This window comes from Nonomuraea sp. NPDC049480 (assembly GCF_044465905.1).
Lineage (GTDB): Bacteria > Actinomycetota > Actinomycetes > Streptosporangiales > Streptosporangiaceae > Nonomuraea.
On sequence record NZ_JBITMD010000001.1, the window covers coordinates 813106 to 869709 of the forward strand.

54 protein-coding genes (2 of these 54 cut by a window edge) are annotated in these 56604 nt (G+C 70.3%); 30 read left to right on the forward strand and 24 right to left on the reverse strand.

What is annotated here, in order from left to right:
- Window positions 1-1167, reverse strand: partial view of a hypothetical protein gene (locus ACIBX3_RS03780; protein ID WP_397112736.1) — the 5' portion only. Its footprint begins 810 nt before the window's first position; 1167 of the gene's 1977 nt are visible here — the first part of the coding sequence; its start codon is at window positions 1165-1167; the stop codon falls past the left edge of the window.
- A 162-nt stretch (window positions 1168-1329) separates the two neighbouring features.
- Between ACIBX3_RS03780 and ACIBX3_RS03785 the strand changes: the two genes are divergently transcribed.
- From ACIBX3_RS03785 to ACIBX3_RS03805, 5 genes are all read left to right on the forward strand, one after another.
- Window positions 1330-2829, forward strand: coding sequence for a hypothetical protein (locus ACIBX3_RS03785; RefSeq protein ID WP_397112738.1), 1500 nt, complete (start codon window positions 1330-1332; stop codon window positions 2827-2829).
- 144 nt (window positions 2830-2973) lie between these two features.
- Window positions 2974-4611 carry an LCP family protein gene (locus tag ACIBX3_RS03790; RefSeq protein WP_397112740.1) on the forward strand — a complete coding sequence of 546 codons (1638 nt, stop codon included), beginning with the start codon at window positions 2974-2976 and terminating at the stop codon, window positions 4609-4611.
- A 177-nt stretch (window positions 4612-4788) separates the two neighbouring features.
- The gene (locus ACIBX3_RS03795) at window positions 4789-6387 is read left to right on the forward strand and encodes an acyltransferase family protein (protein WP_397112742.1); all 1599 of its coding nucleotides are present in this window, start codon (window positions 4789-4791) and stop codon (window positions 6385-6387) included.
- 56 nt (window positions 6388-6443) lie between these two features.
- Window positions 6444-7409, forward strand: a complete 966-nt coding sequence (locus ACIBX3_RS03800) for a glycosyltransferase (RefSeq protein WP_397112744.1) — start codon at window positions 6444-6446, stop codon at window positions 7407-7409.
- Window positions 7410-7527: 118 nt separating this feature from the next.
- Window positions 7528-8307, forward strand: a complete 780-nt coding sequence (locus ACIBX3_RS03805) for an acetoacetate decarboxylase family protein (protein ID WP_397112746.1) — start codon at window positions 7528-7530, stop codon at window positions 8305-8307.
- Here ACIBX3_RS03805 and ACIBX3_RS03810 read toward each other — a convergent pair.
- From ACIBX3_RS03810 to ACIBX3_RS03835, 6 genes are all read right to left on the reverse strand, one after another.
- Window positions 8304-9188: a glycosyltransferase family 2 protein gene (locus tag ACIBX3_RS03810; protein WP_397112748.1), complete on the reverse strand. Its 885-nt coding sequence runs from the start codon at window positions 9186-9188 to the stop codon at window positions 8304-8306. The two genes, ACIBX3_RS03805 and ACIBX3_RS03810, sit on opposite strands and share 4 nt — an antisense overlap.
- Before the next feature lie 180 nt (window positions 9189-9368).
- Window positions 9369-10136: a CDP-alcohol phosphatidyltransferase family protein gene (locus ACIBX3_RS03815; protein ID WP_397112750.1), complete on the reverse strand. Its 768-nt coding sequence runs from the start codon at window positions 10134-10136 to the stop codon at window positions 9369-9371.
- Window positions 10114-11154, reverse strand: a complete 1041-nt coding sequence (locus tag ACIBX3_RS03820) for an iron-containing alcohol dehydrogenase family protein (RefSeq protein ID WP_397113387.1) — start codon at window positions 11152-11154, stop codon at window positions 10114-10116. Before ACIBX3_RS03820 ends, ACIBX3_RS03815 begins: the two co-directional genes overlap by 23 nt.
- Window positions 11155-11181: 27 nt before the next feature.
- Window positions 11182-11916 (reverse strand): sugar phosphate nucleotidyltransferase, encoded by a 735-nt coding sequence (locus ACIBX3_RS03825; RefSeq protein ID WP_397112752.1) that lies wholly within the window; start codon window positions 11914-11916, stop codon window positions 11182-11184.
- Between the two features lie 78 nt (window positions 11917-11994).
- Window positions 11995-12618: a DUF5941 domain-containing protein gene (locus ACIBX3_RS03830; protein WP_397112753.1), complete on the reverse strand. Its 624-nt coding sequence runs from the start codon at window positions 12616-12618 to the stop codon at window positions 11995-11997.
- A complete protein-coding gene (locus ACIBX3_RS03835; RefSeq protein WP_397112754.1) occupies window positions 12615-14033 on the reverse strand; it encodes a CDP-alcohol phosphatidyltransferase family protein in 1419 nt (472 codons plus the stop codon). The genes ACIBX3_RS03830 and ACIBX3_RS03835 overlap by 4 nt, the downstream gene beginning before the upstream one ends.
- A 110-nt stretch (window positions 14034-14143) precedes the next feature.
- Here ACIBX3_RS03835 and ACIBX3_RS03840 point away from each other — a divergent pair, with 110 nt between their 5' ends.
- Together ACIBX3_RS03840 and ACIBX3_RS03845 are read left to right on the forward strand one after the other, a co-directional pair.
- Complete coding sequence (locus tag ACIBX3_RS03840) at window positions 14144-14899, forward strand: 2-C-methyl-D-erythritol 4-phosphate cytidylyltransferase (RefSeq protein ID WP_397112756.1); 756 nt, start codon at window positions 14144-14146, stop codon at window positions 14897-14899.
- Between the two features lie 168 nt (window positions 14900-15067).
- The gene (locus ACIBX3_RS03845) at window positions 15068-16849 is read left to right on the forward strand and encodes a CDP-glycerol glycerophosphotransferase family protein (protein ID WP_397112758.1); all 1782 of its coding nucleotides are present in this window, start codon (window positions 15068-15070) and stop codon (window positions 16847-16849) included.
- On the opposite strand, the gene ACIBX3_RS03850 is transcribed toward ACIBX3_RS03845, so the two are convergent.
- Window positions 16788-17828 carry a glycosyltransferase family 2 protein gene (locus tag ACIBX3_RS03850; protein WP_397112760.1) on the reverse strand — a complete coding sequence of 347 codons (1041 nt, stop codon included), beginning with the start codon at window positions 17826-17828 and terminating at the stop codon, window positions 16788-16790. The genes ACIBX3_RS03845 and ACIBX3_RS03850 overlap by 62 nt on opposite strands.
- A gap of 80 nt (window positions 17829-17908) precedes the next feature.
- Between ACIBX3_RS03850 and ACIBX3_RS03855 the strand changes: the two genes are divergently transcribed.
- The 5 genes from ACIBX3_RS03855 (at window position 17909) to ACIBX3_RS03875 (ending at window position 22490) form a co-directional block, all read left to right on the forward strand.
- Window positions 17909-19351, forward strand: coding sequence for an LCP family protein (locus ACIBX3_RS03855; RefSeq protein ID WP_397112762.1), 1443 nt, complete (start codon window positions 17909-17911; stop codon window positions 19349-19351).
- 34 nt (window positions 19352-19385) lie between these two features.
- On the forward strand, window positions 19386-19733 hold the full coding sequence (locus ACIBX3_RS03860; protein ID WP_397112764.1) for an STAS domain-containing protein: 348 nt from the start codon (window positions 19386-19388) through the stop codon (window positions 19731-19733).
- Between the two features lie 80 nt (window positions 19734-19813).
- Window positions 19814-20659: a GNAT family N-acetyltransferase gene (locus ACIBX3_RS03865; protein ID WP_397112766.1), complete on the forward strand. Its 846-nt coding sequence runs from the start codon at window positions 19814-19816 to the stop codon at window positions 20657-20659.
- Entirely contained in the window at window positions 20656-21507 is an 852-nt protein-coding gene (locus ACIBX3_RS03870) for an LLM class flavin-dependent oxidoreductase (RefSeq protein ID WP_397112768.1), read from the forward strand. The genes ACIBX3_RS03865 and ACIBX3_RS03870 overlap by 4 nt, the downstream gene beginning before the upstream one ends.
- Window positions 21508-21752: 245 nt before the next feature.
- Window positions 21753-22490 carry a DUF4097 family beta strand repeat-containing protein gene (locus tag ACIBX3_RS03875; RefSeq protein WP_397112770.1) on the forward strand — a complete coding sequence of 246 codons (738 nt, stop codon included), beginning with the start codon at window positions 21753-21755 and terminating at the stop codon, window positions 22488-22490.
- 259 nt (window positions 22491-22749) lie between these two features.
- Here ACIBX3_RS03875 and ACIBX3_RS03880 read toward each other — a convergent pair whose 3' ends face one another.
- Window positions 22750-23166, reverse strand: a complete 417-nt coding sequence (locus ACIBX3_RS03880; RefSeq protein ID WP_397112772.1) for a peptidase inhibitor family I36 protein — start codon at window positions 23164-23166, stop codon at window positions 22750-22752.
- 206 nt (window positions 23167-23372) lie between these two features.
- Between ACIBX3_RS03880 and ACIBX3_RS03885 the strand changes: the two genes are divergently transcribed.
- A complete protein-coding gene (locus tag ACIBX3_RS03885) occupies window positions 23373-24857 on the forward strand; it encodes an ATP-binding protein (protein WP_397112774.1) in 1485 nt (494 codons plus the stop codon).
- Between the two features lie 132 nt (window positions 24858-24989).
- Here the strand turns inward: ACIBX3_RS03885 and ACIBX3_RS03890 are convergent, their stop codons facing one another.
- On the reverse strand, window positions 24990-25406 hold the full coding sequence (locus tag ACIBX3_RS03890; protein ID WP_397112776.1) for a VOC family protein: 417 nt from the start codon (window positions 25404-25406) through the stop codon (window positions 24990-24992).
- A gap of 796 nt (window positions 25407-26202) precedes the next feature.
- Between ACIBX3_RS03890 and ACIBX3_RS03895 the strand changes: the two genes are divergently transcribed.
- Entirely contained in the window at window positions 26203-26370 is a 168-nt protein-coding gene (locus ACIBX3_RS03895) for a hypothetical protein (RefSeq protein WP_397112778.1), read from the forward strand.
- Here the strand turns inward: ACIBX3_RS03895 and ACIBX3_RS03900 are convergent.
- A complete protein-coding gene (locus tag ACIBX3_RS03900; RefSeq protein ID WP_397112780.1) occupies window positions 26367-27518 on the reverse strand; it encodes an alginate lyase family protein in 1152 nt (383 codons plus the stop codon). The two genes, ACIBX3_RS03895 and ACIBX3_RS03900, sit on opposite strands and share 4 nt — an antisense overlap.
- A 442-nt stretch (window positions 27519-27960) precedes the next feature.
- Entirely contained in the window at window positions 27961-29124 is a 1164-nt protein-coding gene (locus tag ACIBX3_RS03905) for an acyl-CoA dehydrogenase family protein (RefSeq protein WP_397112782.1), read from the reverse strand.
- 126 nt (window positions 29125-29250) lie between these two features.
- Here ACIBX3_RS03905 and ACIBX3_RS03910 point away from each other — a divergent pair, with 126 nt between their 5' ends.
- Window positions 29251-30564, forward strand: a complete 1314-nt coding sequence (locus ACIBX3_RS03910) for a UDP-glucose dehydrogenase family protein (RefSeq protein WP_397112784.1) — start codon at window positions 29251-29253, stop codon at window positions 30562-30564.
- Between the two features lie 7 nt (window positions 30565-30571).
- Here the strand turns inward: ACIBX3_RS03910 and ACIBX3_RS03915 are convergent, their stop codons facing one another.
- From ACIBX3_RS03915 to ACIBX3_RS03925, 3 genes are all read right to left on the reverse strand, one after another.
- Window positions 30572-31495, reverse strand: a complete 924-nt coding sequence (locus ACIBX3_RS03915) for a GNAT family N-acetyltransferase (RefSeq protein WP_397112786.1) — start codon at window positions 31493-31495, stop codon at window positions 30572-30574.
- A gap of 13 nt (window positions 31496-31508) precedes the next feature.
- Window positions 31509-32003, reverse strand: coding sequence for a 5-(carboxyamino)imidazole ribonucleotide mutase (purE, locus tag ACIBX3_RS03920; protein ID WP_397112788.1), 495 nt, complete (start codon window positions 32001-32003; stop codon window positions 31509-31511).
- A gap of 67 nt (window positions 32004-32070) precedes the next feature.
- Window positions 32071-33219 carry a 5-(carboxyamino)imidazole ribonucleotide synthase gene (locus tag ACIBX3_RS03925; RefSeq protein WP_397112790.1) on the reverse strand — a complete coding sequence of 383 codons (1149 nt, stop codon included), beginning with the start codon at window positions 33217-33219 and terminating at the stop codon, window positions 32071-32073.
- A gap of 256 nt (window positions 33220-33475) precedes the next feature.
- Between ACIBX3_RS03925 and ACIBX3_RS03930 the strand changes: the two genes are divergently transcribed.
- A complete protein-coding gene (locus tag ACIBX3_RS03930; RefSeq protein ID WP_397112792.1) occupies window positions 33476-33958 on the forward strand; it encodes a GtrA family protein in 483 nt (160 codons plus the stop codon).
- Here the strand turns inward: ACIBX3_RS03930 and ACIBX3_RS03935 are convergent.
- Window positions 33942-35222 (reverse strand): ATP-binding protein, encoded by a 1281-nt coding sequence (locus ACIBX3_RS03935; RefSeq protein ID WP_397112794.1) that lies wholly within the window; start codon window positions 35220-35222, stop codon window positions 33942-33944. The genes ACIBX3_RS03930 and ACIBX3_RS03935 overlap by 17 nt on opposite strands.
- A 4-nt stretch (window positions 35223-35226) precedes the next feature.
- Window positions 35227-35895, reverse strand: coding sequence for a response regulator transcription factor (locus tag ACIBX3_RS03940; RefSeq protein ID WP_043620820.1), 669 nt, complete (start codon window positions 35893-35895; stop codon window positions 35227-35229).
- Between the two features lie 417 nt (window positions 35896-36312).
- Here ACIBX3_RS03940 and ACIBX3_RS03945 point away from each other — a divergent pair, with 417 nt between their 5' ends.
- Entirely contained in the window at window positions 36313-37365 is a 1053-nt protein-coding gene (locus ACIBX3_RS03945) for a class I SAM-dependent methyltransferase (RefSeq protein WP_397112796.1), read from the forward strand.
- 13 nt (window positions 37366-37378) lie between these two features.
- Here the strand turns inward: ACIBX3_RS03945 and fdhD are convergent, their stop codons facing one another.
- Window positions 37379-38218, reverse strand: coding sequence for a formate dehydrogenase accessory sulfurtransferase FdhD (gene fdhD, locus ACIBX3_RS03950; RefSeq protein WP_397112798.1), 840 nt, complete (start codon window positions 38216-38218; stop codon window positions 37379-37381).
- Window positions 38219-38331: 113 nt separating this feature from the next.
- Between fdhD and ACIBX3_RS03955 the strand changes: the two genes are divergently transcribed.
- From ACIBX3_RS03955 to bfr, 7 genes are all read left to right on the forward strand, one after another.
- Window positions 38332-39153: a biotin--[acetyl-CoA-carboxylase] ligase gene (locus ACIBX3_RS03955; protein ID WP_397112800.1), complete on the forward strand. Its 822-nt coding sequence runs from the start codon at window positions 38332-38334 to the stop codon at window positions 39151-39153.
- 55 nt (window positions 39154-39208) lie between these two features.
- Window positions 39209-39718 carry a PH domain-containing protein gene (locus tag ACIBX3_RS03960; RefSeq protein WP_397112802.1) on the forward strand — a complete coding sequence of 170 codons (510 nt, stop codon included), beginning with the start codon at window positions 39209-39211 and terminating at the stop codon, window positions 39716-39718.
- Complete coding sequence (locus tag ACIBX3_RS03965) at window positions 39715-40680, forward strand: adenylate cyclase regulatory domain-containing protein (RefSeq protein ID WP_397112804.1); 966 nt, start codon at window positions 39715-39717, stop codon at window positions 40678-40680. The genes ACIBX3_RS03960 and ACIBX3_RS03965 overlap by 4 nt, the downstream gene beginning before the upstream one ends.
- Window positions 40681-40695: 15 nt before the next feature.
- Entirely contained in the window at window positions 40696-41781 is a 1086-nt protein-coding gene (locus ACIBX3_RS03970) for an S-(hydroxymethyl)mycothiol dehydrogenase (RefSeq protein WP_397112806.1), read from the forward strand.
- A complete protein-coding gene (locus ACIBX3_RS03975; RefSeq protein ID WP_397112808.1) occupies window positions 41782-42402 on the forward strand; it encodes an MBL fold metallo-hydrolase in 621 nt (206 codons plus the stop codon).
- A 110-nt stretch (window positions 42403-42512) separates the two neighbouring features.
- Entirely contained in the window at window positions 42513-42689 is a 177-nt protein-coding gene (locus tag ACIBX3_RS03980) for a bacterioferritin-associated ferredoxin (protein ID WP_397113389.1), read from the forward strand.
- Window positions 42690-42717: 28 nt separating this feature from the next.
- A complete protein-coding gene (gene bfr / locus ACIBX3_RS03985) occupies window positions 42718-43203 on the forward strand; it encodes a bacterioferritin (protein ID WP_397112810.1) in 486 nt (161 codons plus the stop codon).
- 33 nt (window positions 43204-43236) lie between these two features.
- Here the strand turns inward: bfr and ACIBX3_RS03990 are convergent, their stop codons facing one another.
- Complete coding sequence (locus tag ACIBX3_RS03990) at window positions 43237-45504, reverse strand: glycosyl hydrolase family 95 catalytic domain-containing protein (protein ID WP_397112812.1); 2268 nt, start codon at window positions 45502-45504, stop codon at window positions 43237-43239.
- Window positions 45505-45597: 93 nt separating this feature from the next.
- On the opposite strand from ACIBX3_RS03990, the gene ACIBX3_RS03995 reads away from it, so the two are divergent.
- A complete protein-coding gene (locus ACIBX3_RS03995) occupies window positions 45598-45996 on the forward strand; it encodes a cupin domain-containing protein (protein ID WP_397112814.1) in 399 nt (132 codons plus the stop codon).
- A gap of 2 nt (window positions 45997-45998) precedes the next feature.
- On the forward strand, window positions 45999-46853 hold the full coding sequence (locus ACIBX3_RS04000; protein ID WP_397112816.1) for an NAD-dependent epimerase/dehydratase family protein: 855 nt from the start codon (window positions 45999-46001) through the stop codon (window positions 46851-46853).
- A gap of 40 nt (window positions 46854-46893) precedes the next feature.
- Here the strand turns inward: ACIBX3_RS04000 and ACIBX3_RS04005 are convergent, their stop codons facing one another.
- From ACIBX3_RS04005 to ACIBX3_RS04020, 4 genes are all read right to left on the reverse strand, one after another.
- On the reverse strand, window positions 46894-48324 hold the full coding sequence (locus ACIBX3_RS04005; protein ID WP_397112818.1) for a PLP-dependent aminotransferase family protein: 1431 nt from the start codon (window positions 48322-48324) through the stop codon (window positions 46894-46896).
- Window positions 48325-48400: 76 nt separating this feature from the next.
- A complete protein-coding gene (locus tag ACIBX3_RS04010) occupies window positions 48401-51022 on the reverse strand; it encodes a phosphoenolpyruvate carboxylase (protein ID WP_397112820.1) in 2622 nt (873 codons plus the stop codon).
- A gap of 79 nt (window positions 51023-51101) precedes the next feature.
- Window positions 51102-52694, reverse strand: coding sequence for a hypothetical protein (locus tag ACIBX3_RS04015; RefSeq protein ID WP_397112822.1), 1593 nt, complete (start codon window positions 52692-52694; stop codon window positions 51102-51104).
- Window positions 52691-53473: an ABC transporter ATP-binding protein gene (locus ACIBX3_RS04020; RefSeq protein ID WP_397112824.1), complete on the reverse strand. Its 783-nt coding sequence runs from the start codon at window positions 53471-53473 to the stop codon at window positions 52691-52693. The genes ACIBX3_RS04015 and ACIBX3_RS04020 overlap by 4 nt, the downstream gene beginning before the upstream one ends.
- Window positions 53474-53509: 36 nt before the next feature.
- On the opposite strand from ACIBX3_RS04020, the gene ACIBX3_RS04025 reads away from it, so the two are divergent.
- The 3 genes from ACIBX3_RS04025 (at window position 53510) to ACIBX3_RS04035 (ending at window position 56342) form a co-directional block, all read left to right on the forward strand.
- Complete coding sequence (locus tag ACIBX3_RS04025; RefSeq protein WP_397112826.1) at window positions 53510-55099, forward strand: acyl-CoA carboxylase subunit beta; 1590 nt, start codon at window positions 53510-53512, stop codon at window positions 55097-55099.
- Window positions 55096-55296 (forward strand): acyl-CoA carboxylase subunit epsilon, encoded by a 201-nt coding sequence (locus tag ACIBX3_RS04030; protein ID WP_397112828.1) that lies wholly within the window; start codon window positions 55096-55098, stop codon window positions 55294-55296. Before ACIBX3_RS04025 ends, ACIBX3_RS04030 begins: the two co-directional genes overlap by 4 nt.
- A gap of 107 nt (window positions 55297-55403) precedes the next feature.
- Window positions 55404-56342, forward strand: a complete 939-nt coding sequence (locus ACIBX3_RS04035) for an NYN domain-containing protein (protein ID WP_188191168.1) — start codon at window positions 55404-55406, stop codon at window positions 56340-56342.
- On the opposite strand, the gene ACIBX3_RS04040 is transcribed toward ACIBX3_RS04035, so the two are convergent.
- Entirely contained in the window at window positions 56300-56482 is a 183-nt protein-coding gene (locus ACIBX3_RS04040) for a hypothetical protein (RefSeq protein WP_397112830.1), read from the reverse strand. The two genes, ACIBX3_RS04035 and ACIBX3_RS04040, sit on opposite strands and share 43 nt — an antisense overlap.
- An 85-nt stretch (window positions 56483-56567) precedes the next feature.
- On the opposite strand from ACIBX3_RS04040, the gene ACIBX3_RS04045 reads away from it, so the two are divergent.
- Window positions 56568-56604: the start of an AlkA N-terminal domain-containing protein gene (locus ACIBX3_RS04045; RefSeq protein ID WP_397112832.1), read on the forward strand. The gene runs 1349 nt beyond the window's last position; 37 of the gene's 1386 nt are visible here — the first part of the coding sequence; its start codon is at window positions 56568-56570; its stop codon lies beyond the right edge, outside the window.

The window sequence follows — 56604 nt, forward strand, 5'->3', positions numbered from 1 at the left end:
CCGGTCGTCCTCATTGGCGGGGTCGCGGGTCACCGTCTGGAACCACGGGCGCGCGTAGAGCCCGGCCATGAGCAGCGCGACCAGCCCCGCTCCAGCCGCGGGAGCCCATGTCGGCGGCCGGAGCCTGACAAGGACGGGAGCGGCGGCCGTGCCGATCGCCATGAGCACGAGGACGGCCGCGCAAATGAGCAGCAACGGCCGGACCGAGCTCGACAAATACGACAGGTAGGGGCGGGCGAGCAGGTAGGCCGCCAGCATCCCCAGCCCGGCCCCTGCCGCCAGCCCGGCCAGCATCGGCAACCCGAGCGCGCCCTGCGGCCTGCCGAAGCGCCGCATCGCGATCAGCAGGCCCGCGAACGCCAGCACCGGTAGCACGTCCCGCAGCCCGTCCACCCGGACCAGCACGGCCAGCCCGAACACCAAGCCCGCCGGCAGCCCGCGCCACCACCCCGGCCGCTCCAGCGCGTCGTGCGTCAGCGCCAGGCCTCCGAACAGCAGGATCAGCGACGGGATCTCGCTGAACGTGGTGCGCGAGGTGTAGAGAATCGGCAGGCTCACCGCGAACGTCACCGCCGCGAGCACCGCCCAGCGCGCCCCCGCCAGCCGCGCCACCACCCCGGCCACCGTGAGCACGGCGAGCGCGCCCAGCACGGGCGGCACCGCGAACGGCACGCCGAGCCAGGAGCCGATCGCGAACAACATCGGCGGACCCGGCATGAACTGCGGCGTCACCGCCCCGGCGGCCTCGTAGAACCCGACGCTGCCGAAGGCCAGCGCGGGGTCGGGGCCGCCGAACGCCTGCGCCTGGACGGTGATCGGCAGGGAGCCGTGGCCGGCGATCCAGGCGGTGTACTGGGCGTAGGTGGCGGGGTCGCGGCGGACGATCAGCTGCTCGCTGTGCATGACCGCGTTGAACACGCCCGACGCCACCGCCACCGCCACCACCCCGGCGGCCTGCCACGGCGTGGCCTCGATCCCCTTGCCGAGCCGCCGCGTCCCCGCCCAGCACAGCAGCGCGGCGGCGGGCAGCCCGAGCAGGACGGCGGGCAGCGGAGCGAACCGGCCGAGCAGCAGCAACGGCAGCCCCGCCAGCAGCCAGCCCGCCACGGCCAGCGGCGGGACCAGCGAGAGCGCGGCCAGCACGCGGCCGGATCGATCGAGTTCCATCGGTGAGCGAGCGTATCCAACCTCACCCGGTCACGGAGTCGGCCACCGGCCGACGTGTGGGCACGGGCGCAGCCAGGTCGGCGGTGCGGGCGCCGCGGCCGGGGGGCCCGCGCGCGAGAGGCCGTGGCGCGGGTGACGGGTGAGCGCGGGTAGCGTACCGACGTGCCGGAGAAGCGGGAGAGCGTGCGGGTGACGTCGGAGGCTCGCGCGGACGAGCCCGCGGAGCAGAGCCGGGGCAGGCGCCCCCGGGAGCTGGGTGCCGTGGCGCGCCGGCACAAATGGTTCCTCATGGTGCTCGCCCTCGGAACGGCCCTGCGCGCCCTCGCCGTGCTCGGCTACCGCCCGGCTCTGTGGTTCCCCGACTCCTACACCTACATCGTCACCGTCTTCAAACCGAAGCCCGACCTGGTGCGCCCGGCGGGCTACTCGATGTTCGTCAAGCTGCTGGAGCCGTTCCACTCCTTCGCCGCGGTGACGGTGGCGCAGCACCTGCTCGGCCTGGCCACCGGCGTGCTGATCTACCGGGTCGCGCGCAAGGCCCCCAGGTGGGCGGCGACGCTGGCCACGGTGCCCGTGCTGCTCGACGCCTACCAGATCGAGCTCGAGCACCTGCTGGTCTCCGACACGCTGTTCATGTTCCTGATCGTGTCGGCCGTCGCGCTGTGCACCACGAGCCGGACGAGCACGGTGGCCGCCATCGGGCTGCTGCTGGCCGCGGCCACCCTGACCAGGACCGTCGGTCAGCCGCTCATCGTGTTGCTCGCGGCCTGGTTCCTGGTCCGGCGGCGGATCGGCCGGGCCGGGGTGCTGCTGGCGGCGGCCCTGGTGCCGATCGTCGCGTACGGCGCCTGGTTCTATGTCACCTACCAGCGCGTCGGCCTGATCGGCGCGAACGGCGCCTTCCTGTACGCCCGCACGATGTCGTTCGCCGACTGCGCGAAGATGGACCCGCCGCCGGATCTGAAGGTCCTGTGCGATCCACGCCCGCCCGAGCAGCGCCCGCCGTCCCAGGAGTACATCTGGGCCAAGGACGCCCCCCTGGTGCTGCTGCCCGGCATCACGTTCACCAAGGAGACCGACGACCTGGCTGCCAGGTTCGCGACGCTGGCGATCACGAAGCAGCCGCTCGACTACGCCGCCTCGGTCCTGACCGAGCTCGGCCGCACGTTCCGCTGGGACCGCCCGGTCTATCCGGACCAGGAAATCTACGGCTACTACCAATTCCCGGTAACTCCGCCCGGACCACCTGGGCGCTATCCCGCGCAGGTCGGCGCCGATTATGCCAAGCTCTACGAGCAAGGTGCGATCGGCACGGAGATCGTCGAGCCCTACGCCGGATGGCTGAGGGCCTACCAGAGCATGGCGCGGCTACCCGGCCCGCTGCTCCTGGGGGTCCTTCTGGTGCCTCCCGTAGCGGCCGTCATGCGCAGGCGTAAGGCAGGGCGCCGCGCGGATGCTCCGGCCTGGCCGGTGCCTTGGGCGGCAGCCATCGTGCTGTTGGTCACACCGGCCGCGGCTGCGGAGTTCGACTATCGGTACGTTTTGCCGGCCGTACCCCTGGCCTGTCTTGCCGCGGCCCTCAGCATCAGGCCTGACCTGTGTCGTCAGTCAGGGAGCAAGAATGAGTTTGGCGATGATATTCCACCCAATGTCCGGCTCTGAGTATGCTTGCCCGCGGAAACATCACGCCCGGGTCACGGTCGTTTCCGGCGGTCGTCGCACCGGACACGCGGAACGTGACCTAGTCTCGTGGCGCGGAACGACCAAGCCGGCGCGCGGAGCGCGAGGTACGAGGCTAGGGGGCGTATGACTGACTACAGGAGCGTGCCGGTAGTCGACGTGGCGCAGGATCGCAGGGGCGCTCCGACCCAGCCCGGCAGCAGGATGGCGCGCAGGGCTGCCGGGGCCGCACCGCCGCCTCCGCCTCCGCCCGACGGCCGGCCGCCGCACGGCCACCGCAACGGCGGCGGCGGCCAGGGCAAGATGCGGGTGCTGGCCTGGATCAGCATCGGCGTCACGTCGGTCATGGTCGCGGGCTCGCTGACCGCCTACACCGTCTACCGCGACGCCTTCGGCAACATCACCCAGAAGAGCGTCAAAGAGGACATCATCAACCCGCGCCCCCCGGACACGGGCGCCCTGAACGTGCTGCTCGTCGGCTCCGACACCCGCGCGGGCGCGGGCAACGCGAAGTACGGGCAGCAACTGGCCAGGGAGAAGGACGCGGGCGGCAAGCGCACCGACACGATCATCCTGCTGCACATCTCGCCCAACCGCGACAAGGCGCAGCTGGTCAGCTTCCCGCGCGACTCCATGGTGCAGATCCCCAAGTGCAAGAACGAGACCACCAAGCAGGAGATGCCGGCCCAGCGCAACATGATCAACTCGGCGTACAGCTCGGGCGGCATCGCCTGCACGATCTCCACGATCGAGACCCTCACCCAGATCCGCATCAACCACTTCGTGGAGGTGGACTTCAGCGGCTTCAAGAACATCGTCGACGCGCTCGGCGGCATCGAGATCTGCCTGAAGTCCGGCGTCAACGACAAGGCCTCCAAGCTGGTCCTGCCGCCCGGCAAGAGCCTGCTCAACGGCGAGAAGGCACTCGGGTACGTACGCCTGCGCAAGTACGGCAACGGCAGCGACATCCAGCGCATCAGGCGCCAGCAGATCTTCCTGAGCAAGGTCATCGCCAAGGCCACCAGCAACGACCTGCTCACCGACGTGGGCAAGCTGCGGGACTTCGTGGCCGCCGCGGCCGGCTCCGTCACCATGGACCCCGAGCTGGCCAACGACACCGAGCGGCTCATCGAGATCGCCATGAGCGCCAAGCAGCTGACGGCCAACGGCGTGCAGCTCACGACGGTGCCGTGGGCGCCGGACCCCGCGGACGAGAACCGCGTGGTCTGGACGGGCGACGCCACCAAGCTGTTCACCGCGATCAGGACCGACACCGAGGTCGCCGCCCCGGCGCCGTCGGCCAGTGCGAGTGCCGAACCCAAGGTCACCGTCAAGCCGGAGCAGGTCAAGGTCCAGGTGCTCAACGGCACCAAGGCCGTGGGCAAGGCCAAGGAGGTCGCCGACCAGCTCGCCGAGCAGGGCTTCAACGTCATAGGCGTGGGCAACTACGAGGCGCCCGACGGCGCGAGCGTGGCGAAGAGCGAGATCCACTACGCCAAGACGATCACCTCGGCGCCCGACCACGCCGGCACCCTGGCCGGCGCGGTCCTGCCCAAGCCGACCTCGGCGGCGGGCAAGGTCAAGGCGATCAACCCGACGGCGTACGCCAACCCGGCCGTCACCGCGGGGGCCGCGCCGAGCGGCACTCCGGTGATCCAGCTCGTCGTGGGCGAGGACTTCGACTCGGTCAAGGTGACCAAGCTGCCCGACAGCGTGAAGAACAACACGATCACCGCGTCCGAGCAGAAGAACGCGTGCACCTGAGACTCCAAGTTCCCTGTGTAACAGGGCATTCTGGACGTCCTTCGGAGACAGGAGCCGCGAGAGCGGGATAGTCTGTTGCGGGTCGGCGACGCAGCGCGACACCGAACCGTAAGGTGGTTTTCACGTCACGTTGTCGTCGTGTTCCCCGGCCCCTAGCGAAGCTGAGCGACTTCCCTCGTGTCTGACTCCAGATTCACCCCACCGGTCACGACCCCGCGGAGTCCAGCGGGTCCGGAGGAGGAGGGCGGGCCCGCCAACACGGGCGCGCGGTGGCCGCTGCCGGAGGAGGCCTTCTGGAGCGAGCGGACCGACCCCAGCGGGGTCCTGCCGGGCGACCGGCCCGACCCGCGCGGCGTCCCCACGGCTCCGCCGGCCGACCCGCTCGACCTCTCCACGGCTCCGCCGGCCGACCCGCTCGACCTCTCCACGGCTCCGCCGGCCGATCCCCGCAGGGGAGCGGCCACCCACTCGGCCGCCCCTCCTCCTCCTCCTCCTGAGACGCCCGGCGCCCTTGGCGGGACGCCTGGGGGTCAGCAGGGCGAGGGAGGCGGGGCCCGAGTGCGCGGGGTCACAACCGCCCAGCCGGCGGCCCCTGTTCGCACACCCGCCGCTCATCCCGGAACGCCGGCCCCGTCCAGAACGCCGATCGCTCCTTCCGGGATGCCCGGAGCCCGGGCGGCCGGGGGGAACGTGGAGGGCGAGTGGGCCGGGGCGCGGGTCGTCGCGACCGGTGAGCGGCCGCTGACGCAGCCCGAGCCGAAGCAGGAGGCCGAGCCGCCGAAGCGCAAGCGCGACCCGTTCCTGGACAACGTCAAGTTCGTCCTGATCGCGCTCGTGGTCGTCGGCCACTCGCTGGTGCCGACGCTCTCGGCCGACTCCGCCAGGGCGCTCTACATCTTCATCTACACGTTCCACATGCCGGCGTTCGTGATGATCAGCGGCTACCTGTCCAGAAACTTCTGGAACTCCAACGCCAAGACCAACAAGCTGGTCGACACGTTCCTCGTCCCCTACGTGATCGTCGAGGTCGGCTACGCCGCGCTCCGCTACGCCACGGGCCAGAAGTGGAGCCTGACGATCATCGATCCGGCCTGGCTCAACTGGTACCTGCTGGCGCTGCTGTTCTGGCGGCTGTCCACACCGGTGTGGAAGCGGATGAAATATCCCGTCCCGGTGGCGATCGCGATCTATCTGTTCGCCGGGTTCTCGCAGATCTCGGGCGACTTCAGCATGGACCGCTTCTTCGGGCTGCTGCCGTTCTTCGTGATCGGACTGGTCATGCAGCCGGAGCACTTCGAGTTGCTCAACCGCCGCTGGGTCAAGATCGTGGCGGTGTTCACCATGCTCGGCGCGGCCGCGGTGGCGATCTTCATCGGTCCCAGGGCCCCGCTCGACCCCTTCTACTTCAAGGAGAGCTACCAGGACCTCGACCTGTCCTGGTACACAGGCCTCGGCCTGCGCATCGGGCTGCTGGCCTGCGGGCTGGCCATGTGCTTCGCCGTGCTGGCGCTGGTGCCCAGGGGCGAGACGTGGTTCTCCGACCTCGGCACCCGCACGCTCTACGCCTACCTGCTGCACGGCATCCCGGTGATGATCGCCAAGGAGATGGGCTGGCTGGAGTTCCCGTGGTTGTTCGGGCCGCTGGGCGTGCTGGCGATCAGCTTCAGCGCGTTCGCCCTGGCGATCGTGTTGTGCCTGCCGGAAACCAGGGCGGTCTTCAAGTGGGTGCTGGAGCCGCGCCTGGTGTGGCTCTATCGCCGTCCTTCTGGAAGTTAAGCGACCGTTCCACCCGCATTAACGCCTTTGACCTGGTAAGCGCGGAGCATCGACACATGCGCGCATGTGTCGCCACGACGCTCCATCATCCCGAGGACGCCCGGATCATGCACCGGCAGATCAGGGCGCTGCTCGACGCGGGCCACGAGGTGACCTACGTCGCGCCGTTCACCTACTTCAACGTGACCCCCGCCCTGGGGGTGACCGCGATCGACGTGGCGCGGCACGCCTCGCCCGGCAAGGCCCGCGCGGCCCTCAAACGCGGCGTCAGGGGCGCGGACCTGCTGATCGTCCACGAACACCGGCTCCTGCGCGCGCTGCCCCACCGGCGCCCTCCGGTCGTCTGGGACGTACGCGAGCAGGTCACCCCCCGGCAACTGGCCCGTGCCGAGCGGCGCCACCAGGTGATCACGCCCGCGATGGTGCCGGAGGCGACCCTGGTGTCACCCGGCCCGCCCCCTTCCGGCGACACCAGGGTCGTCCACATCGGCCGCCTGTCGGTCGAACGCGGCGTCAACGAGCTGGTCGGCCTGGCCGAGCGCCTGGTCCCGCACGGCGTCAGGCTCGACCTGATCGGGCCCGCGGAGCGCGACGTGCGCCCGCTGCTGCGGGACGCGCAGCGGGTGGGGCTGCTGGACTGGTTCGGGTACGTGCCCAACCGGCACGCCCTGCGCATGGCCGAGGGCGCGCTGGCCGGCCTGGCGCTGGGCGACGCCTCGGTGCGGACGCCGCCGACGAAGATCATGGATTACATGGGCCGCGGCCTGCCGGTGATCACCACGCCGCAGGGCGCCGCGATGGTGGAGGGTGCCGGTTGCGGGCTGGTGGTGCCGCTGGACGTGGACGCCGTGCTGAACGCCGTACTGGATCTGAAGGAGGACCCGGTGCGGCGGGTCAAGATGGGCGCCCTGGGACACGCGGAGGCACGCCTGCGCTACCACTGGCCGGACCACGCGGAGGCCTTCGTGCGCCGGGCCGAAGCGTGGGCCGGCTACCTGCCCGCTCATGCGCTCGCGGTCTAGGGACGGTTCAGGCCGAGCAGCCAGGTGGCCCGTGGGCCCAGCAACGATTGGCACATCGCACCTTGACGACACCTGGGTGGGAATGGTCACACGGCTTCGGGGTTGATGTACTGGGACCATGGCATCGCATCTGATCCAGGGCCGGACGGTGGACATGCCAGTCCGGGTGAGGGACGCGGAGATCTGCAGCGTCTCCTACCCGGTGCGTGCCGACGCCGCCCGGGCTGTCATCGCGTACTCCGGCCTCGACGTGGCCGAGGTGCTGCCCGGCAAGGCCGTCTGCATGCTGCTGTTCGTCGACTACCGCGACGGTGACCTCGACACCTACCACGAGTTCGGGATGGCCTTCCTGGTCCGTCCGCCAGGGGCTGGGATGGATCCGCAGCGGAGCGAGGACATCCATCCCGGCACGCCGAGCTTGGCCCGGCCAAAGAGAGTCGGGGGTGGGGGGCTGCGCGACCTGCGACAGGCCGGGGTGTTCGTGCACTGGCTGCCCGTGGACCAGCGGTTCACGCTGGAGGCGGGTCGGACGTTGTGGGGGTTCCCGAAGGAGCTGGCGGACATCGAGCTGCGGCTCGACTCGCCGTACAAGCGGTGCGTCCTGCGCAAGGACGGCAGGCTCGTGCTGGACCTTCTGGTCAAGCCAGGCGTGCCCGTGCCGGGCGCTACGGCCATGACGCCGATGGACGCCTACACGCACCGGGAGGGGGTCACGCGGCGTGTCCCCTGGTCCCTACGCGTCCGCGGCGCCAGGATGCGGCCCGGCGGCGCGCTGATCCGCCTCGGCAACCACCCCGTCGCCAAGGAGCTGAGCGAGCTGGGGCTGCCCAAACGGGCGTTGTTCACCACGACGGTCTCGCGGGCGGAGATGGTCTTCGGCGAGGCGGCGGAGATCTAGACGATGGGCGGGCGGCCGAGCTTGACCATGCGCCAGGCGGTGCGCCAGGCCATCGGGCGACGCTCACCGGCAGGGCTGCGCAGGCCCTCGAGGAAGCCGCCGAACCACGACTTGAGCGCGATCCCGGAGCGGCGCTCCCTGATGAGCGTGAGCGCGATCCAGTTGGTCAGGTAAAGGACCGCCAGCGGCCATGGCAGGTTGCGGCGGGCCAGCCAGACCCGGTTGCGCGCGTTGAGCCGGTAGAACTCGGCGTGCCGGGTCGGCGGCACCTGGGGGTGGTACATCACCGTCTCGGCGTCGTACTCGATCCGGTAGCCCTCGCCCAGCAGCCGCCAGGCCAGGTCGGTCTCCTCGTGGGCGTAGAAGAACCGCTCGGGCAGGCCGCCCACCTGGAGGAACGCCGAGCGCCTGACGGCCGAGGCGCCGCCGAGGAACGTCGTGACCGGCGAGGAGCGCTGCGGATCGCCCGCGCGCAGCCGGGGGACGTGACGCCGCTGGCCGATGCCGCCGTCGGGGTCCATCACCCGGAAGGAGATCACCGCGAGGTCGGGCTCGGTGGCGAAGCGGTCGCGCACGTGCGCGACCACCTTCTGGTTGGCATACCAGCCGTCGTCGTCCAGGAACAGCACGACGTCTCCCGAGCACTCCTCCACGCCGCGATTGCGGCCTGCGGGGATGCCCGTGTTGCGATCGAGCCGGATCGATTTCACGACCGCGGCCGACCCCTCGGGTGGCGTCGCCGACACCTCGGGCACGTCGGCTCCGTTGCCTACGATCACCACCTCGACGTCGCCGTCGATCTGGTTGAGCGCGGACTCGACCGCCCGGTTCAGCTCCGCGACCCGGTTGCCCATGGTGAGGATGACGCACGAGATCTTCAACGAATCACTGTCCTGACGCGTTGAGAACACGAGCGGAGCATTCTTTCATGATCACCGAGTCTGCTGGTCATTGGGATATGGGTGGGGCTAAGCGTATCGGAACCGGGGGTGAACCCCCACCGAACGGCGGACGTCCGATCAATACGACGGACGAGGGGCCACTCCGGTTCCGACATGAGATCACGCCAGCCGCCTCGATGCCAGGATGCTGACCAAATGCAGGACAGTCTGTAGGCAAGCCGCGGCGAAACACGCGATCAGCAGCACCCTCGTGGCGAGCACGTCCCCGGTGAAGACGTCCACGACGGCCGCGACCACCACGAGGATCGACAGCTCGACCGCCTGCATGATCCGGTGGAACTTGGTCACCGACAGGATCCTGCGCCCCAGCGCCAGCAGCCCGGACCTGATCTGCCCCGCCTGCGCCTCGGTCGCGGCGGGCAGCCCGGAGCGGGCCCGCGCCACGTCCACCAGGTCGGTCTCCGCCTTGATCAGGATGGCCCCGAGCGCCGTCGCGACGCCGAGCACGGTATGCCAGTCCGGTATGGCCAGCGAAGCCCGGAAGCCCAGCCCGATGAGCAGGGCCGCCTCGCAGAAGTAGTGGCCGACCCGGTCGAGGTAGACGCCGGTGATCGAGGTGCGCTGGGTCCAGCGCGCCAGCTCGCCGTCCGAGCAGTCGAGCAGCAGGTAGAGCTGCACCAGCAGGAACGCCAGCACCGCCGCGACCACCCCGGGCAGCGCCAGCACCACGCCCGCGACCAGCCCGGCCAGGATCATCAGCCCGGTGGTCTGGTTGGGCGTGATCGGCGTCTTGGCGAGCAGCCACGTGACGTAGATGGACATCCTGCGCATGTAGAGCGACCCGGCCCAGTGCTCGCCGCTCTTGCGGTCCATGGTGCCGGCGGGCTGGGCGACCCGCCGCAGCTCAGCGACCGAAGGCCCGGACATAGTCCCCCACCCGATCGTGGATCTCCGAGTCCTGCATGCGCAGGTGCTCCAGGATCGTGTAGCGGCCGGGACGAGTGGCCGGCGCCAGCGCGACGGCCTCGGAGAACTGCTCGGCGCTCAGCCCGATGTCGGCGGGGACGACCGGCAGCTCGTGCCGGCGCAGGCAGTCGACGACCTGCTTGACGCGAGCCTCGTCCTCTCTCAGGAAGAAGCAGAAGGCGGCACCGATCCCGGCGAGCTCGCCGTGGTTGGAGGTGCCGGGAAAGAGCTGATCCACGGCATGAAGGATCTCATGGTCTCCACCGCTCGCGGGCCGTGACGACCCCGCGATCACCATCGACATGCCGGAAAGAATCAAGGATTCGGCCAGCACGGTCAGGAAAGCGTCCGATTCGATGGAGTCGGTGCGGCCGATGAGGGCCTCGGCGGCCGTGCGCGCCATCGAGCAGGCCAGCCCGTCGATGGGCTCGCCGCGCTCGACGTTGCCCAGTTGCCAGTCCTCGATGGCCGACAGGTTGCTCACCACGTCGCCCACGCCCGCCCGGACCAGCGACTTGGGCGCGTTGTGCACGAAGTCGAGGTCTACCAGGATCGCCAGCGGCATCGGCACCCCGAACGTGCCCTTGCCGCCCTCGTAGACCAGGGAGGCGGTGGGCGAGCAGATGCCGTCGTGGGAGAGGTTGGTGGCGACCGCGACCATCGGGATGCCCGCCAGCGAGGCGGCGTATTTGGTGCAGTCGATGGTCTTGCCGCCGCCGACGCCGACCACCACCTCGTACGCCCCCTTGCGCAGGTCCGCGCCGAGCGAGACGGCCGCGTCGACGGAACCGTCGGCCACCCTGAACACCTCGGCCTCGTCCAGTTGCGGCGCGATCAGGCTCTCGATGTGGTCGCCCTGGCCCCGGCCGACGGCGATGGCGACCCTGCCGGAGGTCGCCACCCGGCTGTCGGCCAGCAGTACCCCGAGCTCGGCCACGGCGCCGCGCCTGACCTGCATGGTCAGCGGCGCCGGCAGCATCCTCGCGAGAAGCGGCATCCCGCCCCCTCAGTAGCGAACGGCTATGGTGCGGGCCTTGGCCAGGTCGTCGTGGTTGTCCACCTCGACCCAGTCGACCTCGCCGATGGGCGCGGCGTGGATCGTCTCGCCGCGTCCGACCATCTCCTGGTAACCGTCCTCGTAGTAGAGCTGCGGGTCACGCTCGAACGTCGCCTTCAGCGCGTCGGCCAGCCGCTCGGCGGCGCCGGGCCTGATGAGGGTGGCGCCGATGTACTCACCGTACGCCTCGGCCGGGTCCATCAGCTTGGTGATGCGCCGCAGCGAGCCGTCGGGCGAGAGTGTGACCTTCATCTCCTCGTCGGCGAGCTTTTTGACGTTGTCGACGGCGAGGAGGATGTCGCTCGTCTCGGGGGCGGACAGGAGCGTCTTCTCGACCGAGACCGGGTGGACGGTGTCGCCGTTGACCAGCAGGGCGCCCTGAGCGAAGTAGTCGCGGGCGCACCACAGGGAGTAGGCGTTGTTCCACTCCTCGGCCTTGTCGTTGTGAACCAGGGTGAGCTTGACGCCGTATTTCTTCTCGAAGGCGTCCTTACGGTCGTGCACGGCCTGGGCCGCGTACCCGACGACGATCACGATCTCCCGGAGGTCCACCTCGGCCAGGTTGCGTAGCGAGATGTCCATGATCGTGGTTTCGCCGTCGACCGGCACGAGCGCCTTGGGCAGCGTGTCGGTGTACGGCCGCAGGCGTCGTCCGGCCCCAGCGGCCAGCACCATTCCCAGCAACGTGCACTCCTCAGTCGAGCATGACTACGTGTGGGCCAAAGGTTAGTTCCCTTTGGGCCCTCCGCGGGTAATCCAGCGTTAGTCTTGCGTTCCCATATCGACCGCTTCCACCCCGGACCGGGGCGCGGCCAGCCAGCAGGTCAGGCTCTCCCAGCCGAAAAGTGCCCACAGGTAAAGCGCGAGCAGGGCGTAACCGGCGGTCAGCGGCCCCATGAGCGCGACGAGCGAGACCACCATCATCCGCCCGTCCCAGCCGAGTCCCAGCGTGGCCAGCCACGACGGCGGGTAGACGCGCTGCCGCAGCCGATAGACAAGATCATAATGGTGGAAGGCCAGCGCGCCGAGCAACACGAAGATCAGCAGCGGGTGCAGGTCGTGGGCGAACCCGCACGCCGCGACGAACGTGTACTCGATCACCCGCAGGATCGGCGGCACGAGCCAGTCCAGCCTGCCGTCGTGCGGATGGGTGCTGCCTGGGCCGGCCAGCAGCAGCGTCACGGCCGGCGCGAACACCGCGAGCCCGTCCGTGCCGGCCACGCCGAGCACCAGCAGCACGCCGGTCACGAACGTGCCCGCGAGCACCGGCGGGAGGGGCGGAAGCTGACCGGCCACGAGCAGGCCCATGGCGCGCGAGAGGGGGCCGTCGTCGCGGTAGGCCACGACCGTGCTGTTGGGCACGGGGGTCATGTGTACGGGACTCATCGTGCCGACCTCACCATCCGTCCGGCGAGCTGGTAGAGGGCCGCCACGCCGCCCCAGCAGAGCAGGGCCAGGAACGTCACCCTGGCGTCCCAGACGGCGGCGGTGACGGCGATCAGCGCGGTCCGCTCGCCGATGGGCAGGACGACGATCTTCTTCAACCAGCGCACGACCGTCTGGCGCTCCAGGCGCTGGGCGAGCTTCAGCACACCCGTCGCGGACCTGGTGTCGGCCGATTCCTGCAGGGAGCGGGGCGGCCGGCCCCACGCGGAGCCGATCCTGGCGGCGTCGGCCACGGCCCCGGCGTAGGCGTAGCCGACGGCGTGCCGGACCGCCTGCGTGATCATCGCGGCCACGGCGAGGGGCCAGATGGCGGGGTCGGCCGAACCGAAGGCCAGGCCGATGTAGACGGTGTACTCCTTCAGGCGGTCGGCCATGCCGTCCGCCCAGGCGCCGAGCGGCGAGAACGTACGGGTGTAGCGGGCGAGCTGGCCGTCGAGGCAGTCGAGCGCGAACGACAGGTAGAGCAGCAGCGCCCCGGCCAGCCGCCCGCCAGGGGTGCCCGCGGAGAACCAGACGGCGGCCAGCAGCGCCAGTCCGACCGAGACACCGGTGACGGTGTTGGGGGCTACCTTGAGCTTGACGGCGGGCTTGATCAGGTAGCGGGACCAGGTGGAGACGAAGTAGGTGGCGAAGAAGCCGTCGTCCGCCTTGACCGAGGTTTCCATCCGGACGCGGGTCTCGTCCACGTCGGCCAGGGCGGCGACCGCGGCGTCGGCGGCGTTCTGGCCGGCCACGCGGTCGGCGTGCAGCGGCCCGATCGCGGCGGCCCGCACCGCCGCTCCGTTCCTGACCAGCCCGACCAGCAGCAGGTCGACGGCCTCGATAGGGGTGACGGGGCCGAGCTTGCCCGCGTCGGCCAGCTCGGCCAGCTCCTCGGCGACGTCGGCGAGCGTGGCCAGGTCGCCCTCGGCGGCCTGCAGCGCGCCGCGGAACGTGGCGTTCGCCTCGGGGACGAGGTGGAAGGAACTGCCCGCGGTGACGATCTTGCCGCCTTCGACGCGTACGGGCGGCCGCAGCGGCCCCGCGGTCGCGTCGAGGGAGACCAGCGCCCCGGTGTCGTGCGCGGGGTGCTCGAGCAGCAGCGCCAGCGCCTCGGTGTGGGCCACGAGGTCGGCGGGGATGACGGCGACGGGGCCCGCGGCGGTCCTGGCGATCTTCGCGACGCCCCTGAGGTCGGCCCCGAGCCCGCCGCCCGGCGTCACCACCTGGACGTCGCGTACCGGCAGCGCGGCGAGCTGGTCGCCGAGCCGGTCGAGCAGCGTGCCGTCGCCGCAGGAGAGCCGGCCGGCCGGGGTCGTGGCGAGCAGCACGACCGACGTGGCCGTGCTCTCGCGGGTCGTCAACGAGTCGGGCAAGCGCAAGTCTCCTACCGGTCGGGCGGGAGTGCGTGGACTTGGGGGTGCGTAGCCTCAGCGTAGCGACCGGTCAGCGCAATATCACGGAAGAGGAACGTTACGCTCGCGGTATGAGTTCACGGTCGGTTGGCGTGCTTCTCGCGGGCGGTGTCGGGCAGAGGGTGGGTTTGGCCACTCCCAAGCAACTCGTGGAGGTCGCCGGAAGGACGATCCTGGAGCATTCGCTCGCCGTGTTCGAGGGCGCGCCGGAGATCGACGAGATCGTGGTGCTGATGACGCCGGGCTACACCGACCGGGTGCGCGAGATCGTGGCCAGGGGCGGCTACCGCAAGGTCAGCAAGATCGTGGAGGGGGGCGCGAGCCGTACCGAGAGCACGTGGCGGGCGCTGCAGGCGCTGGGGACGGAGGAGTGCGACGTGCTGCTGCACGACGCCGTACGCCCCCTCCTGGAGCCCCGGATCATCGCCGAGTGTGTCCGGGCGCTGCGCACGCATCAGGCCGTCAACGTGGCGATCCCGAGTTCCGACACGGTCCTGGTGGCCGAGCCTGTGCCGGACGGCGAGGTCATCGGCGAGGTGCTGGACCGGTCGCGGCTGCGGCGCAGCCAGACGCCGCAGTGCTTCAAGCTGTCGGTGATCAGGGAGGCGTACGAGCGGGCGCTGGCCGACCCCGAGTTCGGCGGCCGCCCGGCCACCGACGACTGCGGCGTGGTGCTGCGCTACCTGCCCGACGTGCCGATCCACCTGGTGCCCGGCAGTGAGCGCAACATCAAGATCACCCATCCCGCCGACCTGCACATCGCCGAGCTGCTGTTCAAGCTGGCCGCCGAGGTGCCGGTGGGCGAAGGCGCCGACCGGGCTGGGTGACGTCGGCCACGCGATCGACGGCATAAGGGGCAACTGCGTGACTACCGCCATGTCCCCCCGCACAGGCACTCAGACCTCGCTGGAGATCCTCATCTCCCACCTTTCCGGGCAGGTCGTAGACGCTCGCGTGGACGACGCTTGACCTGAGGCTTGTTACCGTGCGATCACATGAGGAAACTCATCGTGACCGCACTGCTGCTCGGCTGCTACCCGCTGTTGCTGGTGTCGGCGCTCTGGCCGGCGCCGCTGCTGTTCGGGGCGGTGGCCGCGGCCTCCTACGCCGCCGAGTACATCGCGCCGCGCGTCACCAGGCGGCTGCCGGAGCTGCTCGGCAAGGTGCACCTCGGGATCACGCTGCGTTTCGCGGCCCGGCAGACGGCGGCGCTGCTGCTGGTGGCGCGGACGGCCGGGCCGGACTCGGCGTGGTTCGTGGCGGTGGCCGCCGGAGTGTTCGGCGTCCACGGGGTGCGGGCCGTGCACACGGGGCTGGCCCTGCGGCTCCGGCAGATGCTCAGCAGCATGCCGGTCACCACCCGCAACCTGGACGTGTCGGCGCTGCGCATCCCGAAGATGCCGCCGGGCTGGCTGCGCGACGCCCGCAGCGTGCGCTTCCTCTACCTGGACGCGCTGCCCGTGCTCGGCGCGGCGGCGGGCGCGGTGTGGACGGCGGCCGGTGCGATGGCGGCCGCCGCGGGTGCCGCCCTGGCGCTCGCGCTGGGCGCGGCCGGGGCGCTCGCTCTCATCCCGTACGTGCGCCGCGCCCTCCCCCTCACCGACAAGGCCCGGGTGATCGAGGTCGTGAGCGAGCAGGTCAGGGCCTACAGTCCGGAGGTCATCCTGTACTTCTCCGGCGCCACCGCGGCCGCCTACCAGGCCAGGATGTGGCTGCCCACGCTCGAACGCATCAACAGGCGGGCCATCGTCGTGCTGCGCGAGCGCGGCATGGCCGCCCACCTGGAGCCCTCGACGCTGCCGATGGTGTGCATCCCGTCCTCGGCCGACCTGATGAGCTTCCGCGCCCTGTTCAGCGCCAAGCTCTGCCTGTACGTCTCCAACGTCGGCAGGAACGTCCACATGCTGCGCATCCCCACCCTGCGCAGCGCGTTCCTCAACCACGGGGACAGCGACAAGGAGGCGTCGTTCAACCCGTTCTCCCGGGTGTACGACGAGGTCTGGGTGGCCGGCCCCGCAGGGAGGGACCGCTACCGGCGGGCCAAGGTGGGCGTCAGGGACGAGAACATCCACGAGGTCGGCCGGCCGCAGCTGGAGGGCATCTCGACAGAGGGCCCCGGGCTGCCGTACCGGACCGTCCTGTACGCCCCCACCTGGGAGGGCTGGAACGACGACCTGTTCCACACCTCGCTCATCACCATGGGCCCGCGCATCGTGCGGGCGCTGCTCGACCACGACCCGCCGCTCCGGGTGATCTACAAGCCGCACCCGCTCACCGGCTACCGCGACAAGAGCGCCCTGCGCGCGCACCGGAAGATCGTGGCCATGATGGAGGCGGCCGAGCTGGCCACGTCCAAGGCCCGGCACCCGTCGCGGGCGGCCGGGGCGGCGCCGCGGATCAGGCATCTGATCGCCACTGGTCCCGAGCCGGACCTCTACCACTGCTTCAACCAGTGCGACCTGCTGATCAGCGACATCTCCAGCGTCGTGGCCGACTTCCTGGCCAGCGAGAAGCCGTACGCGGTGACGAACGTCGCCGGCCTGCCCGAACACGCCTTCCACGAGCGCTATCCGAGCACCGAGGCGGGTGTGCTGCTGGGCGAGAACCTGGCCGGGCTCGCGGACTTCCTCGACCGGGAGGACACGCTGGCCCGAGCCAGGATCAAGCTCAGGAGCTACTTGTTCGGCCCGGAGTATCCGGACGCGATGACCCGCTTCAACGCGGCGGTGGAGCGGGTGATGACTTCGGCGGGCGGGCCAGCTTCCTCGGACTCGTGAGGAAGCCCCAGCCCCAGGAGCAGTGCATGGTGGCGTACACGATCGGCAGCCGCAGCAGCGCCGCCGTCGGCAACCCGCCGCCGGTCAGCGCCGAGCCCGCCACGATGGCGAGCGCGTAGCCGCCGGGGATGACCAGGCCGAGCGGGAAGAACGGCGAGACGACCAGGCCGAGCAGCATGGCCAGCACCGCGGCGGGCGGCGCCAGGTAGCGCAGGTTGATCGTGCCCTCGTGGGTACGCGCGACCACGCGCCGCCAGCGGCCGTAGTGGAAGTATTGCTTGGCCAGAGCCTTGACGGTGGGCCGCGGCCGATAGGAGACCCGCATGCGCGGCTGGAACCAGACCAGGCCGCCGCTCTGGCGGATCCGGTGGTTCATCTCCCAGTCCTGGGCACGCTGGAAATGCTCGTCGTAGCCGCCCACCCGGTCGAGCGCCGAGCGGCGGAAGACGCCGAGGTAGACGGTGTCGGCGGGGCCCGGCGTGCCGCCCACGTGGAAGGCGGCCGCGCCCACGCCGATCTTGGACGTCATGGCGCAGGCGACGGCCTGCTCGAACGGCGTGACGCCCTCGGCCGCCATGATGCCGCCGACGTTGTCGGCACCGGTCTCGGCAAGTGTCTCGACCGCGATGCGCAGGTAGTCGGGGGGCAGCATGGCGTGCCCGTCGACCCTCGCGATGATGCCGCTGCGGGAGGCGGCGATCGCGGCGTTGAGCGCATTGGGGGTGCGGCCGGTCGGGTTGGGCACCACGGTCACCCGGGGGTCGGCCGCCGCGATGGCGTCGGCGACCTCCTGGGTGCGGTCCTGGGAGGGACCCACGGCGAGCACGACCTCGATCTCACCGGGGTAGTGCTGGGCGAGGACCTGCTCGACGGCCTCGTGGAGGTGCCGCTCCTCGTTGAGGACCGGCATGATGACGGAGATGGGGGGCCAGGCACGCGTTTCCGCGGGCGCGTGCGGCGAGTCGGGGAACTGCTTCATGGCGGGGCTCACGCTACTGTACCGGCAGGGGAGGAAGGCAATCGAAAGCCCGATCCTCCGGGTGACATGAGGGGGACGGGATGCGCGACGCGGGCGAGGAGGACGCCGGAGTACTCGTGGGCGGCGACGCCTACGGTGGCGTCACGCTCCCGCCCGGCCGCACCCGCAGGCCGGTCAAGCGGAGCGCCAAGGCCCGCCGCCGCAACGTGATCGCCGCCGGCTTCCTGTCCACCTGCGTGCTCGTCACCACGGGCGTGGTGTGGGCGACCCCGCGCCAGATCGGCACCGTGGACGCGGGCGTGACCGCCCCCTCGTCCAGCGGCGCCGAGAACATCCTGCTGGTCGGCGTCGACAAGCGCGACGACCTCACCCGCCAGCAGCAGAACCGGCTCAAGCTCGGCCGCGAGGCCGGCCAGCGCACCGACACCATGATGGTGATCCACCTGTCGGAGGACCACCGCCGGGTCACCGTGGTGAGCCTGCCGCGCGACACGTGGACGACGATCCCGGGCAAGGGCGACCACAAGATCAATTCGGCGTACCAGTTCGGCGGGCCGAAGCTCGCCAAGCAGACCGTCGAGGCCGCCACCGGGCTGCAGATCAACCGCTACATCGAGGTCAACATCCTGGGCTTCATCGACGTGGTCGACTCGCTCGGCGGCGTCACGGTGTGCACGCCCGTGCCGATCAACGACTCCAAGATCGCGCTCAACCTGCCCGCCGGCACCCACCAGCTCAACGGCGTCCAGGCGCTCGGCTACGCCCGCACACGTGCCACCGCCCGCTCCGACCTCGACCGCATCGACCGGCAGCAGCAGGTCATCTCGGCCCTGCTCAACCGGGCGCTGAGCGCCGACACGCTGGCCAACCCGGGCAAGCTGGCCTCGTTCGTCAACTCGACGCTCAGCACGGTCAAGGTGGACCCCGACGACGGGCTGCTGGGCCTGGCCACCCAGCTCAGGGACGTCTCGCTGGAAGACGTGAAGTTCGCCGAGGTGCCGCTGGCCAACGTCGCATTCAAGGCGCCGACGGGCGAGTCGGCGGTGCTGTGGGACAAGCAGGCGGCCAGGGACATGTTCACCAAGATCAACACGGATCAGGACCTGACCAAGCCCACGCCCACGCCCACCGTCACGCCGTCGAGCAAGCCTTCGCCGATCGCGCCCGGGAGCATCTCGCTCACGGTCAAGAACGGCACGCTCATCACCGGCCTCGGCGCCCGTACGAAGGAGGCGCTGGTCGCATACGGCTTCAAGGTCCCCGACGAGCCGGGCAACACCGCCAAGAAGGACTACAAGAAGACCGTCGTCCGGTACGCCGCGGGCCAGGAGAGCGCGGCGCGCGTGGTGGCCGCCGCGATTCCCGGGGCCGAGCTGAAAAAGGCCGACGTGGACGGCGTCGAGGTGATCATCGGCAGCGACCAGCCGAAAATCCAGAAACAAAAGCCGGCAACCGTCACAACCGCCAAGCCGAGTGTTACACCAACGACTAAAACGGCAATGCAGAACATATGTAAGAAATAGGCATAACTTTCTGCAGTTCGGGCAGGTGAGGCCCATGGTGGTCAGATCGTGGCGGGAGGACCCCTGTACGGTGCTCCATGTCGTAGGTGATCTCGACGTGGCGGGCGCGCCCCGGCTGCGGGCGGAACTCGAGCAGGCGATCGCCGAGGCGGACCCTCCCCACCTGGTCATCGACCTCACCGAGGTGCCGTTCTGCGACTCCGTGGGACTGGGCGTGCTGGTGGCCACGCTCAACCGCATCCACCACATGCACGGCCGCATGATCCTCGTCCTCGCCCCCGGCATGATCCGTCACCTGCTGATGATCACAAACCTGGACCGGCATTTCGAGATGAGCGAGTCGATCGGCGAGGCCCGCACCACTCTCGAGAGCGCGGCTTAACTCCTTGAGGTGTGCGAGAACATGGTCATGTTCATCGCGGGCACACCTCCCCATGGCATGGCGGAGAGCCCCTGCAGGGTGTGGAGGCTTTCACGTTGCTCGACCAGTTCCCCGAGCCGGTGCGCTCCCAGCTCGCGGCCGCCTTCGACGAGGGCAGGACGCGGCCCGAGTGGTGTTTCACGGAAGGGCAGGCGCGCCTGGCGTACTGGGCGCCCTTCCCCGGCTCGGAGCCGGTGATCGTCTGGCAGTTCGCCCCGGGCCCGGATCCCGTCGCCGCCGCGGACCTGCTGCGCCGCAGCCTGGACACGATGGGACTGGCCAAGATCATCTGTGACCTCCCGCTCGAGCCCGGACTCACCCCGGCCGTGGATCGCGCCCTCGAGCATGAGGCCTTGACCCTGGCCGGTTTCGCCATGGAGGTCGAGCGGTTGCTGCTCGAATGGGCGGCCGGCACCGACCTCCCCCCGGGTCCGAGCCGGCTGACCTACCGCCCGGCGCGGCGCATGGACCGCGACGAGGTGCTCGGCCTCCTCGTCCGCGTCTCCGAGGGCTCTCTGGACTACGACACGCAGGTCGAGGTCGCGACGGCGGGCGCGGAGAGCGAGGCCCGATGGATGTACGACGACCTGATGAGCCGCAAGGCCAAGCCCGACTGGTTCGTCATCGGCTATCTGGATGACTCCCCCGTGGGCCTGGTCGCCCCGGACGACCGCTCCATCGCCTACATCGGCGTCGTCCCCGAACACCGCGGCCACGGCTACGTCAACGACCTCCTGGCCCAGGGCACCAGGACGCTGGCCGAGGCGGGCGTGGAGCGCATCGTCGCGGGCACGGACGTGGCCAACGGCCCAACGGCGAACGCCTTCCTGCGTGCTGGATACTCGGAGGTCGGCCGACTGTTCCGCTACTGCTGGAGGCAATCGTGAGACTTGGCGTGATGTTCGACCGGGACCTGCCTCCCGAGCAACTGATCCCGTTCGCCCGGGCGCTGGACGAGACGTCCGTGGACGACCTGTGGGTGGTGGAGGACCTGGGCTGGACCGGCGGCGTCTCCTCGGCCGCCACCGCGCTCGCCGTCACCTCCCGCCTGCGCGTCGGCATCGGCATCTCCCCCGCTCCCCTGCGCAATCCGATGTTGCTGGCGATGGAGCTGGGCAACCTGGCCCGGGTGCATCCCGGGCGGCTGGCGGCGGGGATCGGACACGGCGTGGGCGACTGGATGCGCCAGGCGGGCGCGGCCCCGCCGTCGCCGCTGGCGCTGCTGGAGGAGACGATCGGTTCCGTACGCGCGTTGCTGCGCGGCGAGACCGTCACCCTGGACGGCCGCTCGGTGCACCTGGACGGGGTGTCGCTGGTGCATCCGCCCGCCGCGGTCCCGCCCGTGCTGGCCGGGGTGAAGGGGCCGAAGTCGCTGGCGCTGTCGGGGCGCGTGGCGCAGGGGACGATCCTTCCCGAAGGCGTCGGTCCTGCGCAGCTGCCCGGGATCCGGGAGCAGATCGGGGCCGGGGACGCCGCGGAGGAGCACGAGGTGGTGGTGTTCACGTACCTCCACATCGGGGCCGACGCCGCCGAGTTCACCCGGTCCATGGTGGAGGGGCAGGCATCGTGGCTGGGCGTCGCGCCGGAGGATGTGGCGATGGCGGCTGGAACCCCGGAGGAGGCGGCGGCACAGGTCAAGAGCCTGTGGGCGGCGGGAGCGGACACGGTGGCGGTGCGCCCGCTCGCCCAGGAGGACCCGCTCCGCCACGTCACGGCACTGCTGTCGGCGCTGTAGCGGGCGCTTCCGTCGTGTGGCGGGCGCTTCCGTCGTCTGGCGGGCGCTTCCGTCGTGTGGCGGGCGGTTCTCGTCACGCGGGGGCCGTAGTGCACGGCCCTGCGCCGGCCCGCGCTCGCGGGAAGGTCCGGGCCCGGTCGGCGATCGGGCCCGAGGCGGGCCTGATGGTGCGATGGCCGAATGGCCGATGGTGCTCGGTCGGATGGCCGATGGCCGGAGGGCGGCGCTCGGACACGATCGATCCCATGAGGCGAATCGCGGCATTAGCAACGTGCGCGACGGTGGCGGCACTGGCGACGGCCGGCTGCGGCGGCCTGGACCTGGACGCCGAAGAGGTACGCGCCGTCCAGTCGTTCCCCCTGGCCGGGACCGATCTGAAGATCATCTCCTCGCTGGGCGGCGTCCGCGTCCTCCCCGGCGCCGCCGGCGGCGACGTCGAGGTGGAGCGGTGGGTCCGCGGCAAGGCCGCCGACCAGGGCAACGCCAGCTGGTCCTTGCGGGACGGCACCCTGCGGCTCGGCGCCGACTGCAACATGGTCTTCGGCGACTGCGGGGCCCGCTACCACGTCAAGGTCCCACCCGGCGTACGGCTGTCGGTCGACGCGGCGGACGGCGTCATACTGAAGGACCTCCCGCAGGACGTGGACGTGGTCAGCAGGGACCGCATCCAGGTGTCCGGCACCTCGGGAAAGCTGCGGCTGCGCAGCGAGGGCCCGATCACGGGCGACGGGCTGAAATCGGTCAACGTCCGGTGCCGTACCGCGGACGGCGCGATCGATCTGTCGTTCGCCGGCACGCCTGCCAAGCTCGACCTGCAGTCCAGCGACGGAAGAGTGACGGCGGCCGTACCGAAGGGCTCCTATGCCGTGACGGCGAGGAGCACGGACGGCAGCGAGCGTTCCGAGATCAAGAGCGACCCCGAGGCCGCCGGCACCATCGTGGCCCGCAGCGGTTCGGGAGACGTCCGCATCCTGGCCAGGTGACCCGGAGGGCCGGGTGCCCCCCGGCCCTCCGCAACGGCTGGGTAGCGCTGACAGAAACGGGATGGGCAAGCCCGCAAGAGCCATCGACAAACGCGCTGAGCCGACGCCGTGCACGCATGACCACTCCAGGAAGCGAGGGGCTGCCTGACTGGAGTTCTGACGCCGAGCCACGTGTAACACGTAAACGCTCTCGATGAGACTGTGGCGACGGGGACCACGGCCGGGCATCGCGCACGGATGCCCGGCCGCAGCACCCGGGTCAGCCGTGGGAGTCCGCAGCCGAACGGGTCATGGTGAGGCAGGAGGGACCGTTCGGGCCGCCGACCCGGACGGAGTGGAAGAAGTCCTGGAACGTGTGGAAGAAATTGCCCTTGGCGCCGGCGCGGCTCCCGGCGGAGCAGCCGCCGTAGTTCGCCTCCGAGTAGAGGTGAACATTGGAAGTCGTACGGTTCCAGTCCGACTTGGCCCGGCCTGCCATGTTCAGGGCGGCGAGATCAGGCGTGTCCCTCTGGATCTCGACGATGTCGCCCGTGCCGTCGAGCCCGGAGAACAGGCAGTAGTAGTTGACCCGGCAGCGGTCATAGCCGTCGGCCGCCTGGGCCGGCACGCTCGTCAGCATGGTCAGCGCGGCGGCGGCAACGACCGGGAGCGCCAGTAAGTGAAGCTTCTTGCCCACGATGCCTCCATGGATGAAACTTTCTTTCTGATGACGGCTTGACCATACCTGGCCCGATCTTGCTGGGGAAGAGGCAACGGCCCGCCGACTCCGCCGATCGCCTCCACGTAGCTCGCTCATTCTCGTAAGTCGATTTACGTGTAACCGCGTAAATCCATTTACTATAATGAGCGTAAACCCAGTTGGAGTTGCTGCCGGAGGAGCCCATGGACAAGCCACCTCACATCATCGGGCGAGACCGGCAGTGGCGTGCCATGGAGCAGTTTCTGCTAGGGGGAGAGCGCAACGGCCCGCTACGGCTCGGTCTCGTGTCGGGCCGCCGCCGAACAGGCAAAACACAGCTCCTGACCGCCATCTCCGAGGCGCTCGGCGGCCTCTACATCGCCTGCGTCCAAGACGAGGGCGACCGTGCGGCCAGGCGCAGGTTCGCCTCCGCATTGGCTCGCCATGCCGGCATGGGCGAGACAGTGCGTGGGGAGCCGGAATCCTGGGAGCGCCTACTGCGTGCGGCCCTGGACACCGCCGCCCGCCTGGCTCCGCCAGGCTCCCCTGGCGTCGTTGTCATCGACGAGTTCCCGTACGTCATGAGCGACGCACCTCAACTACCATCGCTCATCCAGCATCTGTACGACGACTCCCAGCGCGGTCAAGCCCCAGGAGGCCGCCTGATCCTCTGCGGCTCCGCGCTGAGTGTGATGCACACGCTGCTGTCGGGCACGCAGCCGCTCAGAGGTCGGGCCATGATGGACATGCGTCTCAACGCGCTCGACTACCGCGAGTCCGCCCGGTTGTGGGGCATCGACGATCCGGAAACCGCTCTGCGCGTGCATGCCTGCGTCGGCGGCATCCCCGGCTACCGTCCTCTGATGACCGGCGGGCCGACGTCAGCCGACGACTTCGACGCCTGGGTCGTCGACAACCTCCTCGCGGTCGACGTCAGCGTGTTCACCCGCGCCGAGGTCGACTACCTCCTCCGCGAAGACCCACGGATCACCGCTCGTTCCCTTTACTACGACATCCTGAGCGCGGTCGCGCAGGGCGCCCACACCCCCGCCAAGATAGGAGCGGCAATCGGCCGCGACAGCAACGCGGTCCGCTACCCCATCAGCGTCCTCGAATCCGCCGGCTACCTCACCAGGGCCCAGGACCTCATCCGCAGTCGAAAGCCGACGCTCTCCGTCTGCGACCCGATCATCCGTTTCGACCGCCTCATCACCGCCCCCTACCTCGGCCAACTCGAACTGGGCCGGGCCGAGCAGGTATGGCACGCCGCCGCCCCGACCTTCCGATCCAACATCCTCGGACCTCACCTGGAAGAGCTTGCCCGCGACTGGGTCCACCGCTTCGCCCCGGACGAACTGGGCCGTCCGATCGGCTTCGGCGCGGTGGGCTTCGGCAGCATCCAGGACAACGCGGGACGTGCCAAGCATGACATCGACGTCATCGCCACCGAGAACACGCGCATCCACTTGATCGGCGAGGCCAAGGCCACCCTAGCCCGCCGAGGGCTGCCCGACCTTGAACGTCTGGACGGCATCCGCGATCTGCTCACTCGACAGGGGCACGACACGACCGACCTGGTCACTGTTGTCTTTTCGGCAACCGGCTTCACCCCGGACCTCGCGCGAACGGCCGCCTCCCGCGCCGACTTGGTCCTCGTCGACCTGCCACGCCTGTACGGCCTCAAATAAACACGATCGCCTCCCCCAGGGCTTGCAGGAGATGGCCCCTTTCCTGCCGCGCCGTCCCCTGACGACTCGGCGACATGATTGACGTAGCCGTCCTCGCCGGCGCCCTTGTGAGCTCCTTCCTGTTGCCGCTGGTCAATCAGGGGGAATGCAAGCAACCAACTCGACCTCGAACCCGTCCTCGTCCTCCAGGTACGCGGCGTAATGCCCCTCTCCACCGGCCCAGGGATGCCTGTCGGGGAACATCAGCGTCCAGCCGTGCGCAGGGGCCTGCTCCACCAGAGCGTCGAGCCGGGCACCCCCCTCCACGTGGAAGGCCAGGTGGTTCAGACCCGGGCGGCAGCGGTCGTGGCGGGTGGCGGTGAGGGCGGGCGACTGCTCCATGACCAGGTACGTGGCACCGAGCCGCCAACTGCGGCCACCGCTCCAGTCCTGGAAGAGGGCGTAGCCGAGGGACTCCAGCAGCCATTGCCAGCTCCCGATCGCCCGCCGCAGGTCGGGGACCCAGATCTCGACGTGGTGCAGCGTTCCCGTGGTGGGGTTGTCGTTCACCGCCGTGACCCTATGAGGTCCCGGCAGGATTCGGGGCTTCCCGGGCCGGCCCGTGCCGTCGTCATCCTCATGACCGGGTCCGGAGCCACGCGGGATCGGCCAGTGACCGCCCGAGAGCACCTGAAGAAGGCCGTGCGGCCGAATCCCGGCGGGTGGCGTCACCGAATTCGACGCGGTTTCATTTGGCTCGCCATATTAATTATTAATATGGCGCGCGAAATGGACAGCGAAATGTCGGGGCGCTATTCTGGCCTGGTTTCCACCGGCGAGGAAACGGCTGTCTCGAACCTTCGGATCAACAGAACTGGAGGACGTTCGGCTATCTCAGCCACGTGCTCTGGCGGCAGGTCTTCGGCTGGCTCCGGCGCAAACACCGCCGCACCACCTGGAGACAGCTCCGACGCCAATACTGCCGAGGAGGCTGGTGGCCGGCCACCAGCGAGGCGACGCTGTTCAACCCGGCGACGGTCAGCACCACTCGCTACCGCTACCGGGGAACCGCGATCCCCTCACCTTGGCCACTGATGGCATGATGAACCATCCCGGCAACGGGATCTGTGGGGAGAGACGGCCGGATCAGATGCTGAAGTAGCCCACCGCTCGCACGACTGCCGGGTGTCGGAACGCATATGTGTTGAAGCTTTCATAAAATCCGGTGCTGACACCGACTTGAGCCAGGCCTTGATCCGGACCACCTTAACGTCGGAAGGCGCGGCCATCGCGGTTCGGAAAGGAACGGCCGGTCACCTTCCAGGTCACCAGCTCGCGGCTTTCCTGCGCGCGTCTGCTGCGATCGTTGCGTGGCATCGGCGAGTTGGATGCCGACGGCAGCCGGGTGCAGCGCTGCTGGACCGAGCCGGTGCTGAGCGCGCTGAGCGCGCTGACCGACGCCCAGGCGGCGGAAGATGTCGGCCACGCCGTCGGAGTTGAAGTCCGGCGTGGCCGATCCCTCATCGCGGCTTAGCGCGGGTTCTTCGCGTGGGTGAGGGTCTCCCAGGCCAGGAAGCGCGAGGCACCGACCGGGCGCTTCTGCTTCACCCACTTCTTGGCATGGGGCATGTCGTATCCGAAACGCTGGTGCAGCGCGTTGTAGCCGACTTCGAGGTTCGGCCCGAGGCCGGGGGTGACCTTTCCGCCGCACAGCCACGATGGCACCGTCGCACCCAGTTGCAGGCGAGCGTGGAAGTCCATCGCGAATCGCAGCCGGTGCTTGGCCGTGGCGTACAGGTCCACGCCCTGGTGGCGGGCCGTCTCTGCGACGTGGGAGATGGCCGCGAGCCCCCATCCGGTGTGCCCGAAGTCACGGCAGGTTTCCTGGGTAAGGCCGTTCACGAACTTGGTCTGCCCGTGCCAGTATTCGATGATCTCGGCTTTGGTGTCGTGCTTGCTGTTCGGTGGCGCCTTGGGCAGCGAGCCGTCCGTCTTGAGATAGATGTAGGCGGGCAGCCTGCCGCGCCAGGTCGTGACCGCTTGGTTGAAGGAGGCGCGGTCGTCCAGGTGCACGGCGATGCCGATGGCGGCATCGGTCATGATCAGTTCCCAGTTGCCTTGGTTGTTGGGCCTTCCGGCGATCACGGTCGGGAGGTACACGGTGCGCAGCTTGCCGGCGAACCGGGCGGCCTGGGTCCAGCCGGTGTAGGTGTGCTTGATGAGTTCGGCGGCGCGGGAGAAGTTGGCGCCCGCGAAGCCGGTCTGCAGCGGCGCGTTGCTCCCGGTGTGTTGGGTGATCACGGCTGACCAGGCGTCCATGATCTGGATCGCCTTCTTGGCGTAGCGGGAGTCCTTGGTGAGGTACCACCGCAGGGCGTGTGTGTAGGCCGCATTGGCGTCCTCACGCTCGTCCGAGCAGCCGTGGTCGGGGTTCCCGTACATACCGCACTCCACGACGGCGCGGGGCTTGGCCGTGTAGGACAGCGAGGCGTACGAACTCTTTTGCAGGGCGTTCCAGGCAGACTTCCACGGTTCGTTGCCGAGGTTGGCTCTGACGAAGTCGAGCTGAGCGCGGCTGACCAGGACGCCGGGATGCTTGAACGCGGCCGCCTGCGCGGGCTGCGGGGCGGATAAGGCGGCGGTCACGAGCATGGTGGCGGCGAAAGGGCGAGCGAGACGCAAGGGTTTCCTTCCAAGCGCGGACGTCCATTCAGCCAGCCGCCGATTCAGCTGTCAACGTTTCGCGCTGTGGACATCGGCCGCTATACCGCCGCATACCGTACCCACGGTTGGACACCCCGCCGGGCAATCGTGGAGGCCTAACGTGCTCAGCCGACAGCGACGGTGACGGTGCCGAAGACGATGCGGTGATCCGAGCAGGATCCCGCGGGGTAGCTCTCGGTGGCTGGTATCCCCGTACAGGTTGTGACGATGCTGAGCTGAGGGAGGCCCCCACGTAGGGGCCGGCGATCCGGTCCTGGCGCACGAAGATCATGTCGATCTTCGCCTGGGATTGAACGGGGTCATACGGCGGGGCCGGTGACGGTGTCCCCGTCGAAGAAGCGATCCAGAAAAGCACCCCCGCCTCGCACAATTAGCAGGCGGGGTTTCCGCTGGTCAATGCCTATTTCAGGAGCTGCCGGGCCATGACCATGCGCTGGATCTGATTCGTGCCCTCGTAGATCTGGGTGATCTTGGCGTCGCGCATCATGCGTTCCACCGGGAAGTCCCTCGTGTACCCGTACCCGCCCAGCAACTGCACCGCGTCCGTCGTGATCTCCATTGCCGCGTCCGACGCCGCGCACTTCGCCGCGCTCGACAGGAACGTCAGGTCCTTCTGCGGCTCGCCGTGCATCGCGCGTTCCGACTTCGCCGCCGCGTGGTACGTGAGCTGCCGGGCCGCCTCCAGTTTCATGGCCATGTCGGCGAGCATGAACTGCACCCCCTGGAAGTCGCCGATCGGGCGGCCGAACTGCTTGCGTTCCTTCACGTAGCCGATCGCGAAGTCCAGGGCGCCCTGAGCGATGCCCAAGGCCTGGGCGGCGATGGTGATGCGGGTGTGGTCCAGGGTCGCCAGGGCCGTCTTGAAGCCGGTGCCCGGGGCGCCGATCATGCGGCTCGCGGGGATCCGGACGTTGTCCAGGATGACCTGGCGGGTCGGGGAGCCCTTGATGCCGAGCTTCTTCTCCTTGGGGCCGAAGGAGACGCCCTCGTCCGACTTCTCCACGACGAAGGCGGAGATGCCGCGGGCGCCTGCCGACGGGTCCGTGACGGCCATCACCGTGTAGTACTCGGAGACGCCGGCATTGGTGATCCACATCTTGGTGCCGTTGAGGACGTACGAGTCGCCGTCCGCCACCGCCCTGGTCTTCATCGCGGCCGCGTCCGAGCCGGCCTCCGGCTCCGACAGCGCGTACGAGAACATGGCCTCCCCCCTGGCCACCGGCGCCAGGTAGCGGGACTTCAGCTCCTCCGAGGCCGACAGGAGGAGTGGGACCGTGCCGAGCTTGTTGACGGCGGGGATCAGGGAGGACGACGCGCAGGCGCGGGCCACCTCCTCGATGACGATCACCGTCGCCAGCGCGTCCGCCCCCGCGCCCTCGTACTGCTCAGGGATGTGTACGGCGTGCAGATCCGCCGCCACCAGCGCCTTGTAGACGTCCCAGGAGAACTCCTCGTTCTCGTCGGCCTCCGCGGCGTGCGGGGCGATCTTCTCGTCTGCCAGGGCCCGAACCGTCTCCCTGAGCATGTCGTGCTCTTCGGCGGTCGCGTAAAGAGGGAAGCTCATGCATCGAATACTAGGACGTCCGAACATCTTGCTACCAGTCGGTACGGTTTGCGAAGAGGTGCAGGTGGCACGTAGGAGGTAGCGAAAGGCCGGTAGCATGCCTGCGCGATCGAAAGGAGCTCTCTCGTGCCATATCGCCTCACGGTGATCGGGACCGGATACCTGGGTATCACGCATGCCGCATGCATGGCGGATCTCGGATTCGACGTCCTGGGCCTCGACATCGATGCCGACAAGATTCGCCGGCTGAACGCCGGTGAGCTCCCGATCCACGAGCCCGGCCTTGAGCCGGTGCTCCGCCGCGGGCTCGAGTCCGGCCGCCTCCGCTTCACCACCTCGTACGAGGAGATCGCCGAATTCGGCGACGTGCACTTCGTCTGCGTGGGCACGCCGCAAAAACGCGGCGAGTACGCTGCGGACGTCTCCTACATGGACGCCGCCGTCGAGTCGCTCGCGCCGCTCCTCGACCGCGAATGCCTGGTCGTCGGCAAGTCCACCGTGCCCGTCGGCACCGCCGAGCGGCTCGCGGACAAGCTCGCCCGCCTGGCCCCGGCCGGGGTCGAGGCCGAGCTGGCCTGGAACCCGGAGTTCCTGCGGGAGGGGTTCGCCGTCGAGGACACGCTCAAGCCGGATCGGATCGTGCTCGGCGTGCGCAGTGAGCGGGCCGAGAAGGTGCTGCGTGAGGTCTACGAGCCGCTGGGCGACATTCCGTTCGTGGTGACCGATTTCGCCACGTCCGAGCTGGTCAAGACGGCCGCCAACGCCTTCCTCGCCACCAAGATCTCCTTCATCAACGCCATGGCGGAGGTCTGCGAGGCCGCCCATGCCGACGTCAGGCAGCTGTCCGAGGCGCTGTCGTACGACGACCGGATCGGCGGGCGGTACCTGAGTGCCGGGCTCGGGTTCGGCGGCGGCTGCCTGCCCAAGGACATCCGGGCGTTCATGGCGCGGGCCGGCGAGCTGGGGGCGGACCAGGCCCTGACGTTCCTGCGCGAGGTGGACGCCATCAACATGCGGCGGCGGGCCCGCATGGTGGACATGGCCAGGGCGCTGGCCGGCGGGTCCTTCCACGGGTGCACGGTGGGCGTGCTGGGGGCGGCCTTCAAGCCGAACTCGGACGACATTCGCGACTCCCCCGCCCTCGACGTCGCCGTGACGATCGGCCACCAGGGCGGACAGGTCACCGTGTACGACCCCATCGCGCTCGACAACGCTCGCAAGGCGCATCCCGAGCTGAACTACGGCGAGTCGGCCGTCGAGGCGGTGCGTGGGGCGCATGTGGTGTTGCTGCTCACGGAGTGGCAGGAGTTCGTGGAGCTCGATCCGGAGGAGCTGGGTGCGGTCGTCGCCACCCGGCGCATCGTGGACGGGCGCAATGCGCTGGACGCGGAGATCTGGCGGTCAGCCGGATGGCACTACCGCGCTCTGGGGCGGCCGTAGAGCGCGCTCATGCCCCGAGGTGGCGCACCCACTGGGTGAACAGCGGGCGGTAGCCGCAACGGGACCAGAACGGGGTCGACAGCGGGTTCGGCAGGGCGTGGTGGAGCGTGATCGCCGTCACGCCCTGCCCCGCCGCGTGGCCGTGAGCCGCCGCCGTGAGCATCGCGCCGACGCCGCGCCCCCGGGCGGACGGCTCCACGTACATGACGCTCAGGTACGCCGCCGGCGCCGCGTTCACGGAGCCGGCGATCCACCCGGAGCGGTCGGGCGGCTGCACGACGACGCAGCCCACCGCCTCGCCGTCCGGCGCGGCCAGCCAGCACCACTCCGTGGGCAGCACCTCCGTGGCCAGATACTCGCGGATGCGGGACGGGGTCGACGGGCGGAACGTCACCCAGCCGAACTGCGCGTCGTACGCCACCAGCCGGTCGTACAGCCGGGCCATCGTCTCGAGGTCGGCCGCGGTGGCCCGGCGGAGGCCCCGAGCGGCGGCGGCCCTGGCGGGAAACCGGTGGACGGCCTGCACCACCACGGGGGCGAAGTTGCGGACGGCCAGGGCACGCACCGGCGTCGTGTCCCGGCTCGGCCAGGACACCGTGAGCGCCTGGTCGGGCTCGTCGAGGCGCAGACCGGCCACCCACCGGTCCACCAGCGCGCCCAGCGCGGCCTCCGGGTCAGGGCCGCTCACGCGAGCCTGGAGCCGGTGCAGGACCAGCGGGGACCAGGCGGCCCGCATGCTGCCGGGGTCGACCCTCTCCACGGACGCCCTGCCCACGGCGTCGCGGACCTCGATCACGTCACCTGCACCGGGCAGCACGTCCTGGCCTCTGACCAGCGGATCGGCGGCCCGGACGCGGGCGGCGTGCGCCCTGATCACGGCGTCCATCCCGGCACAGTAGTGGTCGGGGACGCCCGCGAAAAGGGCCCCCACGTAGCGGGCTCCGTCAGAGCTCGGCGGCCTCGGCGCGCAGGCGCTCGCCCTTGGCGTACGCCTGCTCCTTGAGCCGCCCCTGGAACTCCTCCATGCGGGCACGGAGCCCGGCGTCGGAGGCGGCCAGGATGCGTACGGCCAGCAGCCCCGCGTTCCGCGCCCCGCCGACCGCCACCGTGGCCACCGGGACCCCGGCCGGCATCTGGACGATCGACAACAACGAGTCCATGCCGTCGAGGTATTTCAGCGGCACCGGCACCCCGATCACCGGCAGCGGCGTGACCGAGGCGAGCATGCCGGGCAGGTGCGCGGCCCCGCCGGCGCCGGCGATGATCACTTGGAGGCCACGTGAGGCGGCCTGGCGGCCGTACTCGATCATCTCTGTCGGCATCCGGTGCGCGGACACGACGTCGGCCTCGAACGGCACCCCGAACTCAGCGACGGCCTCCGCCGCGGCCTTCATGACCGGCCAGTCGGAATCACTGCCCATGACAATGCCGATCTTCACGCTGTCTCCTTCGTCGGCAGCGTGAAGATCAAGATGCCGCGCCTGTTGATTCGTTCGCTTCGCTCTCTCACGTGTACTCCCCGGTCATCAGGTAGACGGCGGCGTGGCGGGCGCGGGCGCGTACTTCGTCCAGGTTGGAGCCGAGGGCCGTCACGTGGCCGATCTTGCGCCCAGGACGCACCTGCTTGCCGTAGAAGTGCAGCTTGATGCCGGGGTCGTGGGCCAGCACGTGCTCATAGCGCTTGAACAGATCCGGGTCGTCGCCGCCGAGCAGGTTGGCCATGACGACGACCTGGGCGGTCATCGTGGGCGAGCCGAGCGGCAGGTCGAGCACGGCCCGCAGGTGCTGCTCGAACTGCGACGTGCGCGAGCCCTCGATCGTCCAGTGGCCGCTGTTGTGCGGGCGCATGGCCAGCTCGTTGACCACCAGGCCGCGCGCCGTCTGGAACATCTCCACCGCCAGCAGCCCGGTCACCCCCAGCTCGTGGGCGATCTTCAGGCCGATGTGCTGGGCCGCGGCGGCGTCCTCCCGGTCGAGGCCGGGGGCGGGCGCGAGCACCTCCACGCAGATGCCGTCGCGCTGCACGGTCTCCACGACCGGGTAGCTGACGCCCTGCCCGTGCGGCGAGCGGGCCACCAGCACCGCGAGCTCCCGCTCGAACGGCACGAACGCCTCTGCCATCAGCTCGGCCCCGGACGCGAACGCCTCCTCGGCCTGCGCGGTGTCCTCGCACACCCACACGCCGCGGCCGTCGTAGCCGCCGCGCACCGCCTTCAGCACCACGGGCCAGCCGTGCTCCTCGGCGAAGCCCGGCACGTCCGCCGCCGACGAGAGCCGCGACCAGGCCGGGCACGGAACGCCGATCGCGGTCAGCCGCTCGCGCATGACCGCCTTGTCCTGCGCGTGGACGAGCGCGTCGGCGCCCGGGTGGACGGAGTGGCCGGCGCCGGCCAGGGCTCTGATGTGCTCGGTCGGGACGTGCTCGTGGTCAAACGTGATCGCGTCGCACCCCTGGGCGAAATCGCGGAGATCGCCCAGATCGCGGTAGTCTCCGATGCGCGTGTCGACGATCACCCGCGCGGCGCTCTCGTCAGGGGCGCCCGCCAGCACCCGCAGCTCGACGCCGAGCGCGATGGCGGGCTGCTGCGACATCCTGGCCAGCTGGCCTGCGCCGACGATGCCGACGACGGGACCGATGGGGCGGTATGAACTCACGCCAGGTGAGCTTACCGGGACGCAACGACAACTCTTCCATGGAGGGCTGGGCGGCCGTTCCGGGTCGCCTTGCGAAGCACGACCGCCCAGCGACCTGCATGGCAGGGTAATCCCCGCCTTTCGTAAACGCGTCGTATAAGACGATATTTCTAAAGCTGTCTTTACGGGGTAAGTTCATCCGTCTGACACCGGTCCTGCATCACGGCCGGTACGCTGGGATGACCGAGCTCGACAACGGAAGGGACCGAGCAGAGACGTGGACTTCACCAAACGCCTCTACGAGCGGTTCGCCTCCCTTGTCCATGAGCTGGCCAAGTTCGGCAGCATCGGGGCCGTCGCCTTCGTCATCGACCTCGGGTTGCTCAACCTGTGCAACGTCGTGCTGGACTGGGGGCCGCTGACGTCCAAGGTCGTGGCGACGACGATCTCGACGACCTTCGCCTATGCCGGCAACCGTTACTGGACCTTCCGGCACCGCGAGCAGAGCGGGCTCGGACGTGAATACTTCCTGTTCTTCCTGCTCAACGGCATCGCACTGCTGTTCGGCATGCTGACGATCGGCTTCACCACCTACACGCTCGGCCTCGAGGACCCGCTCAGCTTCAACATCGCCAACATCATCGGCGTCGGGCTGGGGACGCTCTTCCGCTACTGGTCGTACAAGAGATGGGTGTTCCTGGAGGCCACCGAGCCGATCCCGGTGGAGCTGCCCGAGACCGGGGTCACGCAGGACCGCTGACCACCCGGTTCCTCCCGCCGTCATCCTCCGCCGGGCGCAGGAAGATGGCGAACGTCGCGGGGCGGCGGCGTACGAGTTCCAGTCGGCCGCCGTCGGCTGCGGCCAGCGCGCGGGCGAGCGTCAGGCCGAGGCCGGTGCCCCCGCCGCCGCTGACGTTCCGCTCGAAGATCTTGGGGGCGATCTCGTCGGCGATGCCCGGGCCCTCGTCGGCCACCTCGATGACCACGTAGTTGTCGCCGCTGGTGGTGGTGACGGTGACGGCGCCGCCGCCGTGTCGCAGGGAGTTCTCCAGCAGGGACGCGATGACCTGGCCGAAGCCGCCGGTGGTGGCCATCGCCTTCAGGCCGCGGGAGCCGTCCAGCCGCAGGGTGCGGTGCGCGTCCCTGAAGACCGGCTCCCACTCCCTGACCTGCTGAATCAGCACCTCGTCGATCGCGACCGGCTCCGCCTGGGCGTGGCGCTGGCGGCGGGCCGCTGCCAGCAGCTCGTCGATCACGGCGGTCAGCCGCTCGGCCTGGACGATCGCGGCCTCGCCCTCCTCGCGTACGACCTCCGGATGGTCGGAGGCGGCGACGATCTCCTCCAGGCGCATGGTGAGGCCGGTCAGCGGCGTGCGGAGCTGGTGTGAGGCGTCGGTGGCGAACTCGCGTTCGCGGGTGAGCAGGTCGGAGATGCGGGTGGCACTGCGGTCGAGCACCTGGGCGACACGGTCGAGCTCGGGGATGCCGTAGCGGTGTTTGCTCGGCCGGGCGTCGCCGGAGCCGAGCCGGTCGGCGATCTTGGCCAGGTCCTGCAGGGGCAGCGTCAGCCGGCGGGACTGCACGACCGCCAGGCTCACGGCCACCGCGAGGGCGGCGACGGCCAGGGCGACGATGAGCAGCAGGCGGGCCCGTACATCCTGCTCGACCCTGTCTCGGTCACGACTTATCAGCACATAGACGCCGGTGTTGGTCTGGGCCTCCTCCGTCATCAGGTGACCGGACGCCGGAGGGCTGCCGACGACGGTCACTCTGAGAGGGGTTCCGCGTTCCCAGATCCGGACGTACCTGCCCGGGTATTTTTGCTCCAGTTGCTGGGGGTCGAGCGGCGTCTCCTGGACGCGGGCATACTCGACCTCTCCCACGAGGCGTTTCGCCTCCGCCCCGAGCTCCTGAGCCGCCTCGTCGACGATCAGGCGGCTCACCACGACGCCCAGGGGGACCCCCAGCAACAGGACCGCGATCACCGCGACGACCAAGGTGGAGGTGAGCAGTCGACGGCGCATCCGCCTACTCGCGTTCGAACCGGAAGCCGACTCCCCGGACGGTCGTGATGTAACGGGGCTTGGCGGCGTCGTCGCCGAGCTTGCGGCGTAGCCAGGAGATGTGCATGTCGAGCGTCTTGGTGGAACCCCACCAGTTGGTGTCCCACACCTCGCGCATGATCTGCTCGCGGGTGACCACCTTGCCGGCGTCGCGTACGAGCACGCGCAGCAGGTCGAATTCCTTTGTCGTCAGATGCAGCTCCTTTTCTCCCATCCAGGCGCGCCGGGAGTCCGCGTCGATGCGGACGCCCTGGACGACCGGGGTCTCGGAGGTGCCGCGGCGCAGCAGCGCGCGCACCCGGGCCAGCAGCTCGGCCAGCCGGAATGGTTTCGTCACGTAGTCGTCGGCGCCGGCGTCGAGGCCGACGACCGTGTCCACCTCGTCGACGCGGGCGGTGAGTATGAGGACCGGGGTCCCGTGCCCTTCGGCTCGGATCCGGCGGGCCACTTCCAGGCCGTCCATTTCAGGAAGGCCGAGATCAAGAACAATGAGATCGATGCCGCCCGACAGTGCCCTTTCCAGGGCCTGCGGGCCGTCAGGGCTCACCTCGACCTGATAGCCCTCGCGGCGCAGCGCACGCGCGAGTGGCTCGGAGATCGAGGTGTCGTCCTCGGCGAGAAGTACGCAGGTCATGAAGCGATCGTAGGACCTTAGGGGATCGTTTCCCGGGCACAGCGCGCGGTTTGACTCGTCGTTGACCTATCCATTGACCTGGGCAAACACGACTAAAATACGGTTGGTCGTGATTAAATTACCGCGGTATTCCTGAAGAGATCATTGACCGGTCATGCCCGGCGCCAGGATTCTCAATCCTGCCGGAGAAAGCCGGTCATCGACCCGGCGATCCGGTCGAGATGTGTCGCGTCCGGCAAATGGTACGGGCCGTCGAAGATGATCATGCGGGCGCGCCCAGGCGATCCCGGCGCGGTCACCGGCTTTCCGGGACGGTCTCATCGAAGAACGTCTCACGCTCTGTGCCGAATGACCTTTTCGTGGCCTCCGGCGACACCGATGCTCGTTCGGGACTTCTACGGAAAAGGGAAGACAATCATGACCACGACTACCGACGAGTTCGCCGGCCGCCTGTTCCAGGCGGCGCTCGGCACCATCGAGGTGCTCTCCGTGCACATCGGCGACCGGCTGGGCTGGTATCGGGCGCTGGCCGCGCACGGCCCGGCCAGTGCCGAGGAGCTGACCGCGCGGGCGGGCGGCCACGAGCGTTATGCCAGGGAGTGGCTGGAGCAGCAGGCCGCGGCCGGGATCCTGGAGGTGGCCGCGGACGGCCGCTTCGTGCTGCCGAAGGGCGCGGCCGAGGTCCTGACGAACGAGTCCAGCCTGGCCTACCTCGCCCCGCTGGCGCGCATGCTGGCGGGCGCCGCGGTGCAGCTGCCCGCCCTGCTGGACGCCTACCGAGGCGGTGGCGGGGTCGGCTGGGAGACGTTCGGGGCGGACGTGCGGGAATCGCAGGCCGACATGAACCGGCCCTGGTTCGAGCACGCGCTGCCCGGCGCCCTCGCCGGCGTGCCCGCGCTCGACGCCGTGCTCCGCCGTCCCGGCGCCCGCATCGCCGACGTCGGTTGCGGGGCGGGATGGTCGTCCATCGCGCTGGCCAGGGCGTACCCGGAAGCACGGGTGGAGGGCGTCGACCTCGACGGGCCGTCCGTCGTGCTGGCCGAGCGCAATGCGGCCGCCTCCGGCCTCGGCGACCGCCTCTCCTTCCACCGCGGCGACGCCGCGCTGCTCGGCGACGGCCGGTACGACGCCGTCTTCGCCTTCGAGTGCGTGCACGACATGGCGCGGCCGGTGGACACGCTGGCGGCGGCGCGCAACGCGATCATGCCCGGCGGAGCCGTCGTCATCATGGACGAGGCCGTGGGTGAGACGTTCACGGCGCCCGCGGACGACCTCGAGCGCCTGATGTACGGTTTCAGCCTGCTCATCTGCCTGCCGGACGGGATGAGCGACCGGCCGTCCGCGGCGACCGGCACCGTGATGCGCCCGGACACGCTGCGCCGGTACGCCAGGGAGGCCGGCTTCCGGGACATCGAGGTCCTGCCGATCGAGGAGTTCGGCTTCTGGCGCTTCTACCGGCTGATCCCGTGATCCCTGCCGGCAGCTAGGTTTGGATCCGCTCCTGACCGGCGTAGACATTGCAGCGCTCACCGCGCAGAAAGCCCACCAGCGTCATGCCGAAGTCCCTGGCCACGTCCACGGCCAGCGACGACGGCGCCGACACCGCGCACACCGCCGGGATGCCCGCGGCCAGCGCCTTCTGCATGATCTCGTAGCTGGTCCGGCCGCTGACCATGAGCACGTGCTCGGCCAGCGGCAGCCGCTCCGCCAGCGCGGCCCAGCCGACCAGCTTGTCCACCGCGTTGTGGCGCCCGACGTCCTCGCGCAGGCCTGCCATCCTGCCGGTGGCCGAGAACAGGCCCGCGGCGTGCAGCCCGCCGGTCTTGCCGAACACGCCCTGGGCCTGGCGCAGGGCGTCCGGCAGCCCGTACAGGATCTCGGGGGTGAGCCGCAGCGTCCCCTGCGGGATCGGCGCGCAGCGGTCGCGTAGCGCGTCGAGGCTCGCGGAGCCGCAGACGCCGCACGCGCTGGAGGTGAGGAAGTGCCGGTCCAGCGCGGGAAGGTCGGGGATGGGAACGCGCAGGCGTACGGTGACCGTGTTGTAGCGGGCCTCCGGCGGGAGGTCCTCGTCGGTGCAGTAGGCGATCGCCGCGATCTCGCCGGGCCGCACCAGCCCTTCGCCGTGCAGGAACCCGGCGGCCAGCTCGAAGTCGTGGCCCGGCGTGCGCATGGTGATGGCCACGGTCTTGCGGGCACCGTCCGGCGCGGTGAGCCGGATCTCCAGCGGCTCCTCGGTGGCCAGGTCGTCGCGGCGGTCCGTGGTGACGGAGCCGGTGATCTCCCGGATCCGCATGCGGGTGGTGGGGCCCGGCCGCGTCCTCATAGCGGCCCCACCGTGACGAAGGCGTTGTCGCCGAACGGGCGCCAAGAGGCCCGGCGGCGCGAATCCAGACGCTGGCTCATCTCTCCATCTTCCTCCGCTGCCAAAATAGGAGGATGCCCGACTCCCGCTACTCCGACCTCGACCGTCCGCCTCTCTCCGCGGCGGCGCTCACCCGGGCCCTGGTCCACCCCGGCGGCCTGTGGACCGGCGTCACCGTCGTCGACAGCACCGGCTCGACCAACGCCGACCTCGCCGAGGCCGCCCGCGAGGGCGCCCCGGAGGGCACGGTGCTGGTGGCGGAGTCGCAGCTCGCAGGCCGCGGCAGGCTGGGCCGCGCCTGGACGGCGCCGCCCCGCTCGGGGCTGACGTTCTCGATCCTGCTCAGGCCGCGGATCCCGGTCGCCGCGATGGGCTGGCTGGCCCTCATGTACGGCGTCGCCGCCGCCTCGGCCGTACGCCGCCTGGCCGAGGTGGACGTGCGCCTGAAATGGCCCAACGACCTGCTGATCGGCGAGCGCAAGCTGGCCGGCGTGCTGGCCGAGCGGTCCGACGACGCGGTCGTCATCGGCATGGGGCTGAACGTGTCGCTCAGGCCGGAGGAGCTGCCGATCGAGGCGGCCACGTCGCTGGCCATCGAGAAGGCGGCGTGCACGGACCGGGATCCGCTGCTCAGGGCCGTCCTCAGGGAGGTCGAGAGGCACTACCTGGACTGGACGGAGGCGGGCGGCGACCCCGAGGCGTCCGGGCTGCGCTCGGCCTACCTGGCGGCGAGCGCCACGATCGGCCGCCTGGTCAGGCTGGAGCTGCCCAGCGGAGAGGTGCTGATCGGGCAGGCGACGGGCGTCGACGAGTTCGGGCACCTCCAGGTGGCGGGCGAGGACAAGCAGTACACACTGAGCGCGGGCGACGTGGTGCACGTCCGGATCGCGGGCTGAGCGGGTTGGGTCGTCCGCGTAGCCGCCGGGCGGCGATGGTGGCACGATTTGGGCCATGACCCTTCCCGACCACCATCTGACGCAGGGTGAGCGCCGCGTCCGGTCCTTCCATCCGCACTGGAAGCGGCTCATCGGGCCGTTCGTCGCGCTCGTCCTCATCGCCGCGGCCTCGGGCGCGGCGCTGTGGTTCATGCCGGAGTGGGAGTTCGCCTCCTACTCCAGGATCGCCGTCGTCGTGATCGCCCTCATCCTGCTGACGATCTGGTCGTTCGTGCCCTACCTGCGGTGGAAGAACACCGGCTACGTGCTCACCACCCACCGGTTCACGATCAGCCAGGGCGTGCTCAACAAGTCGACCGACGAGATCCCGATCGCCAAGGTCAACACCGTCAGCTCCGACCAGACGTTCGCCGAGCGCCTGCTCGGCTGCGGCACGCTGACCGTCGAGTCGGCGGGGGACCGGGGCGAGATCGTGCTGCGTGACATCCCCAGGATCCAGGATGTCCGCACCGACCTGTTCAGGCTGGTCGAGGACGTCTCGGACGGCGAGATCGACGGCCGTTGAGCGAGAGCGCGCGGGGCCGGCCGACCGCCGAGGACATCGAGCGGCTGCTCCTCGGCCTGCCGCCGCGCTACACACGCGAGCAGGTCTCGTCCCGCAGCGGCGTCTCACCGGACCTGGCCGCGCGCATCTGGCGGGCGCTCGGGTTCGCCCAGCGCGCCGACGACGCCGTGGCGTTCACCGACGCCGACGTCGCCGCCCTGCGCCGGGTCCGCAGCATGCTCCACGGCGGCCTGCTCGACGAGGAGACGGTCGTCCGCATGGCCCGCGCGCTCGGCCAGACCATGGCCAGGCTGGCGCAGTGGCAGGCGGAGATCATGACGAGCGCGATGTTGCCGCCGGAGCCCGGCGACGAGGACCTGGCCAAGATGCTCGACACCGCGCAGGGCATGCTGCCGGACTTCGAGCACGTGCTGATCCACGTCTGGCGGGCGCAGCTCGCCGCGGCCGGCACCCGGCTGCTGGCCCTGGCCGACCTCAACGACGAGCCCGTGCCGACCCGGGTGCCGATGGCGGTGGGCTTCGCGGATCTGGTGGCGTTCACGCGGCGCGCCCGTGAGCTGGACGAGCGGGAGTTGGCCGCGCTGGTGGAGGGGTTCGAGTCGCGCGCCTCCGACGTGGCGGCCACGCACGGCGCCCGGCTGGTCAAGACGCTGGGCGACGAGGTGCTGTTCACCGCGCCGACCGCGGCGCAGGCGGCGGCGATCGCGCTCGACCTGGTCGACGCGGATGAGCTGCGCATCGGCATGGCGTACGGCCCGGTGGTGCCCATGATGGGCGACGTGTTCGGCACCACCGTCAACCTGGCCGCCAGGCTCACCGCCATCGCCCGCCCCGGCACCGTCCTGGTGGACGCGGAGCTGGCCGGCGGACTGGACGGCTACGAGCTCCGCAAGCTCAGACGCCGCCCGGCAAGGGGCCTCGGCGTGGTGCAGCCCTATGTCTTGCGGAGATCAACCCTCTGACCCAAGATGGCTGCCATGCCGTACGAAGTGCAGGGCGTCGTCGCCCGAGGTAAGGGCCAGGAAGTTTCGCTCGAGACGGTGATCGTCCCGGATCCCGGTCCGGGTGAGGCCGTCGTCAACGTGCAGGCCTGCGGGGTCTGCCACACCGACCTGCACTACCGGGAGGGCGGGATCAACGACGACTTCCCGTTCCTGCTCGGTCACGAGGCGGCGGGCGTCGTCGAGGCGGTCGGTCCCGGGGTCACCGAGGTCGAGCCGGGCGACTTCGTGATCCTCAACTGGCGGGCCGTGTGCGGCCAGTGCCGGGCCTGCCTGCGCGGCCGCCCCTGGTACTGCTTCAGCACGCACAACGCGGCGCAGAAGATGACGCTCAAGGACGGCACCGTGTTGTCGCCCGCGCTGGGCATCGGCGCGTTCCTGGAGAAGACGCTGGTCGCCGCGGGGCAGTGCACCAAGGTCTCCGCCGAGGCCCCCGCCCAGGTCGCGGGCCTGCTGGGCTGCGGCGTGATGGCCGGGATCGGCGCGGCGATCAACACCGGCGGGGTGGCGCGCGGCGACAGCGTGGCCGTGATCGGCTGCGGCGGCGTCGGTGACGCGGCGATCCTGGGCGCCTCGCTGGCAGGCGCCGCGACGATCATCGCGGTGGACGTGGACGATCGCAAGCTGGAGTGGGCCCGCGGCTTCGGCGCCACGCACACGGTCAACTCGCGCGAGAGCGACCCCGTCGAGGCCATCCGCGACCTGACCGGCGGCTTCGGCGCGGACGTGGTCATCGAGGCGGTGGGCCGGCCGGAGACGTACACCCAGGCGTTCTACGCCCGCGACCTGGCCGGCACGGTCGTCCTGGTCGGCGTGCCGACGCCGGAGATGAAGCTGGAGCTGCCGCTCCTGGAGGTGTTCGGCCGCGGCGGGTCGCTGAAGTCGAGCTGGTACGGCGACTGCCTGCCGTCGCGCGACTTCCCCATGCTGATCGACCTGTTCCTGCAGAACCGGCTGCCGCTGGACAAGTTCGTCAGCGAGACGATCTCGGTCGGCCAGGTCGAGGAGGCGTTCGCGAAGATGCACCGCGGTGAGGTGCTGCGCTCGGTGGTGACGTTCTAGATGATCGACCGCGTCATCACCTCGGGCACGTTCTCGCTGGACGGCGGCACCTGGGACGTCGACAACAACGTCTGGCTGATCGGCGACGCCCGCGAGGTCGTCGTCATCGACGCCGCCCACGACGCCGCCGCGATCGCCGAGCGGGTCGGCGGGCGGGCGGTCAAGGCCATCGTGTGCACGCACGCGCACAACGACCACATCAACGCCGCGCGAGAGCTCGCCGAGCGCACCGGCGCGCCGATCCGGCTGCACCCCGCCGACCAGGTGTTGTGGGAGCAGGAGTACGGCGACGCGGTGGCGTACGAGCCGCTGACGGACGGCGAGCGCATCGAGGTCGGCGGCTGCGCGCTGGAGATCCTGCACACTCCCGGCCACGCCCCCGGCGCGGTCTGCGTGTACGGGCGCGAGCTCGGCGTGCTGTTCAGCGGCGACACGCTGTTCAAGGGCGGCCCGGGGGCGACCGGCCGCTCGTACTCGTCGTTCGACACGATCATCGAGTCGATCAGGAAACGGCTGCTGACCCTGCCCTCGGAGACGGTCGTGCACACGGGCCACGGCGACTCGACCTCGATCGGCGCCGAGGCCCCTCACCTGGAGGAATGGATCGCCAGAGGGCACTGACACTGAGGGATACGTCACTGTGGCCGGCCCAAAGTAGGCAAGCCTTACCAAAGTGGGCTATCTTAGGTGTGCCTAACCTATGGTCCACCTTGCGCGAGAGGCCGTCCTGGATGTATGTGTGCATATGTCGTGCTGTGACCGAAAATGAGGTCCACGACTGCATCGCCTCCGGGGCGAAGAGTGTGAAGCAGATTCGCGACACCACCGGGGCTGGTGGGGACTGTGCCCGATGTGTACGGAAGATCTGTGCGATCCTGAAAAGGTCTGAAGAACTGACGACCGCATAGCCGGGATAGCAGCAAGGGGCCCGTTCACATGCAGGGCGACAAGCAGATCATCGAGTTGCTCAACGAACAACTGACCGCCGAGCTCACCGCGATCAACCAGTATTTCCTGCACGCCAAAATGCAGGAGAACTGGGGATACACGAAGCTCGCGGAGCACACCCGCGAAGAGTCGATCGACGAGATGCGTCACGCCGAGCGCCTCACCGATCGCATCCTCTTTTTGGAGGGGTTGCCCAACTACCAGCGGCTGGGCACCCTGCACATCGGTCAGACGGTCGAAGAGCAACTCAGGGCCGACCTCGAGGTGGAGTTGTCGGTGGTGCAGCGGCTGCGCCCGGCGATCCAGCTCATGCGCGAGAAGGGTGACGTCACCTCGGCCCGTATCTTCGAGGACATCCTCGCGGACGAGGAAGTCCACATCGACTACCTGGAGACCGAGCTGGGGCTGATCGACAGCCTCGGCCTGCAGCTCTATCTGGCCCGCTACGCCGAGCCGCCGTCCGCCGACGACTGACGTCGCGACCGGGGCGGGACCTGCCCGCCCCGGTCAGCCGATCGTGTACACCTTCCCGGCCTCGGCGTCCCAGCTCACCGTGTCGCCGGAGCGCCGCACGGCCACCTCCCCCTGTTCGCCGCGCACCGGGCCGGCGGTCCGCACCGTGACCTCTCCGGTACGTCCCGCCCGCAGCGTGACCTTCTCGGCCGCCCCGTCGCGCCACGAGACGTCCACGGTCACGTCACCGCGGGCCCGCAGCCCGCGCACCGCCCCCGTACGCCAGGCCGACGGCAGCGCGGGCAGCATGTGGATCACCCCGTGGTGGCTCTGCACCAGCATCTCCGCCATCCCCGCGACGGCCCCGAAGTTGCCGTCGATCTGGAACGGCGGATGCGTGTCCCACAGGTTGTCCAGCGTCGAGTGTTTCAGCAGCTCGCCCAGCACCGTGTGCGCGTGATCGCCGTCGAGCAGCCGCGCCCAGAAGTTGATCTTCCAGGCCTTGCTCCACCCGGTGCCGCCGTCGCCCCGGGCCGCCAGCGTCACCTTGGCGGCCTCGCCCTCCGGGCTCCCCGCCGCGATCTGCCGCCCGGGATGCAGCCCGAACAGGTGCGACACGTGCCGATGCGTGTCGTCCGCCTCGTCCCAGTCGGCCTTCCACTCCTGCAGCTGCCCCCAGGAGCCGATCCGCAGCCCCGGGTCCAGCCGCTCCAGCACCTCCAGCACGCGCGCCCGGAACTCGGCGTCCACGTCCAGGACCGCCGCCGCCTCCGCGACGTTCGTGAGCAGATCCCAGACGATCTGCTGCGACATCGACGCCCCCGCCGAGAAGTCCCCGTGCTCGGGGGAGTAGCTCGGCGACACGACCAGCGTCCCGTCGCGCGGGTCGGCGTGCAGCGTGTCCAGCCAGAACTCGGCCGCCCCCTTCATCACCGGATAGGCGGTCTCGCGCAGGTAGCCGGCGTCGCCGCTGAACCGGTAACGGTCGTAGAGGTCCTGCGTCACCCAGGCCGCCGCCTCCGGGAACCAGAACGCGGTGGCCCAGTCGTGCACGCCGGTGAACCCGAACGGGTTCGTCTCGTTGTGCACCACCCACCCCTCGGCCGCGAACATCTCCCGCGCCGTCCGCCGGCCCGGCGCCATCATGGCCTGCACGTACTCGTCGTACGGGCGCGCCGTCTCGGCCAGGTTCGTCACGTCGGCCGGCCAGTAGTTCATCTGCAGGTTGATGTTGACGTGGTAGTCGCCCGACCACGCGGGGGCGGTGGAGTCGTTCCACACGCCCTGCAGGTTCGCCGGCAACGATCCGGCCCGGGAGGAGGCGATCAGCAGATAGCGCCCGTAGGCGAAGTACAGCGCCTCCAGCGCCCGGTCGGCGGCCGAGTCGCCCCCGGTGTAGGCCGCCCGCAGGCGGTCCGTCGGCACGTCCGGCGCCTCCTGCCTCAGGTCCAGCTCCACCCGGTCGAACAGCCGCGTGTAGTCGTCCTGGTGTGCCCGCCTGAGCGCGTCGTACCCCTGCGCCACCGCCTTGTCCACGGCCGCCGTGACGGCGTCGTGCGGGTCCTCGCCCCGGTACGCCGGGTAGACGGGGGCGTAGCCGGTCCCCGCGGACAGCACGAGCACCGCGCTGTCGGCCCCGGTGACCGTGACGCGGCCGGCCCCGTCCGTACGGGTGCCGCCCTCCACGACCACCTGCACCTGCGCCTCGAAGAGCATCCCGTTGTCCGCCAGCGCCCCGCGCATCGTCAGCCGCCCGTCGGCCACGCTGATCCGCTTGTCGTCGTGCGGTGACGACACGCGCAACGTGAACTCGACCGTGCCGGGCCGGTCGGCCGAGATCCGCCCGACGATCACGTTGCCCGGGTGGCCGGCGAAGTACTCGCGCGTGTGCCGCACCCCGCCGGACGTGTACGCCACCCTGGCCACGGCCTCGCGCAGGCTCAACTCCCTGCGGTAATCGTCAGAGGTGTCCGCGGGCAGGTCCAGCCACAGGTCGCCGAAGGTCTGGTACGCCCCGAACCCCGACTTCGGCTGCCCCAGCCTGGCCGCGACCTCCTCCGGCGCCATCCGCCCCTCGCGGTCCAGCGTCTCCCGCACCTCGGAGATCGCGTCCGGGCGCGGGCTCGTCCAGTTGCCGAAGTCGTACCCCTGCCGCGATCCTGGCCCTCCGGTCCACAGGGTCTTCTCGTTGAACTGGATCTGCTCCAGGCCGATCCCGCCGAAGACCATCGCGCCCAGGGCCCCGTTGCCGATCGGCAACGCCTCGGTCTCCCAGTCGGTGGCGGGCCGGTCGTACCAGAGCGTCAGGTGTGAGCCTGTCATGGACCACAACCGTAACAACCGTGCCAAGTGGTCTAGTGGAATAGCGGTGAAGTGGTCTATTTCTCTGGACCGGCAGCGTCCTAGCGTGGCGGTGTGAACGACTCCCGTGCGGTCCTGACGACCCTTCTGCACCAGGTTCCCCCGTTCCTGCCCGAGGGGGCGGAGGTGATGACCATGACGGTCGAGCTGCCGCCAGGCTCTCCCGGCACGCCGCCGCACCGGCATTCCGGGCCGGTCTTCGGCTACATGCTCGACGGTGAGATGATTTTCGAGCTCGAAGGCGAGCCCGAACGCGTGATCCGGGCGGGCGAGGCCTTCTGGGAGCCCGGCGGCGATGTGATCCACTACCAGGCGGGCAACAACCTGCCGGACGCGTGGAGCCGGTTCGTGGTGGTGATGGTCGGCGTTCCCGGCGAGCCGATGCTCACGCTCGTCGGCGCGCACGAGCTCGAAGCCCGCCGCGACCGCCGTGCTCCGAGAAAGGACTCCTGAGCATGCATGTCTTCCTGGCCGGCGGCACCGGCGTGCTGGGCCGCCGGATCGTGCCCTTGCTGGTGGCCGCGGGCCACACGGTGACCGCGACGACGCGCGACGAGGCCAAGGTCGCGATGCTGCGCGATCTGGGCGCCACGGCCGTGCGCGCCGACGTCTACGACGCCGCGGCGCTGGCGGCCGCCGTCCGCGAGTCCGGCGCGGACGTCGTGATGCACCAGCTGACCGACCTGAGCGCGGGCGATTTCGCCGCCAACGCCCGCGTCCGGGTGGCCGGCACGCGCAACCTGGTCGACGCGGCGCTGGCCGCCGGGGTGCGGCGCATCGTGGCGCAGAGCATCTCGTGGATGTACGAGCCGGGCGACGTCCCGGCCGTCGAGGAGATCCCGCTCGACCTGCACGCGCCGGAGCCGCGCCGCACGGGCGTCGAGGCCGTCGCCGCACTGGAGACGGCCGTGCGGGAGCTGCCCGAGTGGGTGGTGCTGCGGTACGGGCTGTTCTACGGCACCGGCACCTGGTTCGAGCCGCGCGGAGCCAGGGCGGAGGCGGCCCGGTCGGGTGCCCTCGTGGCCGATGCCGACGTGACGAGCTTCGTGCACGTGGACGACGCCGCGACCGCCGCCGTACAGGCGCTCGCATGGCCGTCCGGGCCCGTGAACGTCTGCGATGACGAGCCCGCCCCCGGGCGGGACTGGCTGCCCGCGTTCTGCCGGGCCGTGGGGGCGCCCGCGCCGCCGGAGAGCGGCGCGCCGCGGAGCAGGGTCGCGCGGGGGGCGGACAACCACTACGCGCGCAAGCACCTGGGCTGGACGCCCGAATACGCGTCCTGGCGTGCGGGCTTCGCCGCCCTCGCCTGAGCCGTTCAGCGCTCGCCACACGCCGCTCGGCCCTGTCGGGTCAGTCCGCGAGCCCGACGGCGTCGATCACCTCGACCAGCCGGTCCAGGGCCTGCTGCCAGGCATGCTGGGGCGGGGTCGCGTAGCCGAGGACGAGCGCGGCGGGCCGCTCGCCGGACGGGCGGTGCCAGTAGGCGAGGCCGTGCAGGCCGTGCAGGCGTACCCCGGCGTAGCGGCCCACCTCGATCAGCCGTGCCTCGTGCCCGGCCGAACCCACCGGCAGCAGGGCGTGCAGGCCGGCGGCCACGCCGCTCAGCGGGGCGGGCAGCCGCCGGACCAGCTCCGCCCTGCGGCGCCGGTAGGCCAGGCGGACGCGGCGGATGTGCCGGTCGTACTCGCCGCGCTCGATGAGGTCCGCCAGGGCCAGCTGCTCGATCACGGGCACCCCCGTGCCGGTCTCCTCGATCGCGCGCACCAGCGGGTCGTGCAGGGCCGCCGGCACGACCAGCCAGCCGAGCCGCATCCCCGGGGCGAGCGACTTGCTGGCGCTGCCCGCGTACACCACCCGGTCGGGCGCGAGTGCCTGCAGCGCGCCGACCGGCTGCTGGTCGTAGCGGAACTCGCCGTCGTAGTCGTCCTCGATCAGGTAACCGTCGTGCCGCCGCGCCCAGTCCACGAACGCCGCGCGCCGCCGTGGCGCGAGGACGACGCCGTACGGGTGCTGGTGGGCGGGGGTGAGCAGGGCGGCGCCCGCGCGTGCGGTCAAGCCGTCCGGGTCCGCGCCGGTGGGCCCGACCTCCAGCGGAGGCGTCGCCAGCCCCGCGGCGTGCAGGAGGCGGCGGTGCCGGTCGAGCCCGGGGTCCTCGGTCGCCACCTCGCGTACGCCGAGGCCGCTCAGCGCCCGGCCCAGCAGTGCCAGCCCGGCGGCGAACCCGCCCACCACGATCACCCGGCCGGGGTCCGCGCGCACACCGCGGGTGCGGGCGACGTACCCGGCGACGGCCTCGCGCAGCGCCGTCAGGCCCGTGGGCGGGCCGTAGTCCCAGAGCTCCGGGTCGGCCGAGGTCAGAACCCGGCGCACGGCCGAGGCCCAGGCCGCACGCGGGAAAGCTCCGATATCGGGCCTGCCCGGCCGCAGATCGACAGCCTCCGGCCGGTGCCCCGCAGCGGCGTCAGGCCGACGACCTCGGCCCGCCCGGCCCTCCATCGTCGGACCCGTATCGGCCGCCGCCGGGGTCGGGGACACTCGCGTGCCCGAGCCCGGCCTGCCCACCAGCCATCCCTCGGCGATCAACTGCGCGTAGACCTGGACGACCGTGCCGCGGGAGATCCCCAGGTCGGCCGCCAGGTTGCGACTGCCGGGCAGGCGGGTCCCGGCCGGCAGGCGGCCCGAGCGAAGCGCCTTACGCAACGCCTCCTCCAGGGAGCGCCCGACCCGGCCAGGGCGGCGATCCACATCGACGTGCAGATCCAGGCCCTTCGGCTGCTCCACGAACTCACGATCCTACGGCCCGGCAGCGCCCCGGCAGATCGGATGGCCGAACGCGAGGTGAGGCCATGGACACAGCTCAGCCGGTGTTCTGCAGGCCCGCCGCCACCCCGTTGACCGACAGGAGCAGGAGCGTGGACAGCCGGTCGCGCTCCTGCTCCGACGGATTGCCGGTGCGCAGCGCGCGCAGCGCACGGAGCTGGAGGTGCGACAGCGCGTCCACGTACGGGTCGCGGAGCTGGACGGCGCGCGAGAGCACCTTGCGGTTCTCCAGCAGCCTGGTGTGCCCCGTCACGCGCAGGACCAGGTCGCGGGTTCGGTCGTACTCCTCCAGCACCTGCCGGGTGAAGTCCTCGCGGCCGCCCAGGGCCAGGTAGCGCTTGGCGATCGAGCGGTCGGTCTTGGCCAGCGACATCTCCGCGTTGTCCAGCATCGCGTTGAACAGCGGCCACTCCGCGTACGCGGCCCGCAGCTCGTCGAGCGAGCCCACCGAGGCCAGGCCGGTGCCCAGGCCGTACCAGCCGGGCAGGTTGACCCGGGTCTGCGCCCACGCGAACACCCACGGGATCGCCCGCAGGTCGTCGAGCGAGCGCGGCGCGCCCAGCCCGCGGCGCGCCGGGCGGGAGCCGAGGCGCAGCGTGCCGATCTCCTCAAGCGGGCTGACCAGGCCGAACCACTCGGGGAAGCCCTGCGCCTCGGTCAGCGCCCGGTACGCCTGCTCGGACGCGACGGCCACCTGCTCGGCCAGCCCGCGGAAACGCTCGGCCGCGGCCGCGGTTCGGGCGCCGATGGCGGGCGAGGAGGCCAGCAGGACGGCGTTCGTGACCTGCTCCAGGTGGCGGCGGGCGATCGCGATGTGGCCGTAGCGGGCGAAGATGACCTCGCCCTGCTCGGTGACCTTGAACCGGCCCGCGACCGAGCCGGGCGCCTGGGCCAGCACCGCCCGGTTGGCCGGGCCGCCGCCGCGGCCGAGCGCGCCGCCGCGGCCGTGGAACATGCGCAGCTTCACGTCGTGCTCGGCGGCCCAGGCGGTCAGCGCCTCCTGCGCCTCGTACAGGCGGAGCGTGGCGGCGGCCGGGCCGAGTTCCTTGGCCGAGTCGGAGTAGCCGAGCATGATCTCCATGCGCCGGCCGGTGGTCGCCAGGCGCTCCTGGACCTCGTGGATCTCCAGCATGCCGGTCAGCACGCGCGGTGAGTTGGCCAGGTCCTGTCCTGACTCGAACAGCGGCACCACGTCCAGCACGGGAGCGCGGTTGCCGAGCGCGCGCCGGGCCAGCTCGTAGACGGCCGCGATGTCCTCGGCCGTGCGGGTGAAGGAGACGACGTAGCGGGAGCAGGCCGTGACGCCGAACCGCTCCTGGATCCAGCCGATCACCCGGAGCGTGGCCAGGACCTCCTCGGTGCGCTCCGACGGCTCGCCGCCGCCCCGCAACTCCTCCAGCGCGGCCGCGTGCACCTGGGAGTGCTGGCGCACCTCCAGCTCGGCCAGGTGGAAGCCGAACGTCTCCACCTGCCAGATGAGATGCTGCAGCTCGCCGTACGCCTGCCGCGGCGCCGAGGCCGCCAGCGACTCCTGCGCCAGCCGCAGGTCGGCCAGCAGCTCGGCGGGCGAGCGGTAGGCCAGGTCGAGGTCGCGGCGGCGGGTGGCGGCGATGCGCGCGGCCACGAACAGCAGCCACTGCCGGTGCGGCTCGCGCGGCGAGCGGGTGGCCAGCTCGGAGACAACCTCGGGGTGCGCGTCCACGGCCCCGGCCAGCGCCGCCTTCAGCTCCCGGGAGCAGGGGGCGAACTGGGTGGAGGCGGTGAGCGTGCGGGCGATGCGCGAGCAGGCGGTCTCCAGTGCGGACAGCACGTGCTCGGACTGGATCTGGATGGTCTCGCGGGTGACCTTGGCCGTGACGTTGGGGTTGCCGTCGCGGTCGCCGCCGATCCAGCTGCCGTACCTGATGAAAGGGCTGGCCTGTGGCGGGCGGGTGCCGGTGCCCGGGTCGAGCGCCGCGTCGAGCGCGCGGTAGACCTGGGGCACCATGCGGAACAGCGTCTCGTCGAAGGCGGCCATGGCCGTGCGCACCTCGTCGAGCGGGTCGAGCTTGGTCGAGCGGAGCTGGGCCGTGCGCCACAGCAGGTCGATCTCCTCCAGCATGCGCCGCTTGCTCTCGGCGCGCTCGGAGGCCCCGCGACCCGGGCTGTTGTACTCGGTGAGCTGGGTGCTGACGCGCTGGATGGCGGTGACGACCGCCCGCCGGCGCGCCTCGGTCGGGTGCGCGGTCAGCACCGGGTGCAGCTCCAGGCCCGCCATCAACTCGGCGACGCGGTCGTGGCCCAGCTCGTGGACGGCCTGCGCCAGCGACTCCCGCTGGACCCTGCCCTCGGCGTCCCGCTCGCGCAGCGTGCGGATCCGGTAGTGCTCCTCGGCCAGGTTGGCCAGGTGGAAGTAGCACGTGAACGCGCGGGCGACCTGGACGGCCCGCTCGATCTCCCATGCCGCGACCATGTCGGTGATCACGTCGGCCGAGATCTCGCCCCTGCGCGCCGCGATGACGGCCTTGCGCAGCCGTTCGACGTCCGCCAGCAGGTCCTCGCCGCCCTGCTCGGCGAGCACCTGACCGAGCAGCTTGCCGAGCAGCCGCACATCGTGGCGCAGCTCGTCCGGCATCTCGGTTACGGCCGCGCTGCGATGTTCGAGCCCCTGGTCAATCATGCTTTGAAGGGTAGCGAGTCGTTCAAAACGCCCGTAGACCGGTCTCACCCATTGGACTAGACCACCGCGAGGGAGCTGGTCAAGAAGCCTTTGAGACCGCGGCCAGCAGTTCGGGCAGGCGGGCGAAGCCTATCCGCGCGGACAGCCGCCGGCCGAGCGTCTCGGCCAGCAGCCCGTAGAACGGCGCCACCACGCTCACCCACAGGAGCCCGAAGGCGAGCGGCACCACGAACGGCAGCGACAGCAGCGCGATGCCGAGCATCGCCCCCATGGACGAGGCGAACGCCTGCCCGCCCTGGCCGGGCGCGGCGCCGCTGAAGGCGTTCATCCGCTCGGGCACCGAGTACGGCAGCACGACGCTGGTCACGGACCCGACACCGAGCCCGATCCCGAGCGCGCCCCACCCGGACAACATCGCGGGCACGATCGCCGCCGGGTGGCCGGTGAGCAGGCCGGTGCCGACGGCGATCACGGCGAGCAGCGGGACCGCGACGAGCGCGCTGGCCAGGTGGCGTCCGGCCAGGTCGGTGACCAGGCTGCGCTCGGAGCCGAACGTCACGGCGTTCATCCACAGCGAGCGGCCGTCGATGCCGAACGCGTTGCCCGACTGAAGGGCGATCATCAGGGCGCCCACCGTGGTGATCATGATCGGCACCCCCTGGCCCGGCGCGCCCTCGGCGGTGCCGGTCAGCGAGAACGACAGCACGAGCGTGACCACGAGCGCGCTGAACCAGCCCACCCGGAACCTCGGCTCGCGCCTGATGTACTTCAGCTCCTTGGTGACCACCGCGGCCAGCGGCCCGTCCGGAACGAGCCGGTCCACCAGACCGGACTCCTTGCGTACGGAGGCCGCCTGGGTGGAGGCGTCCGGCGTCACCAATGCGCGGCTCAGCGCCTTGATCCACAGCCAGGCGAGCGCCATGACGACCAGCGCCAGGAACACCAGCTCAGCCACCCCCGCCAGGCCGCCGTCGGCGATGGCGTGCGCGGCCATGCCGGGCGGGGTCCACCTGAGCATGGCCGCCATCTGGTGCAGCCCCGCCTCGGGGTCGCCGAAGTCGCGGTTCATCAGCAGGTTGGGCAGCTGCGCGAGCACCACCACGAGCAAGGCGGCCACGGCGAGCACGTCGCGACCGCGCCGCGTGCGCAGCGCGCTGGACAGCGACGTGGTGATCAGCCGCGACGTCACCACGCAGAGCGCGAACTGCAGCAGCACGGCCGGCACCCCGAGAAGGACCCCGCCCGGGCCGGTGGGGAGCGCGATCAGGGCGCCGGACGTGACCACCAGCATCGCGGCGGGCCAGACGCCGGTCGCGGACGCGGTGAACATGCCGATCGCCAGCGTGCGCGTGCGCAGCGGGAACAGCGACAGCTTGGCCGGGTCCAGCGTGTCGTCCAGGCCGAACGCCAGCAGCGGCACGATCATCCAGCCGAAGAGGAAGAACGCGAACGCGACGATGACGAGCGAGGACCTGATGTCGGCGGGCGCCAGCCGGAGCAGGCTCATCAGGAAGAAGCCGAGCGCGGCCAAGCCGGTGGCCATGACCAGGGTGAAGATGAAGCCGAGGCGGCGCTGGAGGTCGCCGCGCAGATTGCCGGCTAGCAGCTGGAGCTTCAGCCGCGCGAACAGCGCCACCGTGCTCACGGGGCCCACGGCGCTCACCGTGCTCACGGGGCTCCCCCGGGCTTGTCCTTCGCGCCCAGCCACGTCAGGCCCGCCTCCCGGCCCTGGGCAGGGCCGCCGACCAGCTCCAGGAACGCCTGGTTGAGGCTCCGGCCGCCGCGTACGTCCTCCAGCGGCCCCTGCGCCACGATGTGGCCCGCGCTCATCACCGACACCCAGTCGCACAGCCGCTCGACCAGGTCCATCACGTGGCTGGAGAAGATGACGGTCGAGCCGGAGGCGGTGAAGCGCTGGAGCACCTCGGTCAGCGTGTTGGCGCTGACCGGGTCGACGCCCTCGAACGGCTCGTCCAGGAACAGCACCGACGGGTTGTGCAGCAGCGCGGCGGCCAGGCCGATCTTCTTGCGCATGCCGGTGGAGTAGTCGACGACGAGCTTGTCGGCGGCGCCCGCCAGGTCCATGACGGCCAGCAACTCGTCGGCCCGCTGCTCGACCTCGCTCTTGGGGATGCCGCGCAGCCGCCCGGCGTAGAGCAGCAGCTCGCGGCCCGAGAGCCGCTCGAACAGCCGCAATCCCTCGGGCAGCACCCCGATGCGGGCCTTGACCTCGACGGGATCGCGCCAGACGTGGAACCCGTCCACCTCCGCCGCCCCGCCGTCGGGGCGGAGCAGCCCGGTGATCATGCTGAGCGTGGTCGTCTTGCCCGCGCCGTTCGGCCCGACCAGCCCCGCGAAGCTGCCCGCCGGGACGACGAGATCGACCTCCGCGACCGCGACCTGCTGTCCATACCGCTTGAACAGGCCATGGGTGCGAACCGCATCCGTCATGGAACCAATCTATGGGGAGGGACTAGCCTTGCGCGCATGAGTGCAGCTGCGGATTCCATGCCGGAGAAGCCGGACATCCATACGACTGCCGGGAAGATCGCCGACCTGGAGCGGCGCCTCGACGAAGCCGTGCACGCCGGCTCCTCGGCCGCGGTCGACAAGCAGCACGCCAAGGGCAAGATGACCGCGAGGGAGCGGGTGCTCGCGCTGCTGGACGAGGGCTCCTTCGTGGAGTTCGACGAATTCGCCAGGCACCGGTCGACGATGTTCGGGCTGGAGAAGCGGCGGCCGTACGGCGACGGGGTGATCACCGGTTACGGCACGATCGACGGACGGCAGGTCTGCGTGTTCTCGCAGGACGTGACCGTGTTCGGCGGCTCGCTCGGCGAGGTGTACGGCGACAAGATCGTCAAGGTGCTGGACATGGCGCTCAAGACCGGCTGCCCGATCATCGGGATCAACGAGGGCGGCGGCGCGCGCATCCAGGAGGGCGTGGTCGCGCTCGGGCTCTACGCGGAGATCTTCAAGCGCAACGTGCACGCCTCCGGGGTGATCCCGCAGATCTCGCTCATCATGGGCGCCGCGGCCGGCGGGCACGTCTACTCCCCCGCGCTGACCGACTTCGTCGTGATGGTGGACCAGACGTCGCAGATGTTCATCACGGGTCCGGACGTGATCAAGACGGTGACAGGCGAGGAGGTCACGTTCGAGGAGCTCGGCGGGGCCCATACGCACAACACGAAGTCGGGTGTGGCCCATTACCAGGCGTCCGACGAGGACGACGCGCTCGACTACGTCAAGGCGCTGCTGTCGTACCTGCCGTCCAACAATCTGGACGAGGCCCCGGTCTTCGAGGCGGCCGCGGACCTGGATCCGGATCCCGGGCTGGACGAGCTGATCCCGGACTCGGCGAACCAGCCGTACGACATGCACCGGGTGATCGAGCACGTGCTCGACGACGGAGAGTTCCTGGAGGTGCACGCGCTGTTCGCGCCGAACGTCGTCGTCGGGTACGGCCGCGTGGACGGCCAGTCGGTCGGCGTCGTCGCGAACCAGCCCATGCATTTCGCGGGATGTCTGGATATCAACGCATCCGAGAAGGCCGCCAGATTTATTCGAACATGTGATGCGTTTAATATTCCAATACTGACTTTTGTTGATGTACCGGGTTTCCTGCCCGGCACGGATCAGGAATGGAACGGAATCATCCGCCGCGGCGCCAAGCTCCTCTACGCCTACGCCGAGGCCACCGTCCCCCTGATCACGGTCATCACCCGCAAGGCGTACGGCGGCGCGTACGACGTCATGGGGTCCAAGCACCTCGGCGCGGACGTCAACCTGGCCTGGCCCACCGCGCAGATCGCGGTCATGGGCGCGCAGGGCGCGGTGAACATCCTCTACCGGCGCGAGCTGGCCGCCTCCGACGACCCCGAGGCCGAGCGGGCCAGGCTCGTCACCGAGTACGAGGACACGCTGGCCAACCCGTACATCGCGGCCGAGCGCGGCTACGTGGACGCGGTGATCCGACCGTCGGAGACCCGCTCCCAGGTCGTCAGGGCGCTGCGGGCGTTGCGGAACAAGCGGGCGACGCTGCCGCCGAAGAAGCATGGGAACATCCCGCTATGACGGCACATCTGCGCATTGTCCGAGGCGACGCCACGCCCGAGGAGATCGCCGCTTTGGTGGCCGCGCTCGTCATACGACACGCCGAACCGGAGACCCCTCCCGAACCGCGCCGACAAACGTGGCGAAACCCCGCCAGAGGTATGCGTAAGCCTGTCCTTCCAGGGAAGTCGGCATGGCGGGTGAGCGCCCTACCCTAGATAGATCCTGGGAAACGGGTGTCAAGCTCCCCGGGAGTTGGGACTATCTAGAGAAAGTAGGCGTATATAGTCGGCCGATCAACTAACACCGCGGCCTGGAGGACGACATGGCCATCCCAGACCTCGTGCCGCATCCTGTGGCAGCCAAGTACGCCGTCCTAGTGGATGTCGGTTATCTGTACGCGGCGGCGGGTGAAGTACTGCTCGGCGCGAAGGAACGCAAGGAATATCGGGTGGCCGCGGATGAGCTCATCCAGAGTCTACAGAAACATGCAGAGGAACGTATTTCTGGCGAACTTCTGCGGATCTATTGGTATGACGCAGCCCGTGACCGCGTGCCCACCGTCGACCAGCGGGTCATCGCCCAGCTCCCTTGGGTCAAGGTGCGACTTGGCAACCTGAACGCCCGTGGCCAGCAGAAGGGCGTGGACGCGCAGATCAGAAGCGATCTGGAGGCCCTGGCAAGGCATCATGCGGTCACCGACACCATCCTGCTGGCGGGCGACGAGGACATGGTTCCGGCGGTGGAGGCGGCGCAGGCGTACGGCGTGCGCATCCACCTTTGGGGCGTCGAACCGCCTTACGGCACCAACCAGGCCGAGCGCCTGGTGTGGGAGTCGGACACCGTGGAAGTGATCTCCGCTGATTTCCTGAGGCCCTTTTTCAGCCGTGCTCCGCAACCCGTCCCGGTCCAGCCGCCCGCCGCTCCCTCGCCCGCCCAGGTGTTCGCCGGGCGCGCGCCCGTCAAGCCGCACGCCAAGCCGGGCCAGGTGGCCAAGCTGGGGCCGAGCCGGCCACGCGTGGAGGACGTGGGCGAGCACGTGGCGCAGAAGTGGATACTCACGCGCGGCCGCGACAACATCCGGGACCTGCTGCCCGGGCCGATCCTGCCGACCGTGATCGACACCGAGCTGCTGATCGAGGCGGAGAAGGAGCTCGGCCACTCGCTGCGGCCGTTCCCGGAGGCCCGGGTGTGGCTGCGCGACGGGTTCTGGGCGCGCGTCTACCGCGAGTTCGACCTGGGTGTGGGGGTCTCGTCGAAGTAGCGGGGCACCGGCCGCTCCAGGAGGGCTTCGGCGATCGCCGTGCGGGCGTACAACACGTACCTGCCCGTGCGGTGCTCGGCGCGTACCTCGCCGTCGGCGGGCTCGGCGCGGAGAATCCATGTCCGATTCCCGCCGGTCACCCGTTCGGACCTGCTGACCTGGCGTTTGACGCTGACGTCCGATTTCCGCCAGTCAGCCCCCGCGCAAGCGCATAACGTCGGAGGCATGGCACCACTAGAGCTCGACTTCGACTCGTGCTACC

Excerpts from the sequence above, each read along its gene's own strand:
- ACIBX3_RS03790 (WP_397112740.1), top strand. The coding sequence starts at position 2,974 with ATGACTGACTACAGGAGCGTGCCGGTAGTCGACGTGGCGCAGGATCGC.
- ACIBX3_RS03800 (WP_397112744.1), top strand. The coding sequence starts at position 6,444 with ATGCGCGCATGTGTCGCCACGACGCTCCATCATCCCGAGGACGCCCGG.
- ACIBX3_RS03805 (WP_397112746.1), top strand. The coding sequence starts at position 7,528 with ATGGCATCGCATCTGATCCAGGGCCGGACGGTGGACATGCCAGTCCGG.
- ACIBX3_RS03815 (WP_397112750.1), bottom strand. The coding sequence starts at position 10,136 with ATGTCCGGGCCTTCGGTCGCTGAGCTGCGGCGGGTCGCCCAGCCCGCC.
- ACIBX3_RS03820 (WP_397113387.1), bottom strand. The coding sequence starts at position 11,154 with ATGCTGCCGGCGCCGCTGACCATGCAGGTCAGGCGCGGCGCCGTGGCC.
- ACIBX3_RS03830 (WP_397112753.1), bottom strand. The coding sequence starts at position 12,618 with ATGAGTCCCGTACACATGACCCCCGTGCCCAACAGCACGGTCGTGGCC.
- ACIBX3_RS03840 (WP_397112756.1), top strand. The coding sequence starts at position 14,144 with ATGAGTTCACGGTCGGTTGGCGTGCTTCTCGCGGGCGGTGTCGGGCAG.
- ACIBX3_RS03845 (WP_397112758.1), top strand. The coding sequence starts at position 15,068 with ATGAGGAAACTCATCGTGACCGCACTGCTGCTCGGCTGCTACCCGCTG.
- ACIBX3_RS03850 (WP_397112760.1), bottom strand. The coding sequence starts at position 17,828 with ATGAAGCAGTTCCCCGACTCGCCGCACGCGCCCGCGGAAACGCGTGCC.
- ACIBX3_RS03855 (WP_397112762.1), top strand. The coding sequence starts at position 17,909 with ATGCGCGACGCGGGCGAGGAGGACGCCGGAGTACTCGTGGGCGGCGAC.
- ACIBX3_RS03860 (WP_397112764.1), top strand. The coding sequence starts at position 19,386 with ATGGTGGTCAGATCGTGGCGGGAGGACCCCTGTACGGTGCTCCATGTC.
- ACIBX3_RS03875 (WP_397112770.1), top strand. The coding sequence starts at position 21,753 with ATGAGGCGAATCGCGGCATTAGCAACGTGCGCGACGGTGGCGGCACTG.
- ACIBX3_RS03885 (WP_397112774.1), top strand. The coding sequence starts at position 23,373 with ATGGACAAGCCACCTCACATCATCGGGCGAGACCGGCAGTGGCGTGCC.
- ACIBX3_RS03905 (WP_397112782.1), bottom strand. The coding sequence starts at position 29,124 with ATGAGCTTCCCTCTTTACGCGACCGCCGAAGAGCACGACATGCTCAGG.
- ACIBX3_RS03935 (WP_397112794.1), bottom strand. The coding sequence starts at position 35,222 with ATGCGCCGTCGACTGCTCACCTCCACCTTGGTCGTCGCGGTGATCGCG.
- ACIBX3_RS03940 (WP_043620820.1), bottom strand. The coding sequence starts at position 35,895 with ATGACCTGCGTACTTCTCGCCGAGGACGACACCTCGATCTCCGAGCCA.
- ACIBX3_RS03945 (WP_397112796.1), top strand. The coding sequence starts at position 36,313 with ATGACCACGACTACCGACGAGTTCGCCGGCCGCCTGTTCCAGGCGGCG.
- fdhD (WP_397112798.1), bottom strand. The coding sequence starts at position 38,218 with ATGAGGACGCGGCCGGGCCCCACCACCCGCATGCGGATCCGGGAGATC.
- ACIBX3_RS03955 (WP_397112800.1), top strand. The coding sequence starts at position 38,332 with ATGCCCGACTCCCGCTACTCCGACCTCGACCGTCCGCCTCTCTCCGCG.
- ACIBX3_RS03960 (WP_397112802.1), top strand. The coding sequence starts at position 39,209 with ATGACCCTTCCCGACCACCATCTGACGCAGGGTGAGCGCCGCGTCCGG.
- ACIBX3_RS03970 (WP_397112806.1), top strand. The coding sequence starts at position 40,696 with ATGCCGTACGAAGTGCAGGGCGTCGTCGCCCGAGGTAAGGGCCAGGAA.
- ACIBX3_RS03975 (WP_397112808.1), top strand. The coding sequence starts at position 41,782 with ATGATCGACCGCGTCATCACCTCGGGCACGTTCTCGCTGGACGGCGGC.
- ACIBX3_RS03980 (WP_397113389.1), top strand. The coding sequence starts at position 42,513 with ATGTATGTGTGCATATGTCGTGCTGTGACCGAAAATGAGGTCCACGAC.
- bfr (WP_397112810.1), top strand. The coding sequence starts at position 42,718 with ATGCAGGGCGACAAGCAGATCATCGAGTTGCTCAACGAACAACTGACC.
- ACIBX3_RS03990 (WP_397112812.1), bottom strand. The coding sequence starts at position 45,504 with ATGACAGGCTCACACCTGACGCTCTGGTACGACCGGCCCGCCACCGAC.
- ACIBX3_RS04000 (WP_397112816.1), top strand. The coding sequence starts at position 45,999 with ATGCATGTCTTCCTGGCCGGCGGCACCGGCGTGCTGGGCCGCCGGATC.
- ACIBX3_RS04010 (WP_397112820.1), bottom strand. The coding sequence starts at position 51,022 with ATGATTGACCAGGGGCTCGAACATCGCAGCGCGGCCGTAACCGAGATG.
- ACIBX3_RS04020 (WP_397112824.1), bottom strand. The coding sequence starts at position 53,473 with ATGACGGATGCGGTTCGCACCCATGGCCTGTTCAAGCGGTATGGACAG.
- ACIBX3_RS04025 (WP_397112826.1), top strand. The coding sequence starts at position 53,510 with ATGAGTGCAGCTGCGGATTCCATGCCGGAGAAGCCGGACATCCATACG.
- ACIBX3_RS04030 (WP_397112828.1), top strand. The coding sequence starts at position 55,096 with ATGACGGCACATCTGCGCATTGTCCGAGGCGACGCCACGCCCGAGGAG.
- ACIBX3_RS04035 (WP_188191168.1), top strand. The coding sequence starts at position 55,404 with ATGGCCATCCCAGACCTCGTGCCGCATCCTGTGGCAGCCAAGTACGCC.